This window comes from Cytobacillus oceanisediminis (assembly GCF_004366035.1).
GTDB lineage: Bacteria > Bacillota > Bacilli > Bacillales > Cytobacillaceae > Cytobacillus > Cytobacillus oceanisediminis_C.
Genome location: NZ_SOEE01000001.1, coordinates 456,868 through 514,538 on the forward strand (window position 1 = coordinate 456,868; position 57,671 = coordinate 514,538).

The following is a 57,671-nucleotide window of genomic DNA, read 5'->3' on the forward strand; positions in this document are numbered from 1 at the left end:
CCATAGGAAATATAATTGACCAGCAGTCTTTAATGAATAGAAAACAAGAACATCTTGCTCGAAAATTAGGAGGAGAACGCTTATTTACTTTAGATGATTTAATTAGATGTTGGCAAAATGGAATTAGAGCACCTTGGGATATTGCTGAGGAATTAGACATTACAGTTGAAAGTGTATTAGCCACTATAGAAAATTATAGGAATTCTTTAGGAGTCCGCTTTCGATATAAGGATTATTGTATAAGATTTATATCTGATATGAATGTGAGAATTAAAAAAAAAATATGAAGGGAGACAAATTGTAATGACTGTAGGAATATACATACGTGTTTCTACTATCGAACAAGCCAAAGAGGGTTATTCTATCGCAGCACAAAAAGAACGCTTAACAGCCTATTGTGCTGCTCAAGGGTGGTCTGATATTCGCTTTTATGTAGATGAAGGTGTTTCTGCAAAGGATACGAACCGTCCACAATTGCAACTTCTCCTAGAACATGTGAAGTCTGAGAAAATTTCCACTATCTTAGTTTATCGCCTGGACCGATTCACTCGTTCTGTAATTGATTTATATAATTTATTGAACCTTTTAGAAAAACATAAATGTACATTCAAATCAGCTACAGAGATATACGACACATCCAGTGCTATGGGGAGGATGTTTATAGGACTTGTAGCGCTTCTTGCACAATGGGAAAGGGAAAACCTCTCTGAGCGTGTAAAAATGGCTCTAGAGGAAAAGGTGTCGTCTGGAGAACGTGTAGGGAATGTTCCTTATGGATTTGATTTGAGTGATGAAGAAAAACTTATTAAAAATGATAAGGCAACTGTAGTCCTAGATATGATCGACAAAGTTAAAAAGGGGATGTCTGCCTCGAAATTGGCAGCTTACTTGAATAAAACAAATAACGATAGAACCTGGCACCCTCAAGGTGTACTAAGGATTTTAAAAAATCCTGCTTTATATGGAGCTACATATTGGCAGGGGAAAATATACGAAAATACACATCCAAAAGAAGCGATTATAAGCAAAGATGAGTTTAACCGCCTACAAAATATGCTTAATGATCGCTCTATCCACCACAGGAGGGATGTGGAAAGCCATTACTTATTCCAAGGAAAGCTTATATGCCCTAATTGCCAGAAACCTTTATCTGTCAATAGATATGTCAGAAAGCGTAAAGATGGTAGTCAGTATCAAGGCTGCATTTATAAATGCCAGAACTGTTGGAAACAAGGAAAGACTATGCTTTCAATTGGAGAGCAAAGATTTGTGGATGCCTTATATGAATACATGAAAAATGTAGAAATAACTAACATCGAAAAGCCAATCGAATCTAATCATGACAGTAAGCCTTTAATAGATCAGTTAGACCAAATTGAAAAAATGCGCGAAAAATACCAAAGAGCCTGGGCAATGGATAAAATGACAGACGAAGAATTTGATAAAAGAATGGATGAAACTCGAGAAGTCAGTGAGGATTTAAAAAGAAGGCTAAAAGAAATAGAATCCCCTGAATCAATCGATACAGAGGCCATAAAAAAGATGATATTTACTTTTAATGAATCATTTAGATACCTTAATCAAGAAGAGAAATCAATGTATGTATCTCAATTTATTAGAAGAATAGAATTTAATCTAAAACCTCAACCTCCGCAAAGACCTGATAAAGCCAAGAAGGGAAAGGATTTAGTGGTTATTACGAATGTAGAATTTTATTAGTCTTTATCTAACGTTAGGAGTTGGGCCTGTGAAAATAATTAATCCATGAGCATGTTTCAGTAATGCTAGCATTTTTCTTGTCATGTCTGGAAAAAGGCTGATTTGAAAAAAAGGAATCTGTTCTTGCTGGGGCAGAATTCTGATAACGAGGCTTTCGCTGTGGCTTGATGGGAGGGTTGAAAACCGCAGTCCAATCATTTGTCCATCCACTTCAAGGGAATAAGCACCGCTTTGCGGCCGTCTTTTTTCACCAATGTCCATCGAAGCGGTAAATTTAAAATGAGAAATCAGTCTGTCGCACTCTTCTTTGGGAAGATAAAGCCTGGGAGTCAATTGGCTGCCGAACCTCAGCTGAATTAGAGTGTCTTTTCTTCGGGGAATAATGTGGATGTCGGAAGCATGGCTCCTGACGGCGTCTTTGATAATTCGTTCTGCCATTCTTTCAATTATACTCAACTAATTATGCACCACCTTTATTAATTGTTATAGATAATAATTCGACTAATCCCGAGTATAACCTCCATATTCCGGCAAATCTTTTTGACGAATTTGTGAATAAATAATTCTTTTCTTTTCATAATAAAAGTGTACCAAATGAATTGATGGGCTATAGCCAAGCGGTAAGGCACCGGACTTTGACTCCGTCATGCGCAGGTTCGAATCCTGCTAGCCCAGTAATTATGGAAGGACACCAGTTGTTCCTTCCTTTTTTACCTCAAAAAAAGAGAATGCGCAATTTATGCGCATTCTCATATAATCTATTTGGCAATATTCTTAAATGCATCCGGATTGTAGCCTATGACAATTTTATCTCCATTTGTCAGTATGGGCCTCCGCAGCAGTTTTGGCTCCTTTATTACCATTTGCACCACTTCTGATAAAGATAATTCCTCAAGGTTCTGTTCCAGTTTTTTATAGGTCTGGCTGCGGGTAGCGAGCAGCTCATCAAGGCCGCTTGTTGTTAAGGAAAGTATTTTTAGTAATTCTCTTGATGATGGAGTCTCCCTGAAGAGATGCCTTTCTTCAAAATCAATTGAATGGGCTGTCAGCCATTTTTTCGTCTTTCTGCAGGAAGTACAGCTGGGATATGTGAAAAATGTCAATTGGCTCATACCTCTTCACCTCACAAAATTCAATATTATTTCACCCTTATTGTACAATATTTGTACAATAAATGTATACACATTCGTATAAGTGATTAAACTTAATTTGTGAACATTTTCTAAACTTATAGTGATTACAGTGTTAACCTCTATCGACTGTATTATAATGGAAGCAGGCCAGGAAGGCGCCAGCTCATTCATATAAGTGACAGCTGATGGCCTCGGGAATAAATAACCCTTCTGAGGTGACAATAAATGGAGCAAACATTAAAAATAACTAATGTGTTATCCGATCCAACCCGCTATTATATTTATCAATACATTACAAAAAGACATAAAGATGTGACCGTACAGGAGATTGCAGATAATTTCAGCATTCATCCCAATGTTGCAAGATTGCATTTATCGAAGCTTGAAGATGTCAACATGCTTGTATCTGAAACAAAAAAAACAGGCAAAGGCGGAAGGCCAAGCCGGTTATATCGTTTATCTGATGATGTGATTCAGCTGCATTTTCCTTACAGGGATTATCAGCTGCTTGCCAAAATAGCTATGGAGACAATGCTGGAGTTAGGTGAAGAAGGCAGAAAGGCACTATATTCAACAGGAAAGAAATTTGGCAGAGAACTGATCCAGCAAGAGCTTAAAAGATTTGCAGGGACAGAAAAACTTACCTTTGACCAGAAATTAAACATCCTAAAGCATGCTGCTGATATGTCAGGTTTTCAACCTGAATTTGATGCAAATGCCGAAAAGACTATTGTCTATTTTCAAATTTATAATTGCCCATTTAAAGAGGTTGCAGCTCGCCACGCAGAGCCTGTGTGCAATATGCATTATGAATATTTGAAGGGTATGTTCGAAAGTTTGTTTGATTCTATTCAGCTGGTGGAAAAGCAAAATATGCTGACTGGCTGTGACGCATGCTCCTATCAGGCAATTGTTGGAAACTAAAGAACACTTGAATAAGAAAAACCAGCTCAAGAAGCATATTGTTTTTTCCTGCTCTTTTCTGGACTATTTTGAAACCATTATTTACTTTTATTAAGCATTTACTTTATAATATTGTAGTGATGGACTTGTAAGGGTAAAAGGAGGGATACATATGGATCGTATGTACAGAGTATTAGGCTTCTGGACGGGAATTTTCGCCGTTATGTTTTACCTTGGCGACATGTATACAACGTCCTTGATTTTCTTCGGCCAAACAGGATTTTTCCTGCTTTTAAGCTACTTAAAGCTTTCCGAACGTATGTATATTTATGTTTTTGGAGCATACTTGACTGTTTTCTTCGTAGGCTTCACTTATTGGTCAACATTTATGATGACACCTGGCGCGGGCGGCCACTAATTGCCGATATAAAAAAGCGATGAAACCATCGCTTTTTTATTTTTCACATATTTTCTTTGCCTGAAGAACTAGGTGAAATGCTGAACTCATGCCTGAAGGTATAATCAGACTTCTGATTGCCCTGTTTCTTTTGCTGATAGGAGAAAACGGGTTAGGATCATAATGATCTTCAAGTTCCTGTAAAATGCCCGCAGAAAGCAAGAATTCGTCCTGCCTCATTTTAAAATGGAAGTTCAGCCCTTCTTTTTCTCCAATGCGGATCAGGGAATCGAAATGGATATGGCTGGTTATATCCATCTTTCCAGGTTGCTCGAGTACATTACTCATTAAGGAATGCTTGTAATAACCTCTTAGACTCCCATCCCTTCTCATCGGCTCTTGCCATTCCTCATCTGTATACCCATAATCGGCAGTCAGTACAATGCCTTTATTCAGAGCAGCCGACAAGCTCTGGATCATCTGTTCCATTTGCAGAGGAATTTCTATTCTTTGGCCATTACTAAGTGACAGACCGCTTTCTTCAAGAAATAAGCAGATATCTCCATTTGTTAATGGCACAGCTTTCTCTGCCAGCTCTCCTTCTTTTACGGTTACCATAATTTCATGCAATTGATCATTCTTTTTCTCCACCACATGCACGGGCAAGGCATCAAACAGCTCATTTGAAAAAATCATGCCGCAAAATGGGATGATTTCATTCCAGCTATCTATTTGTCTTATATTTTCAGAAAATGCAATCTGTTCCTGCTGCAGCTTTCTGTGATAGGGACTTGTTTCAAAAATGCAGTAATGAATCTCTTCATCAGCAATAACCTTCCATTCATCAATGAAAGCTCTGGCGAAACGCCCATTTCCGCCCCCTATTTCGCAGACCTGAAAAGGCAGCTTATACTCCTTTGCCTTCTGAAAAAACCACTTTGAAATCGTCCTTCCATATATATCAGAAATATTGCTGCTTGTTATAAAATCTCCTGCCGGCCCAATTTTTGGCGTGTTTTTCATATAATAACCATATTCGGAATGATACAAGGCCTGCTGGATATATTCAGCATAGCTGATCATTTGTTGAGGAGTATTTTCTATAAAATCCATTATAAAATTCCGCATAAGAACTCCCTTTATTAAAAAATTCCAGCTTATTGAAAACAGCCATTTTATCTAGTTTTGATCCCTGTTTTCACTATTGACATAGTGTTTTCTCTGTTATATTGTTAATGTAGTAGCTTAACTATATCCCCTCCCATTTTTATATGAATAAAACATCCCCCAGAAAAGCCCTTCTCATTGGAGAAGGGCTTTTCTATTTTTCATTCAGAACCCATTCAGGAAGGGATTTGAATCCATTTCCTGCCCAATTGTCGTTACCGGTCCGTGTCCAGGGAGTACTTCTGTTTGTTCAGGCAATGTTAAAAGCTTATTATGTATACTTTCAAGAAGCTGCTGATGATTGCCGCCCGGCAGGTCTGTGCGTCCAATGCTCCCGCTGAATAAAGCATCTCCGGCAACCACGAGATCAGCCTCTTCAAAATATAATGAAATACTGCCCGGAGAATGGCCTGGTGTCTCTAAAATTTTAAAGTGAAATTCACCTATATTCAACTCTTGTTCCCCTGTTATAATATGGTCGGCGGGCCTTGCTTTTATCAGCTTGCCTATTTTAAAAAGATGAGAACCATTTAAGGCTGGATCTGGAAGCCATGCTGCTTCTTTTTCATGTATGTATACAGGAATAGAAAATGTATCCCTTATTTCGTCTACAGCGCCAATATGATCAAAGTGAGCATGAGTAAGAATAACAGCTTGAGGTTTTAGTCCTTTTTGTTCAATAATACCGCTTAGTTTCCCGCTCTCTTCACCCGGATCGAAGATTAAACAATCTTTGTTTTCATTCGAAAGAACATAACAATTTGTTTGCAATGGGCCAAGAGGGATCTGATTCCATTCCATTGCTTACACCTCCAGTATTGGTTTAATTGTTTATTATTTTACACTATATCAGAATAGAATGCCTTAAATCTGCAAAGGAGAATAAGATGAAAATCCTATTTGGCGTTGAAGCCAGCTATATTATTCAAGATGTGCCCGAATTCATGAATCTAATAAAAAGAGAGACCGAACTGTTCGATTTTCAGCAGAGCACCTTTCTGTTTGAGCAGATGGCTCATGCAGAATTTACAAGAAGTGTACTTGCCGAAGCCGGGCTTTTCGAAGAGTTTTTTACCCTCTGGTACATAAAATCTGGTGTAAAGGGAGAAACTTTTGATGACTTTGCCATAGAAACAGACAGCGGATTCTGCTTGTTCACTGAGTTCCTTAGCGCCTTTACTATAACCGGGGGAAGTGCGGTAGATATCCGGATGGCTGTCTATCAATTTCAGGAACATTTGGTCTTTACGGCAAAAGACGAGGAAGTACCATTGGTTTATTTTTCAGAACTTCACCTAAAGGATTTAATAATCGGCATTGCTGAAGCATATGACATACAAGTGTCATTTTTAGACCTCGACAAATAGAAGAAAAAAATATAAAATAAAGGACGAATGTATATACTTGGGTTTTACATAATGGGTATATAACCTGAAGAATGATTTTGATATGGCTTTTTGCCTGCTGATCACGAAATTAAAGGGGGCTGTTTTAATGGGACTACCAATCATTTTTGCATTAGTCGCAGTTCTTGCAGCTTTTGGTGCGTTTAGCGCACTAAAAAACAAGAACTTCCTTGGCTTGGTTTTTGCTGTAGGAACACTTGCCGTTTTCGGATGGTTCTCTGTAATGACCATAATTAATAGTGGATATCCTGCTGTTCACTAAGGAAAGCGCAACGTGCCCGCTAAGCATTAGCAGACGGTACTTGGAGCTTGACACTTAAAAAAATAAAAGGGCTTCCCTCAATGGGGAGCCCTTTTATTTAGCGATTTAACTGGCTTTCAACCCTTCTTACCTTTTCTTCCATTTTCCTTTTGACATCACGTCTGTCATCAATGCGGATATTGGTCGCCACCCTCATTAGGCCTTTTTCAAAAGGGACTTCATGCATTGCCTGGATGACCTCAAACAAATCAGGAAGCTCCCCTTCAATAATGGTATTCATGGGTGTCAGCTGAAATCGGATTTTTCCGCTTTCTTCATATTTTTTTAATACACGCTGAATGTCTGCCACATAACTGCTGACACTCGGAGTTTCCGTTCCAATTGGAATAACAGTAACGTCTGCAATAGCCATATCTTACCCCTCTATCTAACTTGATTTATCGTTAAGTTCTACTAACCCAAAGATCTCTCTTCTGTCATGCATTATTAATTTTTCGAGATAAAAACCCGCTAAACAGGCTGTCCCATTGGGTGAGCAGCTGAGCGGCGCATTTTCCATGTCCTCCAGAAGCACTTCCTTATCTCCTGTTTCACCGTCAACGGATATAAGCTGAAATCCCCCTGCATACATATCACTTTCAGCGCTGTACAATGGCTGAAAAGTTATGATGCCCTGAGGAGTCCAGTCATAATACGGTACCAGCCAATCCGAAAACCTTGTCAAATGAGGTACCGAGATTGAAGATAACTTTCTGAAATCCTTATCCATAAAAGTATACATAGCCTGGTCTGACTGATCTGCCGGCACAGTGATGGTCATTAGCCTGTCTTTGGCAGCATCGAATTGAAAAATGTCTGCCTTAACCATGGTTTCATTATTTCCATCAATAGATTGTTTAACCAGCGGTGCAAAAAGTGACGGGTTTTCATTGTCCCAATCAAGGAAGTAAAGATGATTTGAATCCCCCCATTTGGCAAAAGGCTCCCTTAGGTTTAATTCTTCTAATGTTCCTTTTGCGATGTCGATATAATAGGAAGTAAAATCCCAGTCTTCAGTAAATGAAGCAATTAATAATGATTCTTCATGATAAGGGTTCCACTCAACAGCAAAGTCAAAGCCTGAAATGTTTTTCTGCCAAACAACTTTCCCATTTGCTTTTATAGCGGTTAAAGTTCCTTCATAAGTTCCAGGTGATGTTCGAATCAGAATGTATTTCCCAGCTGGACTGACCGTTACGGACGCAATCGGATGTGAACTTTCATAGAGAAGATTTTGATCGCCTGAAAAAAGGTTATAAGAAAAAACCCTGGAAGCTGTTCCCTCATTTACAGTGTAAACAATTTTATCATCGCTGAGCCAGCCATTTGCTCCCTGAAATTCCCCTTCTTTAATCTGTATAGGCTTAACTCTCTTATTTTCAGCATTGTCAGGTGGTGCGGACGGTTCAGAGGTTTCTGTTTCTTGATTCTTCTTCTGCTGCATCTCTGCTTTTTCCGGCTGTTCACAGCCGGTTATTAAAAATAGGGAAACCATCATAATAAAAAATAAAAAAAGAAACTTCCCTATATATGTAGATTGTGTGTCCAACAAATCCGCACCTCCTTTTCTCCCTAAATATAAGTACGTAAACAGCATGAAAATGTTTCAAAAATAATAGAATTAATGTGTTTAATAGGAAAAAGCCGTTTTTCCGTCTTCGATTTGGAAAAGCGGCTGGTTACCATAGAACTATTGGCTTATGAAGTTAGTATGATAGTTATTTTAATGTCTGTTTAATTAAAATACAATAAAGAAACATATTCAAGGTTAATTTTTCACATATAAAGCGATGCAAGAAAAATGCCCAGCACTTCTTCATAAATATCATCATATTGTGACAGGGGAAGCGGATTGACGCCTCTTCCAAGTTCAATGGTGAATCCCGGTCTCCGGAAGTCCTGTATGAACCAATCCTTATAACCCGCAAAACTATCAATATATTGAACTGCTTTATACCCGCTGACACGCTCGAACTCAAGTGCGAGTACCTGTGATTCCGGCGGCTCCAATCCCTCGAATCCCCAATAAAATTCAGCTCCTTGTGTATGAAAGGCAAGCATTCGATCGAATTGATTATCTTTTGCCAGTTCTGCCATTGCTATAGCTTCTGGTTCCGTTAATGGGGCTTCCCCAAGATAATCTCTTGGTGCCGGAGCATTTTGTTCAGTTCTCTCTTTCTCAAAATCCCATTTAGCAGGATACTGATTATTTAAATCTACACCCCTAATATTGGCCTTCCAGCCTGTGAAATCAGTGCTTCCCCTATTTATGGCAATCACTTCTTCCCTGAGTTCTGGAGGTGGCCCATTCAAGACAAGATCTACTCCATCAGGATTCACCATTGGAACTATGGAAAGGTCAACTGAATTATATAAAGGCATGGTTGACACCCCTCTTATCGGCCGGACATTTGTAATGGATAAGAGAAAGCTGTTCAGCAAAGCCATTAATATAGGGGTTGTAATCCATTCATTTGCATGAAAGGATGCATTAATTTGCACTTTCTTATTCCCTTTTCCCAGACGTATCTCCTGAATTGGCTTCCCAAGGACACTTTTGCCAATTGTATTTACCTTTATGAACGGATAAATATCCGACAGCATGGTAATATCAGCTGTTAAAGCTTTGTAATCATAATTTCTCCTGCCTGATACAATTGGAGTTATTACCCGCCTTGGCAGATTTATGGCTGTACCAGGGACCAGACTGTTTGGGTTAAGGGATTGATTAACCAGGAGAAGAGCATCTACAGAGAGGTTTCGGGAAGAACTCAGCTTCCAAAAGGTGTCTCCTGGTCTTACCGTATAGTTTTGCCGTGTAAAGCCGGGAATATTAATTTCCTGGCCTATCTGCAGCGATACAGGATTAACGCCGGGATTGGAATCAGCAATGAGATTGATTGGAACCATAAAGAGCTGACTGTAATACCAGATGGAGTCACCGGACCGGACTTTGACTTTCATCTTTCTCCCCCTTTCCATCATTTTAATTTTATGAGAAAAAGAAAAAAAGATGACTGTTTACCTGTGTAAAATATGAAATCCGTATCGGCAGTGTCTAAAGGCTCTCGCAGTTTTAGGGTAAAGAAAAAAGCACCTGCACGCAATCAGGCACTTTTATTTCAATTTATTTATTTTTAGCAAGCCAGGCTGCTCCAATTACGCCGGCGTCATTGCCCAATTTGGCAATATCAATGACGGTGGATTCCTTCACTCCTGGAAACGCAAATTTAAGGAAGTTTTCAATAACAGGCTTCAGCAGTACATCCCCTGCTTTGGACACTCCTCCGCCTAATACTATTTTTTCCGGATTTAAGGTATTTGCAATGTTTGCCAATGCCAGTCCCAGATGCATAGCTGTTTCATTGACTACCAGAAGAGATCCTTCATCCCCATTCCTTGCTGAATCGAAAACATCTTTTGCTGTGATAAATCCATTCTCCTTATATAAATTGGAAAGGCCCCCTTCTCCTCCCGATTTTAGGTTTTCAAGAGCCTGCCGGACAATGCCTGTAGCTGATGCTATTGTTTCAAGACAGCCCGTTTTTCCGCAATTGCACTGAGCCCCGCCAAAAGGAACGGAAGTAATGTGGCCAATCTCACCAGCAGCTCCGCTGACTCCCTGCACAATATCTCCGTTGGCAATTACGCCGCCGCCGACACCTGTGCCAAGTGTGACACATACAAGATCTTTAGCGCCATTTCCGGCTCCCTTCCACATTTCGCCCAGAGCAGCGCAGTTAGCATCATTATCAATGATGACTGAAAGCGATGTTTCCACTTCAAGCAAATCCTTCAGAGGGTAATTATCTTTCCAGCCCAAATTAACAGTGTTATATACAACACCTGTTGCCAGATTTACAGGACCTGGGGCACCCATGCCAATACCGATGATTTTATCCTTGCTTAAATCCAGTTCCTCCAATTTATGATCGATGGCTTTAGCTATATTTATGGTAATATTTTTTCCTTCTTCACTATTGTCAGTGGGAATTTCCCATTTATGAATGATTTCCCCATAATAGTTGATAAAAGCAAGTTTTGTAGTTGTTCCGCCTAAATCTACCCCAACCAGCCATTTTTCTGCCAAACTCCATCACCTTTTCTGTCTATTTTTCTCTTTTAGATTCTGAATTTCAGTCCGTAAAATCAAGATGCTGCTCTGGTAATCTTTCACATCAATAAGCTGAGAATCATATAGCTCTTTTAATTCGGCAGCCATAAGCTCCAAATCAGCTTCACGATCCCCTATGTAGATGATTGTCCCATATTTCTTCAGGAATTGCTGTATATCATAAATGGTTTTCATTCTGTACCTCTGCTTTTTCGATAAGTTTATACCACCATAAAGTATAATCTAAATTTCTACCCTTCTCAAGATGGACAAGCTTCCTGAAGTAAGATTCCTGGACTAATGTAAAAAATCCCTTCCAGGCACAGCAGCCAGTGAGGGATTTTTACATTTAGCGATCCGGATCTTTTGGATGCAGGAAACGCGGCCGCCTGTTCTTTAATGGTATTGGCGACCTGAGCAATACATCCCTGAATGCTCTCAGATTAAAAGGGATGAATGGCCACAGGTATGGCACTCCAAAAGACTTCATTCTAGCCAGCATGATTATCAGCAGCAGGATGCCGGCTACATATCCATAAGTATGGAAAATACTGGTTGAAATCAACAGAGCGATTCTTATCAGCCTGTTGGCCAGGCTCATTTCATAGCTTGGTGTTGAAAATGTTCCAATTGCTGCTATTGCTAAATAAAGAATTACTTCATTTATGAACAATCCAACTTCAACAGCTACCTGTCCAATCATAAGGGCAGCCACCAGTCCGAGTGCAGTAGCCAGCGCGGATGGAGTATGGATCGCAGCCATCCTCAGCATATCCAAACCGAGCTCTATCATAAGAAACTGAATGACTAATGGCAGCTGTCCTGTTTCATTCGGTCCAATATATGATAATGCATCAGGCAATAGCTGTGGCTGTATTGCAAATAAGTACCATAAAGGCAAAAGAAAAATGGAAGCCCAGACAGCCAAAAATCGGACAAATCGCAAATAAGCACCCACAAGAGGCTTATTTCGGTATTCCTCAGCATGCTGCAGGTGATGCCAGAAGGTTGTCGGTGTTATGATCACACTGGGTGAACCATCAACGATGATGCAGACATGCCCTTCATAAAGATGGGTTGCAGCTGTATCAGGCCTTTCGGTATATCTCACCATTGGATATGGATTCCAATGCCGGCCAGAAATGAATTCCTCTATTGATTTTTCGGCCATTGGCAATCCATCAGTGTCAATCTTAGAAATTGATTCCTTTATTTTTTTGACCATTTCAGGATCGGCAATGTCTTCAATATAACTGACAACAATATCTGTTTTAGAACGTCTTCCCACTTGCATATATTCCATGCGAAGTGTCCGGTCTCTAATTCTTCTCCTTGTTAAAGCCGTATTAAAGACGAGTGTTTCTACAAAACCATCCCTTGAACCGCGGACAACACGTTCGATATCAGGCTCCTGTGGTCCTCTCACGGGATATGTACGTGCATCAATGAGAATCACTTCATCGACACCATCCACGACTAATGCAGTTGGGCCAGCCAGCACCGTATCCACAACTTTATCCAGATCATCAGAGGTTTCAACCTCTACATAGGGTATATACGTTTTTATTAGCCGGGAAAGTGTATCCCCTTCCAGCTGGCCGGCATCCAATCCAGCAAGCATTTTCATCAAATAGTGCAATATATCATCTTTTACAAAGCCATCTACAAGATATAGAGCCATTTCCCTTTCTGCATATTCAACATCCAGCTGAATCACATCAAAGCTTTTTTCTACTCCAAGTGCATCTCTAAGATATTCTATATTTTCTTTCAGTGAAACCTTTACAGGCTCTCTTCTGACTTTCTCCAAAATCCCACCTCAGCATTCTGTTCCATTCTTTTCCTTGCATACTATTCAACATCATAGACATGCAAAAAAAAAATCATACCAATGATTGGCATGATTCATGAAAATTAGCCGGAAATGAAGAATTATTTCCCGGGTAGTAAGCTGAATATTCAGTATAATATTAGCTGTACTCTATTCTATTTGGTTTAATAGCTTTTGATACTCTTTCTGTTCCGGTTTAAGATCAGCGGCTATTTGAGCATGATGCCTTGCTTTTTTCGTGTTATCTTCTTCTAAATAGATCAGTGCCAGATTATAATGTGCTTCGTGGAAAGAACCTTCTTCCTTAACGACATGGAGAAGATGTTCTTTTGCTTCCTCCAGTTGTCCCGCTTTTATTTCCGCATATGATAACAGAAAATAAGCCTCTGGAGAGGCATTCCCTTCGTTAACAAAATCAGCAAGCATTGAACGAGCCTTTTCATACTCTTCAGCACTAATATGTTCCTGGGCCATCACTATTGCAGTCTGTTCATTTAAAAGCCTTCCAGGATCATTAAAACCATATTTCAACAATCCAGCCGCCAGACAGAATGATGCTGCTAAAAACAGGAACTGGAGCAATGGCCGTTTCTTCTTGGGAAAATGCACAATGCCAGTAGCAAGAAATCCGCCAATCAGCCCGCCGATATGGCCTGCGTTATCAATTCCTGGAATGGTAAACCCAAATGCAAGGTTGATTCCCAATACGACAAGTATATTAAATCCTATTGTTCGGAAGAAAAGGCTTGGATAAATGAGCCCAAAATATAAAAGTGCTCCAAAGCAGCCAAAAATAGCTCCGCTTGCCCCAGCTGAAAGGGTAGGGCTAAAAATGAAACTGGCTAATGTCCCGCCAAAACCAGCTGCCAAATAGATAAACAGGAACCTTATATTTCCATAGACGCGTTCTACTGCCGAACCAAGATAAAATAAGGCAAGTGTATTCATTAATAAATGCAGCAGCCCAATATGAAGAACAATCGGGGTCAAAAATCTCCACCATTCCCCATCAAGAATTAATGGGTTAAATTTAGCTCCATACCTAATTAAAGTCGATGTATCCGTGCTCCCGCCCATTGCTTCCAAAACTAAAAAAACAGCAACTTGAATAAAAATGAATATATACGTAAAAAGGGGCTTCCCAAAATTAAACATTTCCTTTTCTTTCTTTGCTGTTTTTACTGCTTTAGAAAGAGCAGCATGTTTCAGTGAATCAACATCCATCTCCGTATAATTTCCGGACAGAAGCGTTAACGGCTTTTCAAAAATGGCCTCAACAGCACTTAGGCTATCCGGTTTTCCAGGCTCAATTATTAGGGTTTGGACAGAGGCTTTCTCATTTTCAGGCATGAAGGGGACTCTGATGCGGAATTCATAGTCATCTACAGGCAGGTACGAAGAGACATAGATATTTAATACCGGCATCTCCCTATTGCCAAGCTGCTTCCTCACAGATTCTGCTTTTTGGGCAGTAACCTCAATATCCCGCTGCATCCAATTGCTCCAGTCAAGATTATATTTTAAGAGCCTGATTGCCTTAATCGTTTTATGCTCCATCTTTTCAAGCCATAATTCATCATGATCTCCAGATAGCTGAATCATTCTGTACCCCTGATCAGATATGAAATAATCCGCAAGTTTCCAAAATACATAATCCTCTTGAACGGCCAATTCTTCCCCCACTCTCTATATGTTGCAATGAATTAAAATACTTATCTAACTATAGGCAAAAAGGAAACCTTTTGTAAAAGAAAAAGCACCTATATATTTATCCAAAATAAAAAGACCATTACGGTCTTTTTACTTCTTTATTGCCGCCCTTCCGATGGCCCAGAAGAGAAAACAGAGCTCATCATCCTGTCGCGGACAAGCGGAAAACTCATTATTGAAGTGACTAGCAGTTTACGCAAAAAGACGTTCCCAAAAATAACATTAATCAATCGATAACGGTTATGATAGGCAAAATAAGTGCCAAGCCCTATCATAAATATGGATAGTAATCGAGACATTAAAAATCCCTCCTCTTCCTTATTGTGAGAAGAGGAAATAATTTTTATCCATGCTTCAGAACAAAATAAAATCCGCCGCCCAATGCAAGCTGGCTAATCCTTCCTTATTGGTTCAAGCGTTTTCTTGAGAACATTTACTGATTGGGAAAACTGATCTTTCTCTTCGCTGTTTAAGTCAAGTTCAACAATGTCACGAATGCCATTTCTATTGACTATAGCAGGTACCCCAATGTAAACATCATCATGACCATACTCTCCATCTAAGTAAGCTGAGACCGTAAGGACCGAATTCTCGTTCTGAAGGATGGCTTTCGTCAGCCTGACCAGCCCCATGGCTATTCCATAATAAGTCGCCCCTTTTCGCTCAATAATCTGATAAGCGGCATCTCTGACATTGAGGAATATCGAATTAAGATCTTCCTTCCTAAAATTCTCTTCTTTTCTTATCCAGTCATCAATGTTTTTCCCTGCAATATCAGCATGGCTCCATACAGGCAATTCAGTATCCCCGTGTTCACCTATAATATATGCATGAACATTACGCGTATCGACTTTGAAATACTCTCCAAGCAGAAACCTGAATCTGGCCGTATCCAAAATCGTTCCGGATCCGATTACTCTATCTTTTGGCAGTCCGGAGAATTTCCAGACTGCATAGGTGAGAATATCTACTGGATTTGTCGCAACCAGGAAAATGCCATCAAAACCGCTGTCCATAACATGATTCACAATGCCTTTAAAAATTTTTGCATTTTTTTCCACAAGATCCAGACGAGTCTCTCCAGGCTTTTGATTTGCTCCAGCAGTTATGACAACCAAATCAGCCTCTTTGCAATCGGAATAATCTCCAAACCAGATCGATGTTGGGGAAGGAGCAAATGGCATGCCATGATTCAAGTCCATCGCATCTCCTTCAGATTTATCCTTATTTAAATCAATCAGAACCATTTCCTCTGTAACACCCTGATTTAATAGTGCAAAGGCATAGCTTGAGCCCACAAAGCCAGTTCCAATAAGCACGACTCTGTTCACCCGATTTTTCATTACAACTCCCCTTTTCACTTTAAGGTAAGGAACCGCAACCACTTAGTCCCTCTATGTTAATAGAATATATAGAAGCATTCCCACCGTGGCAGAAGCTAAACCTGAACAAAAATTAACAAAGTCATTATCTGCAAAACGCCTGCCTTTTACCAAAAAGGCAGGCTGCCCGCAATGTTCGGTTTTTTCAACATTTTCTTTGCACACCAGGCACTTGTATTCAGCCTGAAAAAAAGCACCTAATATAGAATCAATCAGATTTCCCGCAAATCCAAAGGTCCCAATCAGCAAACCTTCATAAAGTGAAACGCTGAACAACATAAATGACAGAAGAGCTATAGTAAAAGAACCTGACAAAGCTGCAATTGTGCCCAGAATGCTGACAGCACCTGAAGTTCCAGTCTCTACTGGCTTCCAGGTCCTTAACGAAATGGGAGGTTTTCGACTTAATGAGCCAATTTCTGATGCCCAGGTGTCCGAGTTCGCTGCAGCCAGGCCAATTAGAAATGCTAACAGCCAAACCGGTGATGGTATCAAAAGATGGAATATACTGGAAATAGCTGCTATTCCTCCATTTGCTGCCACCTGCTGCCAATCCCTTCTTGACCCTTTTGCATGCTTATTTTCTAATGTCTCTTTTCTATGGCTTTTAAATTTTGACCAAAAGCTTGAGCTCCCAAAAAAGAACCCCAGCACAAGGAGACCGTAAAAACCAAATCCCCATCCTGTTGCAGCACCCACAATGAATGCGGCTATACTGCCTGAAAAGGTCAGTAATCGGAAATAATATCCAGCTAGCGCTGTGATCAATATTAAAATAACAATAACAATAGATTCAAGCATTGCCGGATGCCCAAACCTGCTGTTCGGTAATAATCATTTCCACCGGCTTGTCATGGTTTTCCACTTGAAAGCCGGTTATGACCTGCAGTTCAAAAGCCAGTGAAACGGTTCTTCCTTTATATTGCTCGAGAAAACGATCATAATAGCCTCCTCCAAACCCCAGGCGGAAGCCATTCTTCATGTATGCCAGCCCGGGTACGATTAAAGTTTCGATTTCCTCACTGCGAACTTCATCTGTCTTTTCTGGATTTGGCTCCCATAATCCATAGTACACAGACTCCAATTCCCTGAAGCTTTTCAGTTCACGGAACACCATTTGCTTTGCTTTAGGAATGCACTTCGGGACAGCAACCCTCTTTCCATCTTCCCATGCTTTTCTGATAATCTGCCACGTATCCGCCTCAGGCGGCTTTGAAACCGTTATTCCTATCGTTTTAGCCTGAAGCCATAAAGGACTGCTATAAAGGCTGCTGGCAATTTCATAGGATAGCTGTTCATACTCAGGTTTGCTCAATTCCTTCATTCTATCCAGCATTTGCTTTCTAAGCGCCTTTTTATCCATTTTCATATCAAACCCTCCAACAGAAGATGACATATGCAATTCCCCTCAATAATTTATCCAAAAAAGGGAAGTATACCCATGAAAAAAGTCAACAAAAAAAGCAGTAGGAATGATCCTACCGCTTATTTTGTTTCACGATGTGTAGTCGAACGCTTATCTCTTGGGCAATATTTTTTAAGCTCAAGACGATCTGGATTATTTCGTTTATTTTTTTTAGAAATATAGTTACGATCTCCACATTCTGTGCAAGCTAACGTAATGTTTACACGCATGTAATTTCCCTCCAAACTATGTTCAAACTAGTTCGTTCATACGACTTTTCTATAATATCACTTTTTAAATCGAAATGCTAGTACGTTTTTTTAAAAGTATCCTCTTTAACCCTGCCTATTAGCAGGTTGTTATATTGAAGGATTTCTGATTTGCTGTCCCCTTTAATAATCCATGATTCCCCTTCAATTGTCCCTCTGCCATTGAATACTGCACTAAGCGAGAAGACGCTTATTGCATTTCCCTGGACCATAGGGTGGTATTTCAATGTTCCTTTCTTTCTGCAGTTCCAAATTTGGTCACTGTATACGTTCCAATAAGGCTGAATTGTACACTCTTCCATCTTTTTGCCGTTTAGCTGGCCATTAACCAAAAACAGCTTGGAATCAGCCAAATGAAAGATGACATTCTCTGCGGGAGAAATGAACGAAAGATGTTCACGGGATGAATACTCATGTCTGTGCTGCAATAAGAGCTTAATCATTCTGGGCTCGTCCACATGGTTAGTGATATAGCTTTTAAAATATGAAATTTTCGAGTGTATTTTTTCTGTCTTAATTTGGACAGAAATTTTCTCATCAGGAAATACCTCTTTACTTCCGTTCTCCATCCAGAAAGTTTTCCCGTCTATCCATAAACCCGGAATCATCTTCAATTTCCCAATCGGCGCTTTCTCCATTTCTTCATAAAAATCAGATTGAATCCAATTTAATGTATTCATCTTCATGCACCTTTTTCTTTATATTTTTTAAGAATTTTAATAAAAGGTTTGTACTTATATTTTACCCGTTGATTTCAGCACGGGTCACTTGGTTTCCGCGGGGAGGAACGAGAGCCTCCTCGGCTCTGTCTGCAGGGTCTCCGCTCCATATCCTCCCCTAAGACATTGATTACTCTTCCCGGAAATCAACAGCGCTCGAAGAAAATGCTAATGCATTTTCTAGGATCAAGGCCCTCAGCTGCAATCAACTCAATGCTTAGTGGTTTAAAACTGCTAATACTGCAAAAGCTTTAAACAAGGTCTTCAAGCTTCTGGCTAATTAGGGTTTCTTGGAATACTCTTTTGGTTTCCTCCGCAATGCGTCCCCAGCTGAATAGGCTTTCTGCGACCCTTTGACCTTGTCTGCCAATTGTAAGGGCTGCTTTGGGATCTTCAAGGAGAGCGGATGCCTGCTCTGCGAAACTGCCAGGATCTCCAGGGGTCATGAACAAGCCGGAAAATCCATGTTTTACTATCCCCTTTAGCCCGCCCGTGTTCGATACTATCGCCGGTTTTCCGGCAATCATTGCTTCAAGGGCAACAATGCCAAATGGCTCATAATGACTTGGAAAAACAGCGAACTCACACTTCATAAAGAGAGCTACTCTCTGCATATCATTAATAAATCCTGGAAAATGAATTACATCGTCAACATTCAGTTCTTTCGCTCTTTTTCTGTGCGCTTCAAGCATAGGTCCTTTGCCGGCTATAATCAAATAAGTATCCGGGTGCTTTTCTTTAATAATAGGCGCTGCCTCAATTAAGGTATCAAACCCTTTTTCCCTGACCATCCTCCCAATCGAAAATATCAGCCTTCCTCCTGGTTTCACCTGCAGCCCCTCCAATAAAGAGTCAGGGTCATCAAGAAGGGTTTCTTTGCTGATTCCGTTTGCGATAACAGACATTTTTTCGCTTTCGACAGCAAATTGCTGAAGTACTTCTTCCTTCATATAGTCACTGCAGACAATAACCTGATCTGACCCTAGTATCAGCTGTTCTTCTTTTCTATGGATAAACTTCTGCAATTCTGTGTAAATCCCATTATTTCTTCCATATTCGGTTGCATGTATAGTCGTGATTAGAGGACACTGTAAACTCTCCTTTAGTGACAGGCCGCATGCACCTACAAGCCAGTCATGTGCGTGGATGAGCTCGAAGTGGTGGAAGGATGATAGTTCATTGGCCTTTTGCTCCATCGCCAAATTCAATCCTAATATCCAATGCAAAAAGTTAGGATCTTTTTCATTAAGCGGCTTAACCCGGTGTATATAGATACCATCTTTAAGTTCAGAACTGGAAAGATTCCCCGGATTAGCCGTCAGAATATGGACCTCATAATCCTGTTTCAAGCCTCCTGCGAGTCCATGTACATGTCTTGATAGGCCTCCTACAACATGTGGAGGATATTCCCACGTAAGGAGGAGGATCTTAGGTAAACCTTTATGGCAGTTACTTTTATTTCGCTCAGCAGTTGCCGTATCCATCATTCTTTACCTTCTCCTTCACTCATTGATTCATAATAAGTGTATGTACTCACATTCACAGTCCATTCAGCAGGCTGCCTCTCAGCTTCGCCATTTCCGGATGATTGATAAAGCATTTCCTCAGAAGTATGAATTGCTTCTGAGCGAAGAAATGGGAAGAAATGAGTTTCTGTCAATTTTATGCCCAGCTCTACACAATACACCTTGCCAGGTTTGAGCCCTTTGAAGATCCATTCTGATTGATGGGACAGGATTACTTCATGATCAGAGACCGCATTGGCGCCATCAAAATTAATCCCGCTAACATCATAGATTCTTAAAGATTTTCTCATGGAAGTGACAGGCTCGTGCAAATAAAGTGAAGCCATTTTCTCCTTATGATTAGATAATTTCCATAGTACTTTTACCTTATCAGATGTTAATCGTGATAATATCAATTGATCTTTCGGCTGTTTGGGAACGGCATTTTCTTCAGCTGTCAAATTATTCTCGGCAGACTCCTCGCTGTCGCGTTTTGCTTTATTTTGGATAAGTTTGGTCCATTGGTATTGCACTTTTCCTACTGTTGTCTCAAGCTCACTGGCAATTTTGCGAAATGAAAGCCCCCTGCGGCGAAGCTTAATAATTTCATCGATCATACCCGGCACCTCTTGGATTTAGTTTCATAAGCCAATAAAAAAGGGATATATATGACAAAAAGCAAAATTTTATGACTATTTATATAACTCAATGTTATCACTGATATGGATAGCCTACAATGAACGGAAATTGTCGCTTCTTGCGAATGCACATGCCTGCTTGAATATAAATCAGAAAAAATTTTTTCAAAGTTTGCCGGGAAGCTTTTTCGACAGAGCTCCAGCGACAAATATCTTTAATTTTCACCTGTTTATGGATTACATATCGAAATTTGTCAATTTTGATGGTAAAATATTTCTGTTCAATGAATATGAGGTGACTTTTTTTGGAATCAATCATCCTGGCATTATTGATCTTTTCTATAGGGCTATTTATTCTTTCAGTGTTCTTGAAAGATCCTTATAAAGAGCTGCGAGAAGAAATGGACCAAATGTCCATGCAGCAGATTCAGGAAATGTATCAGATTAAAAAGAAATTAAAAGTATTGGAAGAAGAACTGCTGGTGGCTGAAGAACCCTTTATTCAGCACGTTCCTGCAGACTCTTCTGCTCATTCCTTAGTGAAAAGGGAAGTTCACGAAATTATAAAAAATCAGGTGATGCTGCTTACCAGACAAGGATTGTCAGTAGATCAAATTGCCAGACAATCATCACTCTCTCCTGATGAAGTAAGGACTATTCAAACAGAAATGAAATTTAGAGGTCATGGCCATGAATAAAAGAAATACCCGGGCATTTGCATTTGGCATCCTTACGGCTGTCATAGCCTTCGGTACACCCTATTTTTTCATAAAACCGAAGCAGTCTGAATATAGAAAAATTGATGATAACAGCGCGAAAGAGTTTCTTCAGGCAAACGGCTATACTGTTATGACAGACGAAGAATATACTCTATTGCAGCAGACTAAAGCCGAGGATCCGGCAAATAAGAATACGGAAGAAAAAGAAGAACCTGCTGAAAAAAATGCGAAGCCCGAAGAAGGTTCACAGGAATTCTATCAGCTTACAATTGAGAGCGGCATGACACCTGGGGAAATCGCAGCACAGCTTGAAAAGGCAAATGTAATCGATCAGGCAGCAGATTTCGGCATTTACCTTGAAGAATACGGATACAGCAAAAAAATACAACAGGGCACATTTGAACTGACCACTGATATGAGCTATAAAGAAATCGCAAAAATCATAACAAAAAGCTAAAAGGAGCTGAATCCTTTTAGCTTTTTTACTGTCTAGCTCCAGCGCGGCAAGGCGCTTCTGCTTTCTTGTTTAATTATTCAAATCATACTGACGCCCTTTAACCAGGTAAAAAATATGTTCTGAGATATTGGTAACATGATCAGCTGCTCTTTCTAAATATCGGCAAACAAAAGACAGCTGAGTGATCTGAGGAAGATATTCCGGTTTCTGCAGGTTGATCTGCAGCAGCTCTTTAATTGTTTCACCATATAGGTCGTCTACCTGATCATCCATATCAGCAACTTTTTTTGCCTTTGCAATATCTTCATCAGTGAAAGCCTCCAGGGATAGACGCAGCATTTCTGTAGAAATTTCGTACATTTCTTTTATATGTTCAATCGGCTTAATAAGAGGCTCTGATCCAATCCGTATGGTAGACTTTGCAATATTCACTCCAAAGTCAGCAATCCGTTCAATGTCTGTTGCGATTTTTATAGCGACAATGATGCGGCGAAGGTCAATGGCCACAGGCTGCTGTTTGGCAATTAGCAGAATGGCTAAATCATTTATTTCCTCATATAAAATATCAGCCTGATTATCGTCATCAATGATCTCTAGTGCCAATTCTATATTTTGTGTTTCAAGCGCTTCAACCGATCTATGCAGGGCCTCTACTGCAAAATTGCCAATTTCAATCAGTTTCTTTTGAAGCTCCTGCAGATCATAATCAAACCTTTCACGTACTGCCATCATGGTAATCCCCCTTCATCCATTCAAGAATGATTCTATTCTTTCATAAAACCTGCACACAATAATTAACCGAATCTTCCTGTGATATAATCTTCAGTCCGCTTATCTGAAGGAGTGGAGAAAATCTTATCAGTTTCGGCAAACTCGATTACTTCACCATTTAAAAAGAAAGCTGTTTTATCAGAAATACGGGCTGCCTGCTGCATATTATGCGTAACGATGATGATGCTGAATTCTTCCTTAAGCTCCTGCACCAGCTCCTCTACCTTTAAAGTGGAAATGGGGTCAAGTGCAGAAGTAGGCTCATCCATTAAAATGACATCCGGTTCAATTGCAAGACAGCGTGCAATGCAAAGACGCTGCTGCTGCCCGCCTGATAAGCCGTACGCATTCTGGTTAAGGCGATCCTTAACTTCATCCCAGATTGCCGCTCCCCTTAAGCTTTTTTCAACAATTTCATCCAGGGTTTTTTTATCACGGATTCCGTGTATTTTCGGTCCATATGCCACATTTTCATAAATGGACTTTGGAAAAGGATTAGGCTTTTGGAAAACCATTCCTACACTTGTTCTTAAATCCTCCACTTTAAATGATTTATCAAGAATATTACGCTCGCGGTATAAAATTTCACCGGAAATCTTCACAGAAGGAACCAGCTCGACCATGCGGTTCAGGGTTTTGATATATGTGGACTTTCCACATCCGGATGGTCCGATAATGGCCGTTACTTCATTTTCATTAATGGCCAGATTTATATTTTTTAACGCATGGCCTTCCCCGTACCAAAGGTTAAGATCTTTTGTATGATAAACAACTTTTTTATTCTCTTTTGCTTTTTGGACTAGATTAGCTGTTTTAGTATTCAGATTGGCTTTTTCTGTAACTACAGGCATTTTATTAAACCTCCCAGACTAATATCTTTTTTGGAATTTATTGCGGATTAAAATAGCGATTGAATTCATCGCAAACAATACAATCAATAATATAACGATCGTTGCTGCTGCCAGGTTGGCATATTCTGCTACAAGAGCAGAGTCAATTGTCCAATAATAAATCTGAACCGGCAAAATCGTAAATTTATCAAAAATTCCATCAGGAACGGGAATTAACAATGCCGGAATACCGATAACAACCAATGGCGCTGTTTCCCCGATTGCCCGGGACAGTGCAAGAATAACACCCGTAAGAATTCCCGGCAGAGCTGCGGGAAGGACCACATTTTTAATAGTTTGCCACTTTGTCGCGCCCATACCGTAAGAGGCTTCTCTTAAGAATTGAGGAACTGCACGAATGGCTTCCTGGCTTGCAACTACTACAACAGGAAGAACCAGCAGTGCCATCGTAAGACCTCCTGCCAGAACTACAGAACCCAAATCCATTGCTCTTGCAAAAACAGTTAAACCAAGGATTCCAAATACAACTGACGGAACGCCTGCCAGGTTGGAGATATTCGTTTTAATAAATGAAGAAATGCGTCCCTTAGCTGCATATTCTTCAAGATAAATTGCTGTGCCTACTCCTAAAATCATCGTGACAGGTGCAACAACAAGCATCAGCCATAGTGTTCCTGTTATTGCTCCCCAGATACCGGCTCTTTCAGGATCCGTCGATAAACGATTCATCAGAAAATCCATGTTGATCCAGCCTAAACCATCAGCAAGAACCCGATAGATCAAAACAATTAATACGATAAGGCCAAATAAAGTGGCCATAAAGAAGAGTGTTTTAGCAAGGTTATTGGCTAGCAGGCGGCTGCCCATCTTTTTATGCACTTGTTCTGAATCCACATATTTCATATTAATATTCCTCCCTGAACTTGCGAGAGATATACTGAGCGAGCAGGTTCATAATCAGCGTAAACACAAACAAGGTCATAGCAACAGCATAAAGACTATAATATAATGTTGTTCCAGCTGCCGCTTCCCCACCTGTAACTTCCACGATATAAGCAGTCATGGTCTGCATGGACTGTGTTACGTCAAATGTAAAGTTCTTTGAACTTCCGCTTGCAATGGTAACGATCATCGTCTCCCCGATTGCTCTTGATATACCGAGCACAAAAGAAGCAATGATACCTGAAATAGCTGCCGGAACAACTACCTTCCAGGTTACTTCCAGCTTAGTGGCACCTAATGCAAGGGCACCTTCCCTCATTGCATTTGGCACAGAACTCATCGCATCTTCTGAAAGTGACGCTACCATCGGAATAATCATAATTCCCATTACAATCCCAGGGCTCAAAATATTCGTAGGTTCAAGTCCTGGAATAAAGGATCTCAGTAAAGGTGTTACAAATGTAAAAGCAAAAAATCCATAGACAATAGTAGGGATACCTGCCAGGATTTCAAGAAGAGGCTTTAATGCCTTTCTTGTTTTTTCAGATGCGTATTCACTTAAAAATATCGCTGTCATCAGTCCCACCGGAATCGCAACAAGCATGGCGATTAGTGTGGAAATGATTGTTCCCGTCAGTAAGGGAAGTACACCAAAAACAGCATTTTCTCCTAAAGGCTTTAATTCAGTGCCTGTAAAGAAATCTATAAAAGGAACGTCTTTAAAAAAGGCGATTGTTTCCGTTATTAAGGTAAGTACAATACCAATAGTAGTGAAAACTGATATTGCGGCTATGCCGAATAAAATTTTTGGTATTAATTTTTCAGTGTAATTATTAACACTTCGAGATTTTTTCTTTTGTTGAATGATTTCACGTACATTCAGCTTTTTGTTATCGTGTTGAACAGCACTTTTTGCCAAGTGTAAAACCCCTTTCAGCCTTCTCATCCAAAGAAGTACTCTTTAGCTCATACTACAAAGGAAAAAACAAGTATCATCACAAGAAGATGAGAAGGCAAACTTCTCATCTTCCCATGACAATACTTTCAATCACTTACTTCAATCCGTTCAAAGCATCTAGAGAAGCCTGGATATCTTCATCGGATAATGGCGCAAATCCAGTTTCTGCTGCAACATCCTGTGCATTTTCCATTGTATAGATAGCATAATCAAGCACTTGAGGCTTTTCTTTAGCCATATTTGTATTCAAGTATGTGAATACCGGTCGAGTAAATGGAGCATAATCTCCGTCTTCTTTGATTGTATCTAATGATGGCTCAACAGGTCCGTTGCCAAAGTCTACTTTTACTGCAGTCAATTTATCTTTGTTGCTGTCATAGTATCCGTAGCCAAAGAAACCGATGGCGTTTTTATCTTTTGAGACAAGATCAACTAAAGTTGAGTAGTCCTGCTGTAAGTTGATATTTTCAGGAAGGTCCTGTTCTTCTAGGATATTTTCAAACATAAATTCATAAGTGCCATGGTTTTCATTCGGGCCATAGGTTTGAATTTCTTCATCCGGGAAGTCAGGGCGAACATCTGACCATTTTTTCTTTCCAGCGCTGGCAAGGAAAATATCGATAACTTCTTGCTGAGTAAGTTCAGCAGCCCAGTCATTTTCCTTATTTATTACAATCGTGATGCCATCCAAAGCAACCTTCATTTCCTGTACATCAATGCCAAGATCTTCAGCTGAAGCTTTCTCTTCATCTTTGATTTGGCGGGAAGCATCATTAAAATCTGTTCCGTCTTCTGCAAGGAATTTCTTAAAGCCAGCTGATGTTCCGGAACGGCTTACTTCAACTGATACATTTTCCTGTTCTCCCATATAATTCTCAGCCATGCGGGCCATGAATGGATAAACTGTACCAGAACCGTCTATAACCACACTGCCTTCTAACTCTTCACTTTTATCTCCATTTGCACTAGTGCCTTCATCGCCTCCGCATGCTGCAGTGAATGCCATTACAGCTGACAGCATTAGTAATAGGCTCATTTTTTTAAGACGTTTCATTCCTGAATTCCCCCTAAGAAATTTGGTTGTTTTGTCCTACGTGTTTAGAATAAGGGTTGACTATTAACCCGGTTTTAACCGAATGTAAAGCTTTTGTAAATGTAGGCGATATTTGTGTAAATTTGTCGGCAGTTGGGGAATATATTAAGTTCAGTAAAAGAAAGCGGGTATAAAAAAAAGCCTCCCATCAAGGGAGACTCATTCATCTTCTTTACGGGCATCTTCCTGCCCTTCAAGTACTTCATCTATATTTTCCACTTTTTGAACAGATTCTTTAGCATCATCGCCCTTTTTATGACGTTCCTTTTTAAGATCAAAATAAGCGTCCAGGACTCGCTGTCCAATTTCTTTATTGGCACCGTGGTCTACGCTTCCCTGGTAAGCCCATGGAACTAAAACTGCCATAGCAACCTCGGGGTTTTCAGACGGCGCATAGCTTACAAGACTAAGGTTCATCACTTCTGGCGGCTCTTTGCCAAACTTGCTTCGTTCCGGTCCATCATAAAATGCCTCGGCAGTACCGGTTTTTCCTGCGGGCTTATAGTCCTTATTGCCAAACAAACCGTAAGCTGTTCCGCCTTTTTCCTGCATGACTCTGCGGAAGCCTTCTTGGACACGGTCCATCCAGCCATCTTCAAGTTCTACCCGATTAAGGACTTTCGGCTCCATTTCCTGGACAATAGGACCAAGTTCATTATTTTCCATCAATGGCTCGCGGATTTCCTTTACTATATGAGGCTCCATTCTGTTTCCGCCATTGGCTATGACCGAAACATATTGGGCAAGCTGCATGTTGGAATAAGTATCATACTGGCCAATCGAAAGGTCAAGCATGAAACCTGGCAATGTACTCATTCCTTTAAAGCCCGTTTGCTCATTCGGCAAATCAATTCCTGTCCGTACCCCAAGCCCGAATTGAGCGAAGGAATCCCTTACAGTACTAAAAGCTTTTTCATTTATCCGCAACGGCTGCTCATACTCATATTTACCGCCGCCTATATTGATGACAGTTTCAAACATATAAACGTTGGAAGAAAATTTAAGCGCATTAATATCATTTAAAGGACCAAAATTTCTCCAGGATTTTTTTACAGGTGTGCCTTTAATTTTTAGAGGCCTATCATAAAAAACGGTTCCTGGGTTAATGGCGCCCGTCTTATATCCGGTAAGAATTGTAGCACCCTTCACAGCAGAACCCACATTATAAGTAGTAGTGATATTGCCCAATGCATCGTCCTGCATGACTGATTGGCCTGTCTCTTTATCCTTCACAATCTTTTTGCCAGCCATTGAAAGAACCTCTCCGGTATGAGGATCCATCAGCACTACGTATGCTCTGTCCAATAATGCAGTCCCAGCTGATGCCTTGGCTTCACGCAATTCCTCTTCAATGATTTTCTCTACTTCCTTCTGAAGATCCATATCAATGCTCAGCACAAGGTCCTTTCCTCTTTGTCCATCAGTGATGGGTACAGTTTCAAGGACATTCCCGGCTTTATCTGTAACATTTTTCACTTTTGCCTTTTGGCCGTGAAGCACTTCTTCGTATTGCATCTCAATATAACTCTTTCCAACACGGTCATTACGGCTGTAATCACGGGCCATATAGTATTCAAGCTGTTCAGCCGGCAGCCCTTCATCAGAGCTTGTCACATTACCCAGCACTGATTTCAATGTATCCCCGAAGGCGTAATACCTTTCCCAGTCGGTTGTTGTATCCACCCCCTGAAGTATTTGAAGATTTTCACTGACAACTGCGAATTCCTCGGGAGTGACTTCTTTATTTTTGACAATTTGCGGTGTTAATGCGTATCCGCTTGTAAACTCTCTGTAGATGGCAAGTACTTCTAGATCATCTTTTGTCAATTCGCTTAATTCATCTTCTGTAATTCGATCCAATGTGAGCTGATAGATGGCTTTGTCCAATTCTTTCTGGTCGCCTTCATACTTTTTTTCAAGCTTTTCCTTGTCTTTTTTTGAGATCTTTTTTTCAGCCTCTTCTGGATTTTTCATAATCCAGTAATCTTTCTTATCGCGTTCCTGAACTTTTTCGGTGTCTTTGTGTATGAGCTTGGCCAGCCTTTCTGCCACCTCAAGCATTTCGTCCTGCTTGTATCCATTATTAGTAAATGTAATGGCATTTTGCGGAGTATTATCGACAATCACCTGGCCATTTCTGTCAAACATCTTTCCTCTCGGCACCGGGCTGTTGACTGTAACATCTTCCGTTCTTTCAATCTCTCGCTTATAATCATCACCATATACTATCTGAACCATTCCAAGCCTGAGGATCAGCATGGAAAACAATAAAAACACAGCAAAGAAGAGCATATTCAGACGGAAAGGAACATGGGTCTTCTTCTTTTTTTTCCTATTCAAAATTAAGCACACTTCCTTTAAAAAAGTCTCATAATCCCATTCTAAAAGAAAATAACAATAAATTCTATAAAGAACCCTTTTTCGACAGAGATATTTTTACTGGTAAAAAAAGAGAGAGGATTTCCCCTCTCTCATGCAGACTGAAATTGTATTTTCCTGACGAAGAAATATATAACCGAATGTCCGGCCCCAATGATTAAGAGAAGAATAGGGATGCTTTTTTCTTCATTGAAAAAAGATACCACAGCTAAAAAACCTAAAATGGATACTATACGTCCTGCATTTAAGAAGATTTCCCTTACTACGATATACTCAATTCTCATCTCTGCAGCCTTCCAGCCTCTGCCAATGACATCATATGTTAATGAGATATAAGGCACTAGCAGGAGAGGATACGCAATAGCAATAGTGGCTGCATACATCAGCAGCTTTTGATACGTAACCTCAAAGACGATAAAGAATATGGCACCATACAGTAATAACCCGCCAATAAGAATGGCCCTTTTCCGATACTCTTTCTTTAAAAGCCTGGATACAAGAAAATACCCCAAAAAAGATATACTTGAGTTGACCAGTCCGTATGTACCAAGAGCCAATTCACTGCCAGTTGAAATAAAAACATAAACTGATATGACAAAAATAAAGGTTCCCTCTCTGAGTCCCTGAAAAAAATGGGCATTAGTAATCATACGCCAGTTCAGGCTGTTTTTACGTTCTGCAAGGATTCTTCCAAACAAATACCTTCCGTCAGCTGGCCTCCTTTTAAGAAAAAAGCTTAAAAATACAGCTATTGAAAAAAGTGTCAGGGAGATGCCGAAGATAACGGAATAGCCCGTGAACTTTTCCATCCTTGAAATAATGAAACCCGCTGCTATCGGTCCGATCATACCCCCAACGGATGTTAGTATTCCAAGGAAGCCATTAAAGAAATCGCGATTCTCCGGCTCAGTTATTTCAAAAGTAAGAACATTGAATGCAAGCCAGTAGAAACCATACCCGACCCCCAGCAGAGCCCCAAGAAGCAATAGAAATTTTGAGGCATTCGTTCCAATGAAAAGCACTGTCAGATAAAATAGAGCCAAAAAAATCACGCCGATTCTCAGCACAATGACACGGTCAATTTTTTTCGCCCATCTCCCTGCCAGGATAAACGTCAAAGGCTGAAGCACTACAATGGCCAGATTATATAAAGCCAGATCGCTGAACTCACCAGACTGCTTCCAGAGATAAATATTAACAAATGTGTTTGAAAGGGCAGCACTTAAAGAATAAAGCCCCCCTATAAATAATAGCAATGTTAAGTCTTTGGTTAAATCGACATCACCGATCAGTTTTTTAAATCTGCTCATAAAAAAACTCCCCTTTGGTTCTAAGGGTAGTCTCCTACAAAGACAGTTCGGTTATGCAATGATTTAGAAATTAGGGGAAAGCCTCCGGAAATTCAATTTAATTTAAAGCAAAAAAACACGGCAGATGTAATCTGCCGTGTTTTTTCATTTTATTTTGCAGCGCTGTAACGCTTAGAAACCTCATCCCAGTTAACAACATTCCAGAAAGAATTGATGTATTCAGGACGGCGGTTTTGATATTTTAAGTAATAAGCATGCTCCCAGACATCAAGGCCAAGGATAGGAGTCTTGCCTTCCATTAAAGGAGAATCCTGGTTAGGTGTGCTTGTAACTTCCAATTCGCCATTGTTTACTGCCAGCCAAGCCCATCCAGAACCGAAGCGAGTTGTAGCTGCTTTAGCAAATTCTTCTTTGAAGCTGTCATAGCTTCCGAATTTGCTGCTGATAGCGTCTGCTAATTCACCTGTAGGCTCACCTCCGCCATTTGGAGAAATGATCTGCCAGAATAGAGAATGGTTTGCATGGCCGCCGCCGTTATTTCGTACTGCAGTGCGAGCAGCTTCTGGTACGGCATCCAGGTTAGAAATAACTTCTTCAACAGTTTTAGAAAGAAGCTCTTCGTTTCCTTCTAAAGCATTGTTAAGGTTGGTTACATAAGTATTGTGATGCTTTGTATGATGAATATTCATCGTTTCTTTGTCGATGTTTGGCTCCAATGCATCATAAGCGTAAGGTAATTGCGGTAATTCGAATGCCATAATAAAATTCCTCCCTATGTATCTGTTTTAGTAAGCCCTCTAAAACACTCCAATCATTTATAAAATTCTGATTTTAGAATGTTTCTAAGGTCTTTAGTTTAAGATTACCAAAGTTGGTTTTTTGTTTCAAACAAAATGCTTTGCTACATATATACAATATCCTAATTTGTTTTTATTATTCCATTAAATTCAAACATTCGAGCGGGCCATCAAAGGACTGCAAATAGAAAATAAATAATCATTACCCCTTGTATCACCGCTTTGGCTGCTGCACTGCTGACAAAGCCGATTACCGATCCGAAACCGATCTTCAATGCATCATTGAAGCTGGCCTTATTTACTGCGAGTTCAGCAATGAATGCTCCCAAAAAAGGCCCAATTAATATTCCCAATACAGGGATGACAAATGGACCTGCCAACAGGCCGATTGTGCTTCCCCAGATACCCGCTTTTGATCCGCCATACTTTTTTACCCCAATCATATTTGCTACGTAGTCTGCACCAAATAGCAGCAGGACAAATAGCACCTGTATCGTCCAGAAAAGCCAGTTAAAAGGTTCGAAAGAAAAAAGAATTCCATACAGGATAAAACCGCCCAGCAAAAACAGCACACTTGGAATAATCGGAAAAACCAGGCCCGCAAAAGCGATAATAAATAACAGAATGATCAGTGTCCAATAAATGATTTCCATGATCAGCATCCTTTTATCAAAATAAATAAGCAAGGGATTCCCCCTTGCTTATTTTACCACTTAATCTTCTCCTAAAACAGCTTCAGCAATATTCACCGCGTGATCACCGATACGCTCAAGGTTGCTGACAATGTCTACATATACAATGCCGGCCTGGCCAGAGCAGACTCCTTCATTTAACCGAAGAATATGCTGTTTTCGGAGCTTTCTTTCCATTTTATCTATTTCTTCTTCTTTTTTCACCACATGCTCGGCTGCAATTTTATCATTGTGATCCAGTGCCTGAAGGGCTTCTTTTACAGTAGAAATGGTTAATTTGAACATCTGTTCTAAATCAGCCATGGCTGAATCAGTAATGGACACTTTATTTGCCTGTTTATAATCAATCAGTTCTATTACATTTTCGAAATGATCACCAATACGCTCAATATCTCTTACCGTATCCATCAGCACAGTGTGCTCAGCAGACTCATGTGCTGAAAGTGAACTTGTAGATAACTTTATTAGGTAGTCCGTAATTTTACGGTCAAGGTTATTGATCGCGTCCTCTAGCTGGTATGCACTTTCTGAATGTTTTTGATTGCCTGTTTTCAAATATTGAACCGTTTCTTCAAGTCCTCTTACAGAGAATGTTCCCATCCGAAGCACTTCTTCTTTAGCTTGTCCAAGTGCAATCGAGGGTGATTGTTCTATAAAAACAGGATCCAAATGTTTTGCTTTATATTCAGCAACTGCATCTTCACCCGGAATAAGCTTTGTTACAATCCATGCTAGTGCTGCTACAAATGGCAGCTGTAAAAGTGTATTAGTACTATTAAAAATTCCATGTGCAAAGGCAATGGTCATTTCAGGATTTAGATCTATATTCCCCTGCAGTGTTTCAATTAATAATGTAAATGGCTTTAATAAAATTAAGAAGATAGTAGTACCAATTAAGTTAAACAATACATGCACGGCTGCGGCTCTTCTTGCAGCAACAGACGCTCCAATAGCAGCTAATACCGCTGTAATGGTCGTTCCAATATTATCTCCAAACAGAACTGGCAATGCCGCATCCAGGTTAATAAGTTCTTCAGAAAACAAACCTTGAAGAATGCCGATTGTGGCACTTGAGCTCTGAACAATAACAGTAAACACTGTCCCGACGACCACACCTAGAATTGGATTTGAACTCATGCTTACAGTCAAGTCATGAAAAGCTTCCAAAGAACGCAGAGGCTTCATCCCCCCGCTCATTAATTCAAGTCCATAGAATAAGGCACCAAAGCCAAAGACAATTTGACCGAAATTATTAACTTTTTTATTTTTAAAGAAAAACAATAGGATAGAGCCTAAAGCAATAATCGGCAAAGCGTATTCCCCGATATCAATCCCGATGATGAAAGCAGTTACCGTGGTTCCAATATTGGCTCCCATAATAACACCTATTGCCTGGCGCAATGTCATGAATCCGGCAGATACTAATCCAACTGTAATAACAGTGGTTGCAGAGCTGCTCTGTATAAGAATGGTGACAAGAATACCTGCCAGCACTCCCATTAAAGGATTCGTAGTAAAGCGATCTAATAAATCCCTCAGCCGGTCACCAGCTGATTTTTGGAGCCCATCACCCATGAACTTGATTCCATAAAGGAAAATACCAAGCCCGCCCAAAAACTCAAAAAGCATTTGCTGAACATTAAGTTCCACCATTATCCAACCCCTATAAATGTTTATTCGACATGATTCATCAAACCCCATACAATTATTAATGGAAACCTATAGAAATGTAAACCTGTTACGAACTAATTTTACAATTCCTTAACATTACATACTTATATTACATTTTTGTTACAAATACCTGAAAAACTTGCAAACAAGTTTGTCTTGTAACATCTGGATATTTGGCTAAAATATAATAGTGAATCTCAAAAAGGGTGTGTCCAAATGAATCTTTTTCTTCAGTTTTATAAAAGCTTGTATTCTCCAAAAGATATCGCTTTATTTCGTCATCAGGGTATAGGAAAAACTATTTTGTATGTGTTTTTCCTTACCCTGCTATCAGTACTTCCAACCGTTTTTTATTCCGGATCGGCAATTATTAATGGCTTAAATGCTATTGATGAAACAATTGACAGTGATTTACCGGATTTTGAAATTGCAGAAGGACAGCTTCACACAGAGGAGGAAGTACCTGTAACCATCAATAAAGATAACTTTACAATCATTGTTGATTCGACAGGAGCAGTTAACCCTTCTGTTTTATCCGAAAGCGGCAATACGATTGCCTTATTAAAAAATGAGGTCTACATACATGCTGAAGGACAGGAACAGACATATCCATACACATTGCTGACAAGCGGCACAACCAAAAATGACTTATCAGACTTCCTTGCTTCAGCAGAATCCCTTATGCCGATTATTGTTCCCATAATAGCGATTGTCATTTATATTTTTGCAGCGGGCATTCGATTTATCGAGATTTCCCTGTTAGCATTTGCAGGTCTGCTTATCAAAAAGGCTCTGGTAAAAAAATTGGAGTATCGTCATTTATGGCGTATGTCTGCCTACAGCATTACTTTGCCAGCCATTTTCTTTGCTATCATGTCAGCCCTGCATACTTCAGTGCAAAACGGGGCGATTATTAACTGGTTTGTTTCTCTTATCATCCTCCTCTTGTCCATAAAGGAAGTTGCATCTCATAACTCTAAATAAAAGCGTGCCAATTGCGCGTTTTTATTTTTGCAATTAAAAAGAGGAGTTATTTCATAAATAAAGCAGTTATTAATGCAGAATAATAAAAATAGAGGGCTTTTTTGGTCTAATCATATTTGGACAAGCATACATATTGGGTAAACATGCTATTTGCAGGGGGTTTGCCAGTATGAAGAAGCTTGCGGGCGTAATACTTTCAATTCTAGTTATATATGTAATCTATTATGATCTTAATCATGGGACATTGCCCGCTGGACAAAAGCAAGCATTGGAGGCTAGTACGCTGCCCACAGAAACAGGTGAACCCTATTTTGAAAAAAAGGTCAATCCTGGAGAAACAGTTCTTTCAATTATAGAACTAAACCTTGATGGCCCAATTCCTGTTGGCATAGACCAGGTAGTGTCAGACTTCACGGAATTAAATAATGGAATGCAGCCTGAAGACATTAAGTCAGGGGAGACCTATAAATTTCCAAAATATACTCAGAACAACTAATCATCATTCTTGTCAACTTCAGCGGTTCATTGATACAATAAAGTGAACCTTCTCTAACAGCATACATCTCAGCTGTTATATGAAAAGATAAAAAGGAGCGAATCTCCATTGAGTGAAATTATACATCGCACTAAAACAAGGCCTGTTAAAGTTGGGCCTTTAACAATTGGCGGAAGCAATGAGCTGTTCATCCAGAGTATGACCACTACGAAAACACATGACGTTGATGCGACTGTAGCTGAAATAAAAAGGCTGGAAGAAGCAGGATGTCAAATCGTGCGTGTTGCCTGCCCGGATGAAAGAGCTGCAAATGCCATAGCAGATATTAAAAGACAAATTAATATACCGCTTGTTGTTGATATCCACTTTGACTACAAACTGGCATTGAAGGCAATCGAAGGCGGAGCGGATAAAATCCGCATTAATCCGGGGAATATTGGCAAACGTGAAAAAGTGGAAGCAGTCGTCAAGGCTGCAAAAGAAAAAGGCATCCCTATCCGCATTGGTGTAAATGCAGGTTCCCTTGAAAAAAGAATCCTTGAGAAATATGGATACCCTACAGCAGATGGCATGGTTGAAAGCGCCCTGCATCATATCAAAATTTTAGAAGACCTTGATTTCCATGACATCATCGTTTCTATGAAAGCATCTGATGTTAATTTGGCCATTGAGGCTTATGAGAAAGCAGCACAAGCATTTGACTACCCTCTCCATTTGGGTATAACAGAATCAGGCACACTTTTTGCCGGTACTGTAAAAAGTGCCGCTGGACTTGGTGCAATCTTAAGCAAAGGAATAGGAAATACGTTAAGAATTTCACTTAGCGCAGATCCCGTTGAGGAAGTTAAGGTTGCCCGTGAACTTCTTAAAGTGTTTGGTTTATCCTCCAATGCTGCAACACTGATTTCCTGTCCAACATGCGGAAGGATCGAGATTGACTTAATCAGCATCGCAAATGAAGTGGAAGAATATATTCAAAAAATTAAAGCACCAATTAAGGTTGCTGTATTGGGCTGTGCTGTTAACGGACCTGGTGAAGCCAGGGAAGCTGATATCGGCATTGCAGGCGCCCGCGGAGAAGGCCTTCTGTTCCGCAAAGGCCAGATTGTAAGGAAAGTTCCAGAAGAAACAATGGTTGAAGAACTTAAGATTGAAATCGACAAAATCGCTGAAGAATATTTTGCCAAACAGGAAGAGGAAAAAGCACAAGCAGAAGGCCTGCTGCCATAATGCGATAATTGCCTCTTTCCGAATTAGAAAAAGCCTGGCACCAAATAATTTTGGGAGCCAGGCTTTTTTTCTTTTTCTAAAAAAACGGCAGAATAAACATACCGACGATAATGGATATAGCCCCTATTGCAATCGCCCAGCCCCCAAGGCTTTCTGAACCCCTGCGGCGTGCGATAAAACCAAGGACAATTCCTGTTGCTCCAAAAAGAACCGGCAGCACAAACAAAGATAAAATGGAAAGTGCCAGGGCAGCATATCCGACTCCTCTGCCGGCTGCAGCTGTTTCATCTTCTTCATCCCTGTTCACTGATCTATTATAGACACCAGGCGCTGCTATTTCGGCAGAGGTTTCCTCAGAATAATCTGCATGAACTGCAGCTGTTTCGTTTTCCTCGTCCCGATCCAGCGATCTGCTGTAAACACCAGGCGCTGCTATTTCGGCAGAGGTTTCCTCAGAATAACCTGCATGAACTGCAGCAGTTTCGTTTTCCTCGTCCTGATCCTGCGGTCTGCCGTAGACACCTGGAGCTGCTATTTCTGCAGAGGCTTCTTCGGAATAATCCGCATCTGCTTCGCCAATCCTCTCACTGTATCGAAGGTCATACTCTTCATTCCTGCGCTCTTGGTCTGCCATCATGATCCCTCGCTTCCTTAGCTGTGTTACTAAAAAGTACTGCTTAATGGAGCATTTATAGTGTTTGCGTTATAAGCCTTTTTTAAGATGTAAATGTTTTACTTTCATACCTGCTCAGGCATCACCCTTTTGCAAGGCCGGGACTTTTGTTAAGATAAGGGATATATGCATTAAAGGAGATCATAATGATGAAGAAGCGTTTTGGCATTGATATAGACGGAACAGTTACTTGCCCTGAAGCCATGGTTCCGTATTTAAATGAAGCATTTAATCTGAATATTACTTTAAATGATATTAAGCAATATGATTTAACACCTTTGGTGACGATTTCAGAAGAACAATTTGCACATTGGTTTTATGAAAATGAGCCCCTCATTTACAAAGAATCTCCAATTGCGGAAGGCGCGAAGGAAGTTTTGACCAACTGGAAACGCATGCATGAATTGTACTTTATAAGTGCCAGGGGTTCTCACCTGCAGCAAATAACAGAGGAATGGTTTCTAGAAAACACATTGGAGTTCGATCATATTGAACTGATCGGGAGCCATGATAAAATCGAAGCTGCAAAAAAATATGAGGTGGATATCTTTTTTGAAGATAAACATGATAATGCAGTCATGATTCATGAGGCCTGTGGAATTCCTGTCATCTTATTTGATACACCCTATAACCAGGAACCCCTTCCCAATGGTGTCATTAGAGTTAGAAATTGGAAGGAAGCGAATGCATGGGTGGAAGACTGGCTGCAGGAACAAAAGCGAAAGCGCATTGATCAGATGAACTCCAACTAAAGACCGCCACGTCCAGTGGCGAACGTTGAAGCCAGCCCAACTTGTGCAAGTCCGACAGGCATAAAGACGAATCACGCAGGAAATCCTGATGTCTGGAGTGTTTTGGCTAGGCGATTTAGCTGGAATTATTTCTCCACAAAGTTATCCACATCGTCATATTTTATTATTTCCTAACTTACAAAAAGAAGCATGGGGCTATAATAAATAGCTCCATGCTTCTTTTTTAGTTTTTTATTGAAAACACTCCGGGCACTTCCCATATATTTCGAACTTATGCCCAGAAACGTCATAGCCCTTCAGATTTTCCTGTACCTGCTTCATGGGACAGACTTCGATTTCTTTCGTCTTGCCGCAATCCAGACATATAAAATGATGATGATGATGTTCATGTGAGCAAGTAAAGCGGAAGTGTTTTTCCCCTGATAGCTCTGTCATTTCAAAAATATCAAGATCCACAAATAAAGATAAGTTTCTGTAGATAGTATCAAAGCTGAGTCCAGGGTAGTTATCCTTCATTATTTCCAGCACATCTTTTGCCGTTAAATATTTATCGCTGTCAGCAAATAGCTGAAGCATTTCTTCCCTCTTCCCTGTATGCTTATAGCCTTTATCCTTTAAAAGCTGCATGGCTTCATCAACATTCATACTTTTCACCTCATTTTTCTGCTCTGAAATAACCTCGGATAGAAGTCCTCATTTATGCTGGCCTCAGGCCTGCCATCTTTTTAAGGAAGATTGTCACAATCAATATTAACACGGCAATCATGACGATAGTTCCGCCTGGAGCTAAATCTATATAATAAGAAATCGTCAGTCCGCCTAAAACTGAAATTTCACCGAAAAACATGGACAGGAAAATCGTCTGTTTGAATCCTTTTGCGATTCTGATGCTGGCAGCAACCGGCAAAGTCATAAGTGATGAAACCAATAAAATACCCACTATTCTCATGGAAGCAGCTATGACCAAAGCTACCATGACAATAAATATAAAGTGGACACTTTTAGCAGCTATTCCAGATGCCTTGGCATGCTCTTCATCAAATGACAGCAGAAACAATTCTTTATAGAGAAGCACCACAAGTGCTATAACAAACACGCTGATGATTAAAATCGTCCATAAATCCAGCCGGCTGACTGCACTGACACTGCCAAACAGATAACTGAATAAATCAGTATTGAACCCGTCAGCGAGAGAAATGAATATCACTCCAAGCCCAATGCCTCCAGATAAAATAATAGGAATAGCAAGCTCCTGATAATGTTTATAAACAGCCCTTAATTTTTCAATAAACAATGACCCGGCTACTGAAAAAGCCATCCCCATATATAACGGATTCAACCCGCTCAATCCGATAAATTTCTTTTCAAGCAGCAGGCTTGCAGCGATGCCAGCAAGTGTTACATGACTTAAAGCATCGGCAATTAAAGACAGCCTCCTGACAACAATGAACACACCCAGTAGAGGAGCAATGATTCCGATGATTATTCCCGTTAAAAAAGCATTTTGTAAAAATTCATATTGAAGGATTCCTGCAATCATCTGCCTGCTCCTTTATCGTGGTGGTGATGGTCATGATTATGTGTCAGAACATGTACATCATGCCCATAGATCTCTGACATTTCATTTATATTTAAGCTTTCAAATTCTGCTGTATTTCCATGGAAATGCAAATTCTTATTCAGGCAAGCCACATGGGTGACTTTATCAGAAATTGTGCCAATGTCGTGTGTAACCAGCAATAGAGTAATACCAAGCTTCTTATTTAAATCATCAAGCATCTCGTAGAAAGACTGGACATTTTTTACATCTACGCCTACTGTGGGTTCATCCAATATTAATAATTTTGGATCGCTTACCAATGCGCGTGCAATGAAAACACGCTGCTGCTGCCCGCCTGAAAGCTCGCCTATATTGCGTCCGGCAAACTCTTGCATGCCAACTGATTCAATAGCGTGCAGAACTTTTGCCTGATCGGCCTTGCCCATAAATTTAAAAAGACCCAGCTTCTTTGTAAGGCCGCTTGAAACGACTTCAAAGACCGTTGCCGGGAATCCTGTGTTAAATGAATTTGCCTTTTGAGAAACAAACCCAATGTTCTGCCAATCCTTAAAGCGGCTTATTTCCTGGCCAAACAGTTTGACGCTCCCCTTCTGCACTTTAAGCAAATTCAGGATAAGCTTTAGCAGGGTTGATTTTCCCGAACCATTCGGCCCGACGATTCCGAGGAAATCTCCTGAATTAATGGTCAGATTAATATCCTCAAGGACATTTTCTTTCTCATATCTATAAGAAACATGATTTATTTCAATAATTGGCTGTGCCATTTTTATCACCTTACATATTAAGAATCATTACGATTTACTAACACAGTATACAGGAACCTGCATTTAAAGTAAAGGTACATGCTTATTTATCGGCATTTCAAAACTTATTGTCACTATTCACATTCTTAACTCATAAAGTACTGAGGAGGAGTGATGAACATGAAAATATTCGAAAACATCATTAATCACAAACTAAGCAATATTACAGCAGACGAATTATTAAAATATGGAGAGCAGTTCAACATCAGGATTACAAAAGCACAGGCGCAAAAAATTGCAGACCATTTGAGAGGCAAGCAAGTAAATATCTTTGATGATCGGGAACGGACAAAAATAATAAAAGAAATAGCCAGGATTGCCGGCCCGGAAACAGCAAGAGAAGTAAACAGGCTGTTTTTGCAATTTACAAAATAGGACTTAGCTTCTAATACTTAATTTCTCATGCAAAAAGCTGTGCAAACTCGGGCACAGCTTTTTATTATGGTTATCCAGCCGTAATGGCTTCTAATAGATTTTCATTGAATTCCTGGCTGCGCAGCATATTAATTTCATGCTTATAAGGCGCTTTTTTATTGTTTTTATCTTCGCCAACATAAGGAGTCTCCAGAATTTTAGGGATATCCTGTAATTGCGGATGATGAACAATGCAGTTTAACGCACTGAAGCCAATGTGGCCAAATCCGATATTCGCATGACGGTCTTTACGCATTCCGCGCTCATTCTTACTGTCATTAATATGGAGCACTTTCAGGCGATCAAGACCAATAATCTTATCGAATTCTTCCAACACACCATCGAAATCATTCACAATATCATATCCTGCATCATGCGTATGGCAAGTATCAAAGCATACAGATAAATGGTTGTTATAATTGACTCCCTCTATGATCATAGCCAGCTCTTCAAAGGATTTCCCGCACTCCGAGCCTTTTCCGGCCATGGTTTCAAGTGCGATCTGCACATTTTCTTCGCCATTTAGGACTTCATTCAAGCCCTCCACGATTTTTTTGATGCCGGCCTCTGTTCCTGCTCCTACATGTGCACCTGGATGAAGAACAATCTGTTTAGCTCCAATCGCTTCGGTGCGGTCGATTTCAGAGCGAAGGAAATTAACGCCTAATTCAAATGTTGAAGGATTTGAAGTATTTCCGATATTGATAATATAAGGAGCATGTACAACAATATCAGTAATCCCGTTCTCTGCCATATGCTTCAGCCCGGCCTCAATGTTCAGATCTTCGATTTTTTTTCTTCTTGTGTTTTGAGGGGCTCCTGTATAGATCATAAATGTATTGGAGCCATATGAAACAGCTTCTTCACTTGCTGCTAAAAGCATTTTTTTTCCACTCATGGAAACATGTGATCCAATTTTCAGCATGACGATACCTCTCCCTTTAATATTTCTTTTAAAAATTGTTTTACTTATAAAGCATGCCTGGTTTCCACTGCATGCATTTGCTTTCCGCGGGGAGGAACGAGAGCCTCCCCGGCTCCGCTTGGGGGTCTCTCACTCCCTCTGCTCCAATCAACGCAGTGGTTAAGACGAGTTAGCCTGTCAGAAATCTTGCAAAAACCCTTTATTTATTTACGCTTTATTCTTCTTTCGCGTTTTTTTATTTTATCCATTTCCCATTTCATTTTCTTTTTATAGCCTGGTTTTACTTTTTTTGGTTTTTTTACTAGTGATGCGGCTTTTTTATCGATGTCATTTGTTTGTTTCTGTCTTGTTTTTCTCTTATTGCGATTATCCAGGTCTGTCCATTCACCATTTTGCAGATCTTTGTGCTGGAATTCTAATCCCATTTTTTCAAGTCTGTTTAATGCATCTTCATCTGAAGTCTCGTACACCGTTACAGCAATTCCCGAGAATCCAGCACGCGCTGTCCGGCCAACCCGGTGTATATAAAAATCAAGATCTGTCGGAAGTTCATAGTTGATTACATGGCTGATTCCCTGTATGTCAATGCCCCGGGCTGCCAGGTCTGTTGCCACAATATATTGAAACTCGAGATCGAGAATCTGCTTCATCATTTTCTTTCGCTCACGAGGGTTAAGGTCTCCGTGAATCCGTCCGACTTTTAGGCCTTTGCTGATTAATCCGTCTGCCACTTCATCTGCCTTTTTCTTGGTGTTGGTAAAAACAATGGCTAAGTAAGGATTTAAAGAAGTCAATGCTTGATAGACAAGTTCCACTTTGTTCCGATGCCTGGACGGCAAAAGCCAGTGCTCGATATTAGCTGCAGCTGCCTGCTTCGGCTCAACGTGAACATACTTTGGATTTTCCATATATTTCTTCAAAAAAGGCTTTAGCTTCTCTGGAATGGTAGCTGAGAACACTAGCATCTGCAGCTTTTCCGGCATCCTTGCTGCAATCTGATCAACATCTTCAATGAATCCCATATCAAGCATTAAATCAGCTTCATCCACAATAAGAATTTCTGCGGTATGCACAAACAGCGCATGTTCCTTTACCAGGTCATTAATTCTTCCAGGGGTCCCTACAACCACATGAGGCTGTCTTTTCAGTTTTTCAATCGTTCTTTGCTTATCTGTTCCGCCGATATAGCAGCGGGCAGTTATCTCTTCTCCTTCAGGACAATGCTCTGTAACTTTGAGAATTTCATGATAAATCTGGTTGGCCAGCTCACGTGTCGGTGCCGTAATAATGGCCTGAACCTCCTGGCGGGATGGATCAACTTTTTGAAGAATAGGCAGTACGTATGAATGAGTCTTTCCTGTCCCTGTCTGTGACTGGCCAATGGCGCTTTCACCCTTCAGCACTGCAGGGATCATTCTTTCCTGAATTTCTGTCGGCTCAAAAAAGCCAAAGTCTTTAACCGCTTCTATAATAAATGGCTTTAAATTAAATCGGTCAAATTTCGTTTCGTTCATATTAAAACTCCTCAATTATTCAGATTCACCCCTGTTCAGGCTGCATCCGAAACATATATTAGTGAAGTAAGATCTACTAGCATCAACTGACAACTTGCTGGTTCCGAGCTTTTCTTACATCCTGTTATTATAATAAAGTTTCCTGGAAATAACCACTCATACAGGCATTTATATTTTTATGATAAGCTTTTTGGGCGATTTTAATAAATAAATTAGTTTCTTCTGCTTTATGCCTAAACCAAAATGGGATAAAAGCATACTTTATTATATGAAATTTTATTAAGAAGCAGAAATGTGCAAAGAAAGGAGGCCAATAGATATGATGCCAGGATCAAGACCCCCTATGCGCGGAGGAATGCCTCCCCATCCTTTTATGACACCGATGCAGGGAAGACCTCCCATGGGGCCAATGATGAGCGGTCCCCCGGGAATGAAACGCGGTGGAGGCAGGGGAGGATTGCTCTCTAAAATATTGGGAAAAGGCAATGCACAGCCTGCAGCTGGAATGGGGGCAGCAAGAGCAGCAGGAGGCTCCCCCGCAGGCGGAGGAGGCATATTGCAGGCAATAAGCAATCCTTCTTCCATAAACGGCTTTTTAACGAACACTCAAAAGGTTCTAAATACAGCACAGCAAATTGGACCAATGGTTCAGCAGTATGGTCCGCTGGTCAGGAATCTTCCTGCTATGTGGAAACTTTATAGAGGTTTGAAAGATGCCCCTGAAGCTGATGAGGCTGCTTCTGAATCTAAAGAGGAATCCAATCAGACGAAAGCAGAAAAAAAGAAACCAGATTCTCAGAGCAAAAAAACCAAAAAGGCACCTGTCTCTGAAAAACCAGCCGTCAAATCATCTTCAGCAGAAGGTATTTCCAAACCGAAATTATATATTTAAAGAAAAGGATGCTGAGGCATTCTTTTTTTGCTTTTCTTTTAAGAAGAATTACTCCTTTTGTAATATCGGTTTATCTCTTATATAATAGAAATGCAATATGGGATTTTTCCGCAATTGAAATAGAACTCACTTCAATTCAGATATAAGCTTTCATTAGGGAGGATAAGCAGATGAATGTCATAAAAATCTCTCCTCGGGGGTATTGTTACGGTGTGGTGGATGCAATGGTTATTGCCAGAAACGCTGCACTTGATCCGTCATTGCCAAGACCCATCTATATTTTGGGTATGATCGTTCATAACAAACATGTAACAGATGCTTTTGAAGAGGAAGGCATTATTACACTTGATGGGAAAGACCGGAAAGAAATCTTAGATAAAGTCGATAAAGGCACTGTCATTTTTACAGCACATGGCATCTCGCCTGAAGTGCGTGAAGCAGCCAAACAAAAGGGCCTTGTGACAATCGATGCTACGTGCCCTGACGTAACAAGAACACATGATTTAATCAGGGAAATGGAAAAGGAAGGTTTTCAAATCATTTACATTGGCAAAAAAGGCCATCCAGAACCTGAAGGTGCAGTAGGTGTAGCTCCTCATGCAGTCCATTTAGTGCAGACCATTGAGGATGTAAATGAACTTAGCATACAGGCTGATAAAATACTGGTGACTAATCAGACTACAATGAGCCAATGGGATGTCGTACATGTGATGGATCAGATAAAGGAAAAGTATCCACACGCAGAGTTCCACAAAGAAATCTGCATGGCTACCCAGGTGCGCCAGGAAGCTGTTGCGGAACAAGCTGGCCAGGCTGACGTTTTAATCGTTGTAGGGGATCCGAAGAGCAATAACTCCAATCGTCTTGCACAGGTATCAGAAGAAATTGCCGGTACAAAAGCCTACCGCATTGCTGATATAACTGAACTGGATGTAAATTGGATAAAAGATGCAACGACAGTTGCAGTCACAGCAGGAGCCTCTACACCGACACCGATCACAAAGGAAGTCATCACGTTCCTGGAACAATTTAATCCCATTGATGAATCCACATGGTCACGCGAGAAAAAAGTGCCATTAAATAAAATACTTCCTAAAGTGAAGAAGCCTGCAAAGCTATAATCAAAAGAACCGGTCCCAATTGGAGACCGGTTCTTTTTGAGTCAAACAAACTTAAATGGATCTGTATGAATTTCAGAAGGGAAAATGGATACGCTATACCCTTTGTCAGAACACATCTGTACTAATTTTTGGGTAACTCCCTTTTTCATTATTTTTTCCACATTATGTCCTGGATCAACAATATTGAGGCCCATCATCATGGCATCATGTGCCACATGATAATACATGTCACCCGTAACATACACATCAGCCCCCTTCATTTTTGCTGACATGAAGTATTTATTTCCATCTCCGCCAAGAACAGCAACTTTCCTGATTTTGGATGAGAGATCACCTACTACCCGAACCCCATCCACTTCGAGTGTACGTTTTACATGCTCTGCAAATTCCTCTAGAGTCATCTCGCTGATTTTTCCAATTTTGCCAAGCCCCAGAACTTCCCCCTTGTTTTCCAGCTTATAAATATCATAAGCAACTTCTTCATAAGGATGGTTTTTGAACATAGCCGAAAGCACTTTCTTTTCTATATGTTCAGGATAAATGGTCTCAATGCAGACTTCTTCAACTGTCTCAAGCTTACCCTGCTGGCCGATATGCGGATTGGCCTCCCCATTAGGCTTAAACTGACCTGTTCCACGGGAGGCAAACGAACAATGACTATAATTGCCAATTGAACCTGCCCCTGCTTTCCCAAGCGCTTGCCTTAGTGACTCAGCATTTTCTTCAGGTACAAACACAGCGAGCTTTCTCAATTCAGTTTCATATGTTGGATATAATACCTCTGTTTCGGTAAGCTTCAGTGCATCAGCAAGCATATCATTGACCCCGCCTTTGGCGATATCCAAATTGGTATGTGCTGCATATACGGCTATATCATGTTTGATAAGCTTTTCAATAATTCTTCCTGATGGAGTATCCGTTGAAATTTTTTGCAGCGGCCTGTAGATTAGCGGATGATGAGCAATAATCAGCTGTACCTTCTTTTCAATTGCCTCATCAACGACTTCTTCCAGCACATCAAGGGCAATCATGACATTTTCGACGGGGGTGTTAAGCCTGCCAATCTGGAGGCCGATTTTGTCTCCTTCCATCGCATATCCTTTTGGGGAGAACTGCTCAAATAATTGGATAATTTCATGTCCATTTATTTTTTTCACTTTTCGAGTACCTCCTCTGCCATTTTGATTTTCTCCTTCAGCTCCTGTTTTCTCTTTTCTGTTTCGCTGGAGTATGCGGCTTTACCAAGCTGCAAAAGGATTCTCTCCCAATTCTCCCTTTCACCAATCCACTTGTTTCGAAATACTTCGGATTTTTGCTCCATAAGAAACGGGCCCATCAGCAAACCTTGTTCTTTATTCTTATAAGGTTTTAAAGGCTCTCCTTTTTCAGCTGCAAGGATTTCATAAATCTTTCCGTCTTCTTCAAGAATTTCTTCAGCGATTAGCTCCCAGCCATTTGCAATCAGCCAGGTTCTAATCGAGATGGCACTTAAATTCGGCTGGAGGATAAGCCTCTGCACAGAAGCAAGCTTCCTCTTCCCATCTTCAAGAATGCTCGCAATTAAAGCGCCTCCCATGCCCGCAATGGTTATACAGTCAACTTCACCTGGTTCAATTACTTCAAGGCCGCTGCCTTTTCTAACAGAAATCTGTTTTTCGAGCCCTTCCATTTTCACCTGTTTTTTGGCTGATTGAAACGGCCCTTCCACCACTTCACCAGCAACAGCAAAAGGGACAATGCCTTTCTTTACTGCGTAGCATGGCAAATACGCATGATCTGAGCCTATATCAGCAACTCGTGAGCCAGGTGGGATATAATTTGTTACAGCTTCAAGCCGATTTGATAATTTCTCTGTATTCATTCTGTCACCACTTATATATGTATTGTAACAAGCGCAGAGCGCCTGCCTATCTGCTCCTCTTGAGAGAAAAGCTAAAAAGCTATCGTAATTTGCGACAGCCTCTCTTATAGTATAAAAAAAGTCCTTTACATATGCAAAGGACTTTCATTATAGGTATTACTTAAGGCCTGCTAACCATTCAGCCATTTCGGCAGCTTTGTCTTGAGGCACTAATCCTGGAGGCATTGAGCCTTTACCGTTTACTACGATATTTGCGATTTCATCTTGTGATAAACGATCGCCTACACCTGTTAGTGCAGGACCAACTCCACCTTGATACTGGTCACCGTGACATCCGATACAGCTCTTCTGATAAATTTCTTCAGGGGTTGCAGCTGCAGTTTCTTCAGTTTCAGCACCGCCGCCTTCCTGTTCTTTAGCAAGCTCTTCCATATCGCCAAGACCTTTAAAAGAAACAAGGAACATTGCTACCACACCAAAAACCATAATTAACACAAATGGAATGATTGGATTGCGATTCATGATTTAACCTCCCTTATGTAAGCACATTCAGTTTAAGTAAGTATACAAACAATCTCTATTTTACTTTAAAAAAGTCAGAAGGAAAAGCCCTATTGTAAACTTTGTCAAATCTTGTTCATAAAATGGACAAAAACTCCGACCTGAGGGTGGAGTTTTTGTCATTCATATTATTGGGTTCATAATAAATTTAGCGGGTAGCCATACAAAAACAAAGTTGCATACTGTTTCGTATTCAGTGTGTTTAGCACCCAATAAGGCGGGCAATGACCATTCTTTGCACCTCTGAGGTACCTTCACCTATTTCTGTGAGCTTTCCGTCTCTCATGTAGCGTTCTACATGGTAGTCTTTCATATAGCCGTATCCCCCGTGGATTTGGACGGCCTGATCGGCGATTTCCATACAGATTTCTGAAGCATAGAGCTTGCACATGGATGCTTCTTTTGCGAAAGGTCTACCCTGGTCTTTCAGCCATGCAGCTTTGTAAACCAGATTCCTTGCCAGTTCAATTTTCATTGCCATATCTGCAAGTTTAAATTGAATAGCTTGGAAATCTGATAGTGAACGGCCAAACTGCTTGCGTTCCTTTGCATACTGGAGTGCCTTGTCATAGGCAGCCTGTGCTATTCCCAGAGCCATGGCTCCAATTCCAATACGGCCTCCATCCAATGTAATTAAAAATTGTTTAAAGCCCTCTCCTTTTTTGCCGAGCAAGTGCTCAGTCGGAACGCGCACGTCTTCAAGGACAAGTTCAGTAGTATTTGACGCATTGAGTCCCATCTTTTCGTAATTATCGATCACTGTAAACCCTTCTGCATCCGTTGGAACAATAATTGCGCTTATTTCTTTTTTGCCATCTTTTTCCCCGGTGATAGCAGTCAATGCTAAATGCTTTGCATAGCTTGCATTTGTAATGAAACACTTATTTCCGTTAATGATATATTCTCCATCTTTTTCAACGGCTGTTGTCCTCGTGCCGCCTGCATCAGAGCCTGCATTTGGTTCTGTCAGACCGAAAGCTCCAAATGACTCACCTGTACAAATTGGCACCAGATATTTTTTCTTCTGCTCTTCGGTTCCAAATAAATAAAGCGGTGCTCCGCCAAGAGAAATATGAGCCGAGTATGTGATTCCGGTAGAAGCGCACGCTCTGCTCAATTCTTCTGTTACAATAGCGAAACTTACAGTATCTGCCCCTGCGCCGCCATACTCTTCAGGGAAAGGAAGTCCCATTAAACCAAGGTCTGCCATTTTTTTAAAAACTTCTATCGGAAATTCTTTTGTACGGTCTCTTTCCGAAGCCCCCGGTGCCACTTCTTCCTGGGCAAATTCCCTTATGGTTTTATAGATCATATTCTGTTCAGCCGTCAAATCAAAATTCATTTGCATCCCCCTTAAACACAAAAGTTGTTGTATACGCTTTCATTACTATTATATAAGGGATGCAAGAGTTTTCTCAACATTTAAAAACTTTTTAAAATATTTTATTATACGAATATAGAAATAACTATTAATACACATCCTATTGCTCCGGAAATCCAAAAATATTGAAACTTCAACTTCAAACCCGCAAACAGCCAAAGAACACAATTAATTACTAGGGCCGCATAGAGAGCTTTCTGGTTTTCGGGATATACTTCCGATACAAGCCCAACAGTACCCATCAATAAATTCAAAGCTGCTGATATGATGGGAATATGCATCGATTTTGCTTTTCTGGAAAAATAAAAACCAAAGAAAATACATGGGAAAATAAAAAGAATCAAAATGGCAGTTTGCAAAATAATAGACAATTCAGTAAAATAAATTAATAAAGCAGAAATTGGAATAAGCAGCAAGAAAATAAGGTTGGCAAGAAAAAAACCCATTACACTTTTATGCTTTTTTATTTCCTTCGGCTGACTTCCTTCCGTATAAAGAGCCAGCAGGTAGTCACAATATCGATCAGGGAGCATTCGGCTATTCTTCCAATACAGAAGTTCGTTAACAATGACCTTTTTTCTGTTTTCATCCAACCAAAGCACATCCAGTCAAAAAAAATAGTTTACTTCTATTTTAAGAAGTAAACTATCCACTGGCAATTCTTTTTTATTCTAAGAAGTCTTTTAAACGCTTGCTTCTGCTGGGATGACGCAGTTTTCTTAAGGCTTTGGCTTCAATTTGACGTATACGCTCCCGGGTAACGCCAAATACCTTGCCAACTTCTTCTAAAGTCCTGGTTCGGCCGTCATCCAGTCCGAATCGAAGACGAAGAACATTTTCTTCCCGGTCAGTAAGTGTGTCAAGAACATCTTCAAGCTGTTCTTTCAGGAGTTCATATGCCGCATGCTCTGATGGAGAAGTGGCATCCTGATCTTCAATAAAGTCACCTAAGTGAGAGTCATCCTCCTCACCAATAGGTGTTTCTAATGAAACAGGTTCCTGTGCAATCTTAAGAATTTCTCTTACTTTGTCTGGAGTTAAATCCATATCTTCAGCAATTTCTTCCGGTGTTGGTTCGCGGCCAAGATCCTGAAGAAGCTGACGCTGGACACGGATCAGCTTATTGATGGTTTCAACCATATGGACAGGAATACGAATGGTCCTGGCCTGGTCAGCAATGGCTCTCGTGATGGCCTGGCGTATCCACCATGTTGCATACGTACTAAACTTAAATCCTTTGCGGTAGTCGAATTTTTCAACCGCTTTTATCAGTCCCATATTTCCTTCCTGAATAAGGTCAAGGAAGAGCATTCCGCGTCCCACATACCTTTTAGCAATACTTACAACCAATCGGAGGTTAGCTTCAGCGAGTCGTCTTTTTGCTTCTTCGTCGCCTTCCTCAATTCGATTGGCAAGTGCGATTTCTTCCTCTGCAGAGAGTAAGTCAACACGTCCAATTTCTTTTAGGTACATACGAACAGGATCATTAATTTTCACACCTGGAGGGACACTTAAATCATTAAGGTCAAATTCCTCTTCATTTTTTGCAAGCTCCTGAACATTCGGATCCTCATTCTCATTGTCTCCGACTAATTCAACACCCTGATCTCCCAGGAATTCATAGAATTCATCCATCTGGTGGGAATCAACTTCAAATTGAGACAATCTTTCTGCTATATCATCATAGGCAAGGACACCTGTCTTTTTTCCTATTTCAACTAATTGATCTTTCACTTGTTCAAGGGTCAACTCTGTATCAACCTCTTTTGAACGGGCCGACTTTTCAGCCATATGTCCCCCTCCTTCCAAAAATCAAACACATTCTTAATACATCTTGCAAATGGGACTATTCCTAGGAGAAGCTTAATCCCCAAAAACATTTATTTAAGGCACACAGCCTTCTTATAGTGACTTTCGCAAATGAAGGATCTCCATTGCGATTAAAGCCGCTTTAGCATAATCCTTTTGTCGCTCTGCTTCTTTTTCTTCATTTAGTTTTTCCTTTATTTTTAACATCTTTTGATAATTCAACACCTGTTTAAGATAATCTGATAATTCCTGTTCGCTTATTTCATCGTTTATGGACATCATTTCTATATCCACCACAATACGTTTCAGCTTTTCATCTTTAATAAAATTTATAAATGCGCTGGGATCAGGCGTATGGCCTTTTTCGTAGAAACCTAAAAGATAGGTAATAATTGCCTGGTGTTCATCGATGTTAAATGTATTTCCCTGAAGCATATCCTGGACTTTAAATGCTATGTCACTATTCCTGAGCATGTGGGCGATTAGCCTTCTCTCCGCTGTATGGTAGGCGGGTTTAAGACTGTCAGCCCTTTTTGGTGTTTGAAGCCTTTTTTGAGGTTCGAAAGCACCTTTCCCCTTATGTGTGTTCCTTCGCTTCTTCTCCGTATAATAGACCTGTTTTTGCTGCTCTTTCAAGGCTTCCAGAGAAAGTGAGAATTCATTTGCAAGCTGGCGCAGATAATGATCTCTTTCAACCGCTTTATCCAGCTGGCTGATTTCCTTTAATACCTCTTCGATATAAAGGAGACGATCTCCTTCATTTTGAAGCCTTTTGCCCCTGCGGAGATAAAGAAGCTTAAATGCCATAAAGGTTATGCTGGATTCGATTACATCATGACGAAATTTTTCTTCGCCGAACTCATTGATATAATCATCCGGATCATATCCGTCAGGCATGAGCGCCACTCTGATCTGGCAGCCTGCTTCCATTAGCAGGTTTGCTGCCCGGTATGCGGCTTCAATACCCGCATTATCGGAATCATAGCAGATCGTGATTGATTGAACATTTCTTCTTAAAGAAGCAACATGTTCATCAGTTAAAGCAGTTCCCATCGTACCAACGCCATTGCCGACACCCGCACGATCAGCAGCGATTACATCTGCAAACCCTTCAAAAAGAACGGCCCTCTGCAATTTTTTAATCTGTGGTCTTGCCAAATGAAAATTATATAAAGTTTTGCTTTTATTGAAGATTGCAGTTTCAGGGCTATTTAAGTATTTGGGCTCATCGTCCCCAAGTGATCTTCCCGAAAAAGCAATCGTATTTCCGCTGCGGTCAAAAATCGGGAACATGATTCTATCTCTGAAGCGGTCAAAATAGTTCCCATCTTTCTCCCTTTTGATGATCAGTCCTGCTCTTTCCATAACATCTGCCGGGAATTTTCTTTTAGTCAGGAACTTGAAGACAAAATCCCAGGACTTCAATGAATAGCCGATTTGAAATTTTTCAATCGATTCCATTGTAAAGCCTCTATTAAGCAAATATTCAAGTGCATGCTGACCATCTTTTGTGTTTACGAGCAGATGGTGATAAAATTTACGTAGAAGCTCATGAGCTTCCATCATCTGCTGTAAATCTACAGGCATTGATTTTGCTGATGCTGCAGATGCCGCATCAATTTCAAGCTTGACATTTCCTTTTTCAGCGAGTTTCAAGGCTGCTTCCTGAAAGGAATATCCTTCTAATTCCATTAAGAAAGAAAAGGCATTGCCTCCCGCTCCGCATCCAAAGCAATGATAGATTTGCTTTTCGGGCGATACAGAAAAGGAAGGAGTATTTTCGCCATGAAAAGGACAAAGCCCAAAATAGTTGCGTCCTTGCTTGTTTAATTGAATATAGTCGCCAATGACATCAACAATATCTACAGCTTGCCGAATCTCATTTACTTTCTCTTCGGCGATCCGTTCTGCCATATGAACAACTCCATTACTTACTCAGGTATTCGATAAACGTTACTGAATTCCTTCAAGATTCGACAAAATCTTTGTCAATTGCTGCACAAACATGGATCTGTCCTCTTTGCTGTATGGTTTTGGTCCTTTCCCATAAACTCCTCTTCTTCGCGCTTTCGCTGAAAGATGCCTCACTTCAAGCGCGGTCTGAATTTCATTTTCTTCAAATAAAATTCCCCTGGGAGAAAGGACATAAACACCATTGAGCAAAAGAGTTGATGCCAATCCAATATCTTGAGTTACAACTACATCTCCTGATTTCACATAATTCATTATGAATAAATCAGCAGCTTCCTTACTGCTGTCAACGAATTTCCAGACAGCCCCATTCAGGTCATTTTTCATATGGGCATAAGAAGCAACAAACACTGCGTCCATCGTAAAGGAATTGGCTATTTCGACAATTTCTTCTTTAACGGGACAGGAATCAGCATCCACAATAATGTTTGGTTTGCCTGATGTTCTAATAATTCTACATCACTCCGCATAATCCTTCTTTGCATGAATAACTTTTGCATTGTGAGATATGTCGAATTTTTTCTTGGTCGAAAGCTTGACATGCCACAATAAATAGTTTATTCCTTCGCAATGAACTCTAAACCTATTCAGGTACATTTTTATCACAATTTTTTATTATAGTACATTAATCTCTATTTTGCCATTAATTTATCTGGGATGAATATAATTTAATTTACAGGTTTTCCCCTGAAAAAAAGCCATACTTGGAATGGAGGTTTATTCCCGGGTTACAGCGGGTCTCCCGCTCCCTCTTTTACCGCAAGCTAAACAGCATGAATGCCTAGTATAAAAAAGAAAAGGCACATAAAAAATTTATGTGCTAGCTTTTTGGAAAGTTTTTACGGTATTGATTTAAGATCATATTGGCTGTCTCTTCTACTGCCTTATTGGTAACATCTATAACCGGGCATTTAATTTTGGATACGATCTTTTCAAAGTAACCTATTTCTTCTTTAATTCTCTCAATATTAGCATAGCTGGCATTATCGCTTAAACCTAGCGATATTAGACGTTCTCTTCGGATAAAGTTTAATTTCTCAGGACTGATTTTCAGGCCGAAGCACTTATCCGGCGGGACAAGAAACAGCTCTTCTGGAGGATCGACTTCAGGAACAAGGGGAACGTTAGCCACTTTAAGGCGCTTATGTGCAAGATATTGAGAAAGAGGTGTTTTTGATGTCCTTGAAACGCCTATTAACACTATATCCGCTTTTAATATTCCACGAGGGTCTCGGCCATCATCATATTTTACAGCGAACTCGATAGCCTCAATCTTTTTAAAATAATCCTCATCAAGCTTTCTGACCAGTCCAGGTTCAAAAAGGGGTGTAATGCCGCATGCTCTTTGGATTTGATCCATTAAAGGGCCAACGATATCAAAAGCATATATCCCTTCTTCCGCAGACCTCTGGTTAATATACTTCCTCATATCCGGCTTAACCATTGTATAGGCTATCATCCCATTATCCAGCTTTGCCAGCGAAATGACTTCATCAATATGTACTTTTTCTTCAACATATGGAAAGCGCTTAATAGATATATCACTGCCATTAAACTGGCTCGTGGCAGCTTTTGTTACAAGTTCGGCCGTTTCTCCCACAGAGTCCGAAACGACGTAGATAATCGGCAATTTTTCCATTCTTCAACACCATCTCCTTCTTACTTTGCTACTTTTCCCCGGCCAGGGCCAAGAATGCTTTTGTCAGGTTTGTTTTGGTAATTCTGCCGTTTACTTCGAACCCTTTCTCCGTCTTTTTTACAACAGGCAGGGCATCGATTTGCTTTTCAATCAGCTTTTTAGCAACTTCTATGAGCAAATCATCTTTTTCACACATCGTAATATTAGGCATTCTTGTCATAATGATATTAACAGGGATGGAATTAAGCTCCTGCTTGCCAATACTTGCCCTAAGCAAATCCTTCCTTGACAAAACCCCTACAAGCAGCGAATTCTGATCTACTACAAATAGCGTGCCGACATCTTCCAGAAACATAGTCACAATTGCATCATACACCGATACATTTTCATTAACGACTACAGGAATGGATTGATAATCTCTTACATAAAGCTTCTGAAGATTTTCTGTCAACAGCTGTGCCCCGGTTTTCCCTGTATAAAAATAGCCTACACGCGGACGGGCATCCAAATAGCCTGCCATCGTTAATATAGCCAGGTCCGGCCTAAGTGTTGCCCTGGTTAAGTTAAGCTGTTCCGCTATACTCTCACCAGTGATCGGCCCGTTTTCTTTTACGATTTCTATGATCTTTTCCTGCCTTTTATTTAATTCGATTTTCCTCACCACCTAATCTGAACAGGGTATTTTAATGATACTCATTTCTCACAATAATAAGGTTATACTTTTATATAATTATTATATACTATTTGCCATAAATGAAAAGATGTGTTTCCTATATAGTTTTTCTTTACTTCGCCTAATATGTCCAAAATATGAAAGAGCCCGTCAGCAATATAACAGGCTCTTTCCTGACAGCCAAAGCTGCTGTCCTCTCTCTTAAAATTTAATCCTATTCCAGAAAAAAACGCAAAATTTAAGCTCGTTATTTAACAATAATTTCGTTCATGTTTGCAAATTTCTTAATCACATCAGCCAAATTCGCCATCTGGTGCAGCCTATTGCTGCGAATTTCCTGATTTTCATCCATAACCATAGTATGCTCGAAGTATTGATCAATTTCTGGTTTCAGGCTAATTAGCAGGTTAAAGGCAGCTTCTTCTGCAACCTCTTTTCTTAATTCCTCGTTCACTGATAAATATTTGTTGAATAGAGATTTTTCGTAATCATTTTCAAATAAGCTGCTGTCTATATCCCCTTTGACCTCTGCTTTAGAAGCAATGTTGATAACTCGGCTAAGAGCTTCAATACTTTCCTTGAAGCCTGCAGCATCCTTATGGGACTCCAATACTTCAGCTCTTTTTACAAGTGAAGGCACCGAACCGATTTCACTGCCTAAAACGGCTTCAATTAAGTCATAGCGAACTGTCTTCTCCTGCAGCAAATATTTGATTCTTAATTTAAAGAATGAAACTAGTTCCTGCATCAATTCACTCTTTGATTTCTTTCCAATCTTCGAATTAAGAACAGTCTCAGAAGATAATGCAATCAATTCTTCGAGTTTCAAATCCCAATTTTTTGCCAGCAGCGTCTGGATAACACCCGTTGCCTGTCTTCTTAAGGCATATGGATCCTGGGAACCGCTTGGGATAATCCCTATTGCAAAGGAAGACACAATTGTGTCGAGCTTTTCAGCAATGGAAAGCACTGCACCAGCATTACTTGCAGGCGTCTTGTCCTCTGCATTGCGCGGCATATAATGTTCATTGATTGCACGCGCCACAGCTTCTTTTTCACCTTTTTGCAGAGCGTATTTTTCCCCCATAAAGCCTTGCAGCTCTGGAAATTCATAAACCATATGTGAAACAAGGTCGAACTTGCTGATTTCAGCAGCCCGGTCTGTCACTGCCTTTGCCTCATCGCTGAAATGAAGATTTTCACTCAATTTACTTGCCAGCTGGCGAACACGGTCCACCTTTTCAGCAAGAGTTCCAATTTCTTCATGATAAACAATGTTTTTAAGTTTTTCCAGTGATGCCGCGATTTCCGTTTTCTGGTCCTCCCTGTAGAAGAAAGCTGCATCAGAAAGTCTTGCCCGCAATACTTTCTCATTTCCTTTAGCCACTTTCTCCAAATGTTCATGGGATCCATTTCGGACAGTTACAAAGTAAGGAAGCAGCCTGCCCTCTTTGGACTTTACCGGAAAATAACGCTGATGCTCTTTCATGGATGTAATTAAAACCTCTTCCGGAAGCTCCAGGTATTCTTCTTCAAACTGGCCATATAATGCTGTCGGATACTCAACCAGATTGTTTACTTCTTCCAATAAATCTTCATCTACAGGGATCACCCAGTCTTTTTCTTCTTCAATTTTTTCCAATTGTGATAGAATAGCACTTTTTCTTTCCTGCGGATTAGTTATCACATATTGCGCCAGCAGGGCCTTCTCATAATCAGAAGGATTGTTAATTACAATCTCTTCGCCCAGAAACCGGTGGCCCCTTGTAAGGTTAGAAGTATGAACATTTGTAATTGCAAAAGGAATGACTTCATTTCCGAATAATGCCATAAGCCATTTGATCGGCCTGATAAAGCGCAGCTCCTGGTTTGCCCAGCGCATATTTTTCGGGAATGATAGCGAGGTGACAATCTGCTGGAGTTCCGGCAGCAGTGCTGCTGTTTCCTTACCTTTAATAAATTTGCTGACATGGGCATATTCAACCCCATTAATTTCTTTAAAGAATATATCTTCAACAGAAGCTCCCTGGCCCCGGCTGAATCCAACAGCAGCTTTAGACCATTCTCCATTATCGGTTAAGGCAATTTTTTTTGCAGGTCCTTTCGCTTCCTCATTTATGTCCTCCTGGGCGGTATCTACTCCCGTTACAAGAACAGCCAAACGGCGGGGAGAAGAGAAAGCGCTGATCTCGTCAAAAGATATTTTCTTTTCCAAAAGCCATGATTTCACTTTATCTGAAAGCTGATTCATTGAATTAGTGACAAATCTGGCAGGCATTTCTTCAAGTCCAATTTCCAGCAGAAGATCTTTCTTATTCATGAGATCCTTCCTCCTTATCCTTTAAAATTGGGAAGCCGAGTTTTTCTCTCTCTTCATAAAAAGTTTTGGCTACTTTTCTGGCCAGATTTCGGCATCGGGCGATATAGCCGGTTCTTTCTGTTACAGAAATCGCTCCCCTTGCATCAAGCAGATTAAAAGTATGAGAGCATTTTAATACGTAGTCATATGCCGGGTGTACTAGTCCCTCATCCATTTGCCGATGTGCTTCTTTTTCATAAATATTGAACAAATTGAAGAGCATTTCCTGATCTGATGTTTCAAATGTGTATTTTGAATGCTCGAACTCAGGCTGCAGGAAGATATCTCTAACCGTAAACCCGTCAGTCCATTCAAGGTCAAAGACATTTTCCTTGTCCTGAATGTAGGATGCAAGCCTTTCAATTCCGTATGTAATCTCAACCGACACAGGCTTACATTCCAATCCGCCTACCTGCTGGAAATATGTGAACTGCGTTATTTCCATACCATCAAGCCAAACTTCCCATCCTAAGCCTGCACAGCCAAGAGAAGGATTTTCCCAGTTATCTTCTACAAACCGGATATCATGTTCAAGCGGATCAATGCCCAATGCTTTTAATGAATCAAGATACAGCTCCTGAATATTATCCGGCGACGGCTTCATGATCACCTGAAATTGATGATGCTGATAAAGCCGGTTTGGATTCTCACCATAACGTCCATCGGCCGGACGGCGTGAAGGCTCCACATAAGCAACATTCCACGGTTCTGGACCAATCGCTCTTAAAAAAGTGTACGGGCTCATTGTTCCGGCCCCTTTTTCAGTGTCATAAGCCTGCATCAAGATACACCCCTGTTCAGACCAATGTTTTT

General features: G+C 40.4%; 62 protein-coding genes and 1 tRNA gene (2 of these 63 only partly in view). 16 read left to right on the forward strand and 47 right to left on the reverse strand.

What is annotated here, in order from left to right; all coding sequences use genetic code 11:
* Positions 1-287 carry the 3' portion of a hypothetical protein gene (locus tag DFO72_RS02410; protein ID WP_134177211.1) on the forward strand. Its footprint begins 184 nt before the window's first position, so 287 of the gene's 471 nt are visible here — the last part of the coding sequence; its start codon lies beyond the left edge, outside the window; the stop codon is at positions 285-287.
* Between the two features lie 16 nt (positions 288-303).
* Positions 304-1,719, forward strand: a complete 1,416-nt coding sequence (locus DFO72_RS02415; protein WP_113882849.1) for a recombinase family protein — start codon at positions 304-306, stop codon at positions 1,717-1,719.
* 3 nt (positions 1,720-1,722) lie between these two features.
* Here DFO72_RS02415 and DFO72_RS02420 read toward each other — a convergent pair whose 3' ends face one another.
* Positions 1,723-2,175 (reverse strand): ATPase, T2SS/T4P/T4SS family, encoded by a 453-nt coding sequence (locus DFO72_RS02420; protein WP_243856043.1) that lies wholly within the window; start codon positions 2,173-2,175, stop codon positions 1,723-1,725.
* Positions 2,176-2,322: 147 nt separating this feature from the next.
* On the opposite strand from DFO72_RS02420, the gene DFO72_RS02425 reads away from it, so the two are divergent.
* Positions 2,323-2,394, forward strand: a tRNA-Gln gene (locus DFO72_RS02425).
* 83 nt (positions 2,395-2,477) lie between these two features.
* On the opposite strand, the gene DFO72_RS02430 is transcribed toward DFO72_RS02425, so the two are convergent.
* Complete coding sequence (locus DFO72_RS02430; protein WP_113882848.1) at positions 2,478-2,831, reverse strand: Spx/MgsR family RNA polymerase-binding regulatory protein; 354 nt, start codon at positions 2,829-2,831, stop codon at positions 2,478-2,480.
* Between the two features lie 246 nt (positions 2,832-3,077).
* On the opposite strand from DFO72_RS02430, the gene DFO72_RS02435 reads away from it, so the two are divergent.
* Positions 3,078-3,776: a helix-turn-helix transcriptional regulator gene (locus DFO72_RS02435; protein WP_113882847.1), complete on the forward strand. Its 699-nt coding sequence runs from the start codon at positions 3,078-3,080 to the stop codon at positions 3,774-3,776.
* Positions 3,777-3,927: 151 nt separating this feature from the next.
* Positions 3,928-4,173, forward strand: coding sequence for a DUF2626 domain-containing protein (locus DFO72_RS02440; RefSeq protein WP_009332938.1), 246 nt, complete (start codon positions 3,928-3,930; stop codon positions 4,171-4,173).
* Between the two features lie 36 nt (positions 4,174-4,209).
* On the opposite strand, the gene DFO72_RS02445 is transcribed toward DFO72_RS02440, so the two are convergent.
* Both DFO72_RS02445 and DFO72_RS02450 read right to left on the reverse strand, forming a co-directional pair.
* A complete protein-coding gene (locus DFO72_RS02445) occupies positions 4,210-5,280 on the reverse strand; it encodes a class I SAM-dependent methyltransferase (RefSeq protein ID WP_113882846.1) in 1,071 nt (356 codons plus the stop codon).
* Between the two features lie 204 nt (positions 5,281-5,484).
* Complete coding sequence (locus DFO72_RS02450; RefSeq protein WP_113882845.1) at positions 5,485-6,120, reverse strand: MBL fold metallo-hydrolase; 636 nt, start codon at positions 6,118-6,120, stop codon at positions 5,485-5,487.
* 86 nt (positions 6,121-6,206) lie between these two features.
* Here DFO72_RS02450 and DFO72_RS02455 point away from each other — a divergent pair, with 86 nt between their 5' ends.
* Both DFO72_RS02455 and DFO72_RS02460 read left to right on the forward strand, forming a co-directional pair.
* The gene (locus DFO72_RS02455) at positions 6,207-6,686 is read left to right on the forward strand and encodes a hypothetical protein (protein ID WP_113882844.1); all 480 of its coding nucleotides are present in this window, start codon (positions 6,207-6,209) and stop codon (positions 6,684-6,686) included.
* A gap of 127 nt (positions 6,687-6,813) precedes the next feature.
* Entirely contained in the window at positions 6,814-6,987 is a 174-nt protein-coding gene (locus DFO72_RS02460) for a DUF2759 domain-containing protein (protein WP_009332942.1), read from the forward strand.
* Positions 6,988-7,084: 97 nt separating this feature from the next.
* On the opposite strand, the gene DFO72_RS02465 is transcribed toward DFO72_RS02460, so the two are convergent.
* The 15 genes from DFO72_RS02465 to DFO72_RS02535 form a co-directional block, all read right to left on the reverse strand.
* The gene (locus tag DFO72_RS02465) at positions 7,085-7,399 is read right to left on the reverse strand and encodes an MTH1187 family thiamine-binding protein (protein WP_113882843.1); all 315 of its coding nucleotides are present in this window, start codon (positions 7,397-7,399) and stop codon (positions 7,085-7,087) included.
* 15 nt (positions 7,400-7,414) lie between these two features.
* Positions 7,415-8,578 carry a hypothetical protein gene (locus tag DFO72_RS02470; RefSeq protein ID WP_243856044.1) on the reverse strand — a complete coding sequence of 388 codons (1,164 nt, stop codon included), beginning with the start codon at positions 8,576-8,578 and terminating at the stop codon, positions 7,415-7,417.
* Between the two features lie 224 nt (positions 8,579-8,802).
* Positions 8,803-9,990: a M14 family metallopeptidase gene (locus DFO72_RS02475; protein ID WP_113882842.1), complete on the reverse strand. Its 1,188-nt coding sequence runs from the start codon at positions 9,988-9,990 to the stop codon at positions 8,803-8,805.
* Between the two features lie 163 nt (positions 9,991-10,153).
* The gene (locus DFO72_RS02480) at positions 10,154-11,116 is read right to left on the reverse strand and encodes an ROK family glucokinase (RefSeq protein ID WP_113882841.1); all 963 of its coding nucleotides are present in this window, start codon (positions 11,114-11,116) and stop codon (positions 10,154-10,156) included.
* A gap of 6 nt (positions 11,117-11,122) precedes the next feature.
* Positions 11,123-11,335, reverse strand: a complete 213-nt coding sequence (locus tag DFO72_RS02485) for a YqgQ family protein (protein WP_113882840.1) — start codon at positions 11,333-11,335, stop codon at positions 11,123-11,125.
* Positions 11,336-11,489: 154 nt separating this feature from the next.
* Complete coding sequence (locus tag DFO72_RS02490; RefSeq protein WP_113882839.1) at positions 11,490-12,950, reverse strand: spore germination protein; 1,461 nt, start codon at positions 12,948-12,950, stop codon at positions 11,490-11,492.
* Between the two features lie 171 nt (positions 12,951-13,121).
* Positions 13,122-14,642: a rhomboid family protein gene (locus tag DFO72_RS02495; protein ID WP_113882838.1), complete on the reverse strand. Its 1,521-nt coding sequence runs from the start codon at positions 14,640-14,642 to the stop codon at positions 13,122-13,124.
* A gap of 137 nt (positions 14,643-14,779) precedes the next feature.
* Positions 14,780-14,980, reverse strand: coding sequence for a hypothetical protein (locus DFO72_RS02500; RefSeq protein ID WP_113882837.1), 201 nt, complete (start codon positions 14,978-14,980; stop codon positions 14,780-14,782).
* Between the two features lie 93 nt (positions 14,981-15,073).
* Positions 15,074-16,024, reverse strand: coding sequence for an L-lactate dehydrogenase (locus tag DFO72_RS02505; protein WP_113882836.1), 951 nt, complete (start codon positions 16,022-16,024; stop codon positions 15,074-15,076).
* 51 nt (positions 16,025-16,075) lie between these two features.
* Positions 16,076-16,864, reverse strand: coding sequence for a DUF92 domain-containing protein (locus tag DFO72_RS02510; protein WP_113882835.1), 789 nt, complete (start codon positions 16,862-16,864; stop codon positions 16,076-16,078).
* Positions 16,857-17,432, reverse strand: coding sequence for a 5-formyltetrahydrofolate cyclo-ligase (locus DFO72_RS02515; protein ID WP_113882869.1), 576 nt, complete (start codon positions 17,430-17,432; stop codon positions 16,857-16,859). The genes DFO72_RS02510 and DFO72_RS02515 overlap by 8 nt, the downstream gene beginning before the upstream one ends.
* A gap of 116 nt (positions 17,433-17,548) precedes the next feature.
* Positions 17,549-17,698 (reverse strand): 50S ribosomal protein L33, encoded by a 150-nt coding sequence (gene rpmG, locus DFO72_RS02520; protein ID WP_009332954.1) that lies wholly within the window; start codon positions 17,696-17,698, stop codon positions 17,549-17,551.
* A 77-nt stretch (positions 17,699-17,775) separates the two neighbouring features.
* A complete protein-coding gene (locus tag DFO72_RS02525) occupies positions 17,776-18,417 on the reverse strand; it encodes a hypothetical protein (protein ID WP_113882834.1) in 642 nt (213 codons plus the stop codon).
* Positions 18,418-18,707: 290 nt separating this feature from the next.
* Positions 18,708-19,943: a glycosyltransferase family 4 protein gene (locus DFO72_RS02530; protein WP_113882833.1), complete on the reverse strand. Its 1,236-nt coding sequence runs from the start codon at positions 19,941-19,943 to the stop codon at positions 18,708-18,710.
* The gene (locus DFO72_RS02535) at positions 19,940-20,578 is read right to left on the reverse strand and encodes a DUF4912 domain-containing protein (protein ID WP_243856045.1); all 639 of its coding nucleotides are present in this window, start codon (positions 20,576-20,578) and stop codon (positions 19,940-19,942) included. The genes DFO72_RS02530 and DFO72_RS02535 overlap by 4 nt, the downstream gene beginning before the upstream one ends.
* Positions 20,579-20,904: 326 nt before the next feature.
* Here DFO72_RS02535 and DFO72_RS02540 point away from each other — a divergent pair, with 326 nt between their 5' ends.
* Positions 20,905-21,297, forward strand: a complete 393-nt coding sequence (locus DFO72_RS02540; RefSeq protein WP_243856046.1) for a hypothetical protein — start codon at positions 20,905-20,907, stop codon at positions 21,295-21,297.
* On the forward strand, positions 21,290-21,775 hold the full coding sequence (locus tag DFO72_RS02545) for an endolytic transglycosylase MltG (RefSeq protein ID WP_113882831.1): 486 nt from the start codon (positions 21,290-21,292) through the stop codon (positions 21,773-21,775). The genes DFO72_RS02540 and DFO72_RS02545 overlap by 8 nt, the downstream gene beginning before the upstream one ends.
* A 69-nt stretch (positions 21,776-21,844) precedes the next feature.
* Here DFO72_RS02545 and phoU read toward each other — a convergent pair whose 3' ends face one another.
* The 10 genes from phoU to DFO72_RS02595 form a co-directional block, all read right to left on the reverse strand.
* The gene (gene phoU, locus DFO72_RS02550) at positions 21,845-22,504 is read right to left on the reverse strand and encodes a phosphate signaling complex protein PhoU (protein ID WP_181782314.1); all 660 of its coding nucleotides are present in this window, start codon (positions 22,502-22,504) and stop codon (positions 21,845-21,847) included.
* Positions 22,505-22,569: 65 nt separating this feature from the next.
* A complete protein-coding gene (pstB, locus tag DFO72_RS02555) occupies positions 22,570-23,370 on the reverse strand; it encodes a phosphate ABC transporter ATP-binding protein PstB (protein ID WP_181782312.1) in 801 nt (266 codons plus the stop codon).
* A gap of 45 nt (positions 23,371-23,415) precedes the next feature.
* A complete protein-coding gene (gene pstA, locus DFO72_RS02560) occupies positions 23,416-24,300 on the reverse strand; it encodes a phosphate ABC transporter permease PstA (RefSeq protein ID WP_113882828.1) in 885 nt (294 codons plus the stop codon).
* Between the two features lies 1 nt (position 24,301).
* Complete coding sequence (gene pstC, locus DFO72_RS02565; protein ID WP_009332963.1) at positions 24,302-25,258, reverse strand: phosphate ABC transporter permease subunit PstC; 957 nt, start codon at positions 25,256-25,258, stop codon at positions 24,302-24,304.
* A gap of 133 nt (positions 25,259-25,391) precedes the next feature.
* Positions 25,392-26,351, reverse strand: a complete 960-nt coding sequence (locus DFO72_RS02570) for a PstS family phosphate ABC transporter substrate-binding protein (RefSeq protein ID WP_113882827.1) — start codon at positions 26,349-26,351, stop codon at positions 25,392-25,394.
* 198 nt (positions 26,352-26,549) lie between these two features.
* Entirely contained in the window at positions 26,550-28,730 is a 2,181-nt protein-coding gene (locus DFO72_RS02575) for a peptidoglycan D,D-transpeptidase FtsI family protein (RefSeq protein ID WP_113882826.1), read from the reverse strand.
* A 131-nt stretch (positions 28,731-28,861) separates the two neighbouring features.
* Positions 28,862-30,079: an MFS transporter gene (locus DFO72_RS02580; protein ID WP_113882825.1), complete on the reverse strand. Its 1,218-nt coding sequence runs from the start codon at positions 30,077-30,079 to the stop codon at positions 28,862-28,864.
* Positions 30,080-30,228: 149 nt separating this feature from the next.
* Positions 30,229-30,837 (reverse strand): superoxide dismutase, encoded by a 609-nt coding sequence (locus tag DFO72_RS02585; RefSeq protein WP_113882824.1) that lies wholly within the window; start codon positions 30,835-30,837, stop codon positions 30,229-30,231.
* A gap of 209 nt (positions 30,838-31,046) precedes the next feature.
* Complete coding sequence (locus DFO72_RS02590; protein WP_113882867.1) at positions 31,047-31,529, reverse strand: DUF456 domain-containing protein; 483 nt, start codon at positions 31,527-31,529, stop codon at positions 31,047-31,049.
* 60 nt (positions 31,530-31,589) lie between these two features.
* Positions 31,590-33,221: a Na/Pi cotransporter family protein gene (locus DFO72_RS02595; protein WP_113882823.1), complete on the reverse strand. Its 1,632-nt coding sequence runs from the start codon at positions 33,219-33,221 to the stop codon at positions 31,590-31,592.
* 234 nt (positions 33,222-33,455) lie between these two features.
* Here DFO72_RS02595 and DFO72_RS02600 point away from each other — a divergent pair, with 234 nt between their 5' ends.
* The 3 genes from DFO72_RS02600 to ispG all read left to right on the forward strand — a co-directional run bounded on the left by DFO72_RS02600 (position 33,456) and on the right by ispG (position 35,949).
* Complete coding sequence (locus DFO72_RS02600) at positions 33,456-34,223, forward strand: DUF1189 domain-containing protein (RefSeq protein WP_113882822.1); 768 nt, start codon at positions 33,456-33,458, stop codon at positions 34,221-34,223.
* 169 nt (positions 34,224-34,392) lie between these two features.
* A complete protein-coding gene (locus tag DFO72_RS02605) occupies positions 34,393-34,719 on the forward strand; it encodes a hypothetical protein (RefSeq protein WP_113882821.1) in 327 nt (108 codons plus the stop codon).
* A 117-nt stretch (positions 34,720-34,836) separates the two neighbouring features.
* Complete coding sequence (gene ispG / locus DFO72_RS02610; protein ID WP_181782308.1) at positions 34,837-35,949, forward strand: flavodoxin-dependent (E)-4-hydroxy-3-methylbut-2-enyl-diphosphate synthase; 1,113 nt, start codon at positions 34,837-34,839, stop codon at positions 35,947-35,949.
* A 76-nt stretch (positions 35,950-36,025) separates the two neighbouring features.
* Here the strand turns inward: ispG and DFO72_RS30635 are convergent, their stop codons facing one another.
* The gene (locus DFO72_RS30635; protein ID WP_395858180.1) at positions 36,026-36,355 is read right to left on the reverse strand and encodes a hypothetical protein; all 330 of its coding nucleotides are present in this window, start codon (positions 36,353-36,355) and stop codon (positions 36,026-36,028) included.
* A 416-nt stretch (positions 36,356-36,771) separates the two neighbouring features.
* Between DFO72_RS30635 and DFO72_RS02620 the strand changes: the two genes are divergently transcribed.
* Positions 36,772-37,374, forward strand: coding sequence for a hypothetical protein (locus DFO72_RS02620; protein ID WP_113882818.1), 603 nt, complete (start codon positions 36,772-36,774; stop codon positions 37,372-37,374).
* Positions 37,375-37,605: 231 nt separating this feature from the next.
* Here DFO72_RS02620 and DFO72_RS02625 read toward each other — a convergent pair whose 3' ends face one another.
* The 3 genes from DFO72_RS02625 to DFO72_RS02635 are packed head-to-tail and all read right to left on the reverse strand — an operon-like array spanning position 37,606 to position 39,699.
* Positions 37,606-38,019, reverse strand: a complete 414-nt coding sequence (locus DFO72_RS02625; protein WP_113882817.1) for a Fur family transcriptional regulator — start codon at positions 38,017-38,019, stop codon at positions 37,606-37,608.
* 52 nt (positions 38,020-38,071) lie between these two features.
* The gene (locus tag DFO72_RS02630; RefSeq protein WP_113882816.1) at positions 38,072-38,914 is read right to left on the reverse strand and encodes a metal ABC transporter permease; all 843 of its coding nucleotides are present in this window, start codon (positions 38,912-38,914) and stop codon (positions 38,072-38,074) included.
* Positions 38,911-39,699, reverse strand: a complete 789-nt coding sequence (locus tag DFO72_RS02635; protein WP_113882815.1) for a metal ABC transporter ATP-binding protein — start codon at positions 39,697-39,699, stop codon at positions 38,911-38,913. The genes DFO72_RS02630 and DFO72_RS02635 overlap by 4 nt, the downstream gene beginning before the upstream one ends.
* A gap of 159 nt (positions 39,700-39,858) precedes the next feature.
* On the opposite strand from DFO72_RS02635, the gene DFO72_RS02640 reads away from it, so the two are divergent.
* Positions 39,859-40,113 (forward strand): DUF2624 domain-containing protein, encoded by a 255-nt coding sequence (locus DFO72_RS02640; RefSeq protein ID WP_019382849.1) that lies wholly within the window; start codon positions 39,859-39,861, stop codon positions 40,111-40,113.
* 70 nt (positions 40,114-40,183) lie between these two features.
* Here DFO72_RS02640 and DFO72_RS02645 read toward each other — a convergent pair whose 3' ends face one another.
* Both DFO72_RS02645 and DFO72_RS02650 read right to left on the reverse strand, forming a co-directional pair.
* Entirely contained in the window at positions 40,184-41,077 is an 894-nt protein-coding gene (locus DFO72_RS02645; protein WP_113882814.1) for a deoxyribonuclease IV, read from the reverse strand.
* 203 nt (positions 41,078-41,280) lie between these two features.
* Positions 41,281-42,591, reverse strand: coding sequence for a DEAD/DEAH box helicase (locus tag DFO72_RS02650; RefSeq protein WP_113882813.1), 1,311 nt, complete (start codon positions 42,589-42,591; stop codon positions 41,281-41,283).
* Between the two features lie 319 nt (positions 42,592-42,910).
* Here DFO72_RS02650 and DFO72_RS02655 point away from each other — a divergent pair, with 319 nt between their 5' ends.
* On the forward strand, positions 42,911-43,483 hold the full coding sequence (locus DFO72_RS02655) for a YqfQ family protein (RefSeq protein ID WP_243856047.1): 573 nt from the start codon (positions 42,911-42,913) through the stop codon (positions 43,481-43,483).
* A gap of 170 nt (positions 43,484-43,653) precedes the next feature.
* The gene (locus DFO72_RS02660; protein ID WP_113882811.1) at positions 43,654-44,604 is read left to right on the forward strand and encodes a 4-hydroxy-3-methylbut-2-enyl diphosphate reductase; all 951 of its coding nucleotides are present in this window, start codon (positions 43,654-43,656) and stop codon (positions 44,602-44,604) included.
* A 41-nt stretch (positions 44,605-44,645) separates the two neighbouring features.
* Here DFO72_RS02660 and DFO72_RS02665 read toward each other — a convergent pair whose 3' ends face one another.
* From DFO72_RS02665 to glyQ, 12 genes are all read right to left on the reverse strand, one after another.
* Positions 44,646-45,761 (reverse strand): Nif3-like dinuclear metal center hexameric protein, encoded by a 1,116-nt coding sequence (locus DFO72_RS02665; RefSeq protein WP_113882810.1) that lies wholly within the window; start codon positions 45,759-45,761, stop codon positions 44,646-44,648.
* Positions 45,758-46,465, reverse strand: a complete 708-nt coding sequence (locus tag DFO72_RS02670) for a tRNA (adenine(22)-N(1))-methyltransferase (protein WP_113882809.1) — start codon at positions 46,463-46,465, stop codon at positions 45,758-45,760. The genes DFO72_RS02665 and DFO72_RS02670 overlap by 4 nt, the downstream gene beginning before the upstream one ends.
* A gap of 156 nt (positions 46,466-46,621) precedes the next feature.
* Positions 46,622-46,987: a cytochrome c550 gene (cccA, locus tag DFO72_RS02675; protein ID WP_113882808.1), complete on the reverse strand. Its 366-nt coding sequence runs from the start codon at positions 46,985-46,987 to the stop codon at positions 46,622-46,624.
* Positions 46,988-47,228: 241 nt separating this feature from the next.
* Entirely contained in the window at positions 47,229-48,368 is a 1,140-nt protein-coding gene (locus DFO72_RS02680) for an acyl-CoA dehydrogenase (protein WP_113882807.1), read from the reverse strand.
* 104 nt (positions 48,369-48,472) lie between these two features.
* The gene (locus DFO72_RS02685) at positions 48,473-49,000 is read right to left on the reverse strand and encodes a hypothetical protein (protein ID WP_113882806.1); all 528 of its coding nucleotides are present in this window, start codon (positions 48,998-49,000) and stop codon (positions 48,473-48,475) included.
* Between the two features lie 73 nt (positions 49,001-49,073).
* Positions 49,074-50,198, reverse strand: a complete 1,125-nt coding sequence (gene rpoD / locus DFO72_RS02690; RefSeq protein ID WP_009332988.1) for an RNA polymerase sigma factor RpoD — start codon at positions 50,196-50,198, stop codon at positions 49,074-49,076.
* A 111-nt stretch (positions 50,199-50,309) separates the two neighbouring features.
* Entirely contained in the window at positions 50,310-52,130 is a 1,821-nt protein-coding gene (gene dnaG / locus DFO72_RS02695; protein ID WP_113882805.1) for a DNA primase, read from the reverse strand.
* Positions 52,131-52,169: 39 nt separating this feature from the next.
* Positions 52,170-52,607, reverse strand: a complete 438-nt coding sequence (locus DFO72_RS02700; RefSeq protein WP_113882804.1) for a YaiI/YqxD family protein — start codon at positions 52,605-52,607, stop codon at positions 52,170-52,172.
* Positions 52,608-53,007: 400 nt separating this feature from the next.
* Entirely contained in the window at positions 53,008-53,826 is an 819-nt protein-coding gene (locus DFO72_RS02705; protein ID WP_113882803.1) for a pyruvate, water dikinase regulatory protein, read from the reverse strand.
* A 28-nt stretch (positions 53,827-53,854) separates the two neighbouring features.
* Positions 53,855-54,490 (reverse strand): helix-turn-helix transcriptional regulator, encoded by a 636-nt coding sequence (locus tag DFO72_RS02710; protein ID WP_113882802.1) that lies wholly within the window; start codon positions 54,488-54,490, stop codon positions 53,855-53,857.
* 256 nt (positions 54,491-54,746) lie between these two features.
* Positions 54,747-56,819: a glycine--tRNA ligase subunit beta gene (gene glyS, locus DFO72_RS02715; protein WP_113882801.1), complete on the reverse strand. Its 2,073-nt coding sequence runs from the start codon at positions 56,817-56,819 to the stop codon at positions 54,747-54,749.
* Positions 56,812-57,671 carry the 3' portion of a glycine--tRNA ligase subunit alpha gene (gene glyQ, locus DFO72_RS02720; RefSeq protein ID WP_113882800.1) on the reverse strand. Its footprint extends 31 nt past the window's final position, so only the last 860 of its 891 coding nucleotides appear in the window; its start codon lies beyond the right edge, outside the window; the stop codon is at positions 56,812-56,814. The genes glyS and glyQ overlap by 8 nt, the downstream gene beginning before the upstream one ends.

Excerpts from the sequence above, each read along its gene's own strand:
- dnaG (WP_113882805.1), bottom strand. The coding sequence starts at position 52,130 with ATGGCAGAACGGATCGCCGAAGAGAAAGTAAATGAGATTCGGCAAGCT.
- DFO72_RS02625 (WP_113882817.1), bottom strand. The coding sequence starts at position 38,019 with ATGAATGTTGATGAAGCCATGCAGCTTTTAAAGGATAAAGGCTATAAG.
- DFO72_RS02475 (WP_113882842.1), bottom strand. The coding sequence starts at position 9,990 with ATGAAAGTCAAAGTCCGGTCCGGTGACTCCATCTGGTATTACAGTCAG.
- DFO72_RS02525 (WP_113882834.1), bottom strand. The coding sequence starts at position 18,417 with ATGAATACATTAAATTGGATTCAATCTGATTTTTATGAAGAAATGGAG.
- DFO72_RS02460 (WP_009332942.1), top strand. The coding sequence starts at position 6,814 with ATGGGACTACCAATCATTTTTGCATTAGTCGCAGTTCTTGCAGCTTTT.
- pstA (WP_113882828.1), bottom strand. The coding sequence starts at position 24,300 with ATGAAATATGTGGATTCAGAACAAGTGCATAAAAAGATGGGCAGCCGC.
- DFO72_RS02645 (WP_113882814.1), bottom strand. The coding sequence starts at position 41,077 with ATGCTGAAAATTGGATCACATGTTTCCATGAGTGGAAAAAAAATGCTT.
- DFO72_RS02415 (WP_113882849.1), top strand. The coding sequence starts at position 304 with ATGACTGTAGGAATATACATACGTGTTTCTACTATCGAACAAGCCAAA.
- DFO72_RS02530 (WP_113882833.1), bottom strand. The coding sequence starts at position 19,943 with ATGATGGATACGGCAACTGCTGAGCGAAATAAAAGTAACTGCCATAAA.
- DFO72_RS02450 (WP_113882845.1), bottom strand. The coding sequence starts at position 6,120 with ATGGAATGGAATCAGATCCCTCTTGGCCCATTGCAAACAAATTGTTAT.
- DFO72_RS02605 (WP_113882821.1), top strand. The coding sequence starts at position 34,393 with ATGAAGAAGCTTGCGGGCGTAATACTTTCAATTCTAGTTATATATGTA.
- DFO72_RS02535 (WP_243856045.1), bottom strand. The coding sequence starts at position 20,578 with ATGATCGATGAAATTATTAAGCTTCGCCGCAGGGGGCTTTCATTTCGC.
- DFO72_RS02590 (WP_113882867.1), bottom strand. The coding sequence starts at position 31,529 with ATGGAAATCATTTATTGGACACTGATCATTCTGTTATTTATTATCGCT.
- DFO72_RS02440 (WP_009332938.1), top strand. The coding sequence starts at position 3,928 with ATGGATCGTATGTACAGAGTATTAGGCTTCTGGACGGGAATTTTCGCC.
- DFO72_RS02705 (WP_113882803.1), bottom strand. The coding sequence starts at position 53,826 with ATGGAAAAATTGCCGATTATCTACGTCGTTTCGGACTCTGTGGGAGAA.
- DFO72_RS02655 (WP_243856047.1), top strand. The coding sequence starts at position 42,911 with ATGATGCCAGGATCAAGACCCCCTATGCGCGGAGGAATGCCTCCCCAT.
- DFO72_RS02595 (WP_113882823.1), bottom strand. The coding sequence starts at position 33,221 with ATGGTGGAACTTAATGTTCAGCAAATGCTTTTTGAGTTTTTGGGCGGG.
- DFO72_RS02670 (WP_113882809.1), bottom strand. The coding sequence starts at position 46,465 with ATGAATACAGAGAAATTATCAAATCGGCTTGAAGCTGTAACAAATTAT.
- DFO72_RS02510 (WP_113882835.1), bottom strand. The coding sequence starts at position 16,864 with ATGCTTGAATCTATTGTTATTGTTATTTTAATATTGATCACAGCGCTA.
- DFO72_RS02630 (WP_113882816.1), bottom strand. The coding sequence starts at position 38,914 with ATGATTGCAGGAATCCTTCAATATGAATTTTTACAAAATGCTTTTTTA.
- DFO72_RS02680 (WP_113882807.1), bottom strand. The coding sequence starts at position 48,368 with ATGAATTTTGATTTGACGGCTGAACAGAATATGATCTATAAAACCATA.
- rpmG (WP_009332954.1), bottom strand. The coding sequence starts at position 17,698 with ATGCGTGTAAACATTACGTTAGCTTGCACAGAATGTGGAGATCGTAAC.
- DFO72_RS02650 (WP_113882813.1), bottom strand. The coding sequence starts at position 42,591 with ATGAACGAAACGAAATTTGACCGATTTAATTTAAAGCCATTTATTATA.
- DFO72_RS02600 (WP_113882822.1), top strand. The coding sequence starts at position 33,456 with ATGAATCTTTTTCTTCAGTTTTATAAAAGCTTGTATTCTCCAAAAGAT.
- DFO72_RS02570 (WP_113882827.1), bottom strand. The coding sequence starts at position 26,351 with ATGAAACGTCTTAAAAAAATGAGCCTATTACTAATGCTGTCAGCTGTA.
- DFO72_RS02435 (WP_113882847.1), top strand. The coding sequence starts at position 3,078 with ATGGAGCAAACATTAAAAATAACTAATGTGTTATCCGATCCAACCCGC.
- DFO72_RS02485 (WP_113882840.1), bottom strand. The coding sequence starts at position 11,335 with ATGAAAACCATTTATGATATACAGCAATTCCTGAAGAAATATGGGACA.
- DFO72_RS02515 (WP_113882869.1), bottom strand. The coding sequence starts at position 17,432 with ATGAAAATGGATAAAAAGGCGCTTAGAAAGCAAATGCTGGATAGAATG.
- glyS (WP_113882801.1), bottom strand. The coding sequence starts at position 56,819 with ATGAATAAGAAAGATCTTCTGCTGGAAATTGGACTTGAAGAAATGCCT.
- rpoD (WP_009332988.1), bottom strand. The coding sequence starts at position 50,198 with ATGGCTGAAAAGTCGGCCCGTTCAAAAGAGGTTGATACAGAGTTGACC.
- DFO72_RS02620 (WP_113882818.1), top strand. The coding sequence starts at position 36,772 with ATGAAGAAGCGTTTTGGCATTGATATAGACGGAACAGTTACTTGCCCT.
- DFO72_RS02660 (WP_113882811.1), top strand. The coding sequence starts at position 43,654 with ATGAATGTCATAAAAATCTCTCCTCGGGGGTATTGTTACGGTGTGGTG.
- DFO72_RS02430 (WP_113882848.1), bottom strand. The coding sequence starts at position 2,831 with ATGAGCCAATTGACATTTTTCACATATCCCAGCTGTACTTCCTGCAGA.
- DFO72_RS02465 (WP_113882843.1), bottom strand. The coding sequence starts at position 7,399 with ATGGCTATTGCAGACGTTACTGTTATTCCAATTGGAACGGAAACTCCG.
- DFO72_RS02585 (WP_113882824.1), bottom strand. The coding sequence starts at position 30,837 with ATGGCATTCGAATTACCGCAATTACCTTACGCTTATGATGCATTGGAG.
- cccA (WP_113882808.1), bottom strand. The coding sequence starts at position 46,987 with ATGAATCGCAATCCAATCATTCCATTTGTGTTAATTATGGTTTTTGGT.
- DFO72_RS02455 (WP_113882844.1), top strand. The coding sequence starts at position 6,207 with ATGAAAATCCTATTTGGCGTTGAAGCCAGCTATATTATTCAAGATGTG.
- DFO72_RS02580 (WP_113882825.1), bottom strand. The coding sequence starts at position 30,079 with ATGAGCAGATTTAAAAAACTGATCGGTGATGTCGATTTAACCAAAGAC.
- DFO72_RS02500 (WP_113882837.1), bottom strand. The coding sequence starts at position 14,980 with ATGTCTCGATTACTATCCATATTTATGATAGGGCTTGGCACTTATTTT.
- DFO72_RS02635 (WP_113882815.1), bottom strand. The coding sequence starts at position 39,699 with ATGGCACAGCCAATTATTGAAATAAATCATGTTTCTTATAGATATGAG.
- DFO72_RS02545 (WP_113882831.1), top strand. The coding sequence starts at position 21,290 with ATGAATAAAAGAAATACCCGGGCATTTGCATTTGGCATCCTTACGGCT.
- DFO72_RS02445 (WP_113882846.1), bottom strand. The coding sequence starts at position 5,280 with ATGCGGAATTTTATAATGGATTTTATAGAAAATACTCCTCAACAAATG.
- DFO72_RS02640 (WP_019382849.1), top strand. The coding sequence starts at position 39,859 with ATGAAAATATTCGAAAACATCATTAATCACAAACTAAGCAATATTACA.
- DFO72_RS02505 (WP_113882836.1), bottom strand. The coding sequence starts at position 16,024 with ATGAAAAATCGGGTGAACAGAGTCGTGCTTATTGGAACTGGCTTTGTG.
- phoU (WP_181782314.1), bottom strand. The coding sequence starts at position 22,504 with ATGGCAGTACGTGAAAGGTTTGATTATGATCTGCAGGAGCTTCAAAAG.